This is a genomic window from Rossellomorea aquimaris (genome assembly GCF_000935355.1).
Classification (GTDB): domain Bacteria; phylum Bacillota; class Bacilli; order Bacillales; family Bacillaceae_B; genus Rossellomorea; species Rossellomorea aquimaris_B.
In genome coordinates this window covers 632,517-690,187 of record NZ_JXZC01000001.1, presented here as the reverse complement: position 1 = coordinate 690,187, position 57,671 = coordinate 632,517, and the positions used below count along the sequence as shown (strand labels likewise).

The 57,671-nt window shown below is 39.9% G+C and carries 54 protein-coding genes, 1 tRNA gene, 1 riboswitch and 4 other annotated features (2 of these 60 cut by a window edge); of the genes, 42 read left to right on the top strand and 13 right to left on the bottom strand.

Annotated features, from left to right (window positions below; all coding sequences use genetic code 11):
* Nucleotides 1-202 carry the final stretch of an ATP-binding protein gene (locus TV75_RS03540; RefSeq protein ID WP_044337276.1) on the top strand. Its footprint begins 1,124 nt before the window's first position, so the window shows 202 of its 1,326 coding nt (coding positions 1,125-1,326); its start codon lies off the left edge, out of view; the stop codon is at nt 200-202.
* 64 nt (nt 203-266) lie between these two features.
* Here the strand turns inward: TV75_RS03540 and TV75_RS21755 are convergent.
* Nucleotides 267-363 (bottom strand) — tRNA-Sec (locus TV75_RS21755).
* Nucleotides 364-665: 302 nt separating this feature from the next.
* Between TV75_RS21755 and TV75_RS03535 the strand changes: the two genes are divergently transcribed.
* From TV75_RS03535 to metH, 21 genes are all read left to right on the top strand, one after another.
* Nucleotides 666-1,193 carry a hypothetical protein gene (locus TV75_RS03535; RefSeq protein ID WP_044337275.1) on the top strand — a complete coding sequence of 176 codons (528 nt, stop codon included), beginning with the start codon at nt 666-668 and terminating at the stop codon, nt 1,191-1,193.
* Between the two features lie 105 nt (nt 1,194-1,298).
* On the top strand, nt 1,299-1,436 hold the full coding sequence (locus TV75_RS03530) for a YvrJ family protein (protein WP_044337274.1): 138 nt from the start codon (nt 1,299-1,301) through the stop codon (nt 1,434-1,436).
* A 181-nt stretch (nt 1,437-1,617) separates the two neighbouring features.
* Nucleotides 1,618-2,763 carry an exonuclease SbcCD subunit D gene (locus TV75_RS03525; RefSeq protein WP_044337996.1) on the top strand — a complete coding sequence of 382 codons (1,146 nt, stop codon included), beginning with the start codon at nt 1,618-1,620 and terminating at the stop codon, nt 2,761-2,763.
* Nucleotides 2,760-5,894, top strand: coding sequence for an AAA family ATPase (locus tag TV75_RS03520; RefSeq protein WP_044337273.1), 3,135 nt, complete (start codon nt 2,760-2,762; stop codon nt 5,892-5,894). Before TV75_RS03525 ends, TV75_RS03520 begins: the two co-directional genes overlap by 4 nt.
* A gap of 209 nt (nt 5,895-6,103) precedes the next feature.
* Complete coding sequence (locus tag TV75_RS03515) at nt 6,104-7,183, top strand: endospore germination permease (RefSeq protein ID WP_044337272.1); 1,080 nt, start codon at nt 6,104-6,106, stop codon at nt 7,181-7,183.
* 12 nt (nt 7,184-7,195) lie between these two features.
* Entirely contained in the window at nt 7,196-8,644 is a 1,449-nt protein-coding gene (locus TV75_RS03510; protein ID WP_044337271.1) for a spore germination protein, read from the top strand.
* Nucleotides 8,645-8,650: 6 nt separating this feature from the next.
* Nucleotides 8,651-9,811: a Ger(x)C family spore germination protein gene (locus TV75_RS03505; protein ID WP_044337270.1), complete on the top strand. Its 1,161-nt coding sequence runs from the start codon at nt 8,651-8,653 to the stop codon at nt 9,809-9,811.
* A 113-nt stretch (nt 9,812-9,924) separates the two neighbouring features.
* On the top strand, nt 9,925-10,221 hold the full coding sequence (locus TV75_RS03500; RefSeq protein ID WP_044337269.1) for a hypothetical protein: 297 nt from the start codon (nt 9,925-9,927) through the stop codon (nt 10,219-10,221).
* Nucleotides 10,222-10,385: 164 nt separating this feature from the next.
* Complete coding sequence (locus TV75_RS03495; RefSeq protein ID WP_044337268.1) at nt 10,386-10,982, top strand: SCO family protein; 597 nt, start codon at nt 10,386-10,388, stop codon at nt 10,980-10,982.
* A gap of 407 nt (nt 10,983-11,389) precedes the next feature.
* Entirely contained in the window at nt 11,390-13,276 is a 1,887-nt protein-coding gene (gene selB, locus TV75_RS03485) for a selenocysteine-specific translation elongation factor (protein WP_044337266.1), read from the top strand.
* A gap of 285 nt (nt 13,277-13,561) precedes the next feature.
* The gene (locus tag TV75_RS03480; RefSeq protein ID WP_044337265.1) at nt 13,562-14,119 is read left to right on the top strand and encodes a VanZ family protein; all 558 of its coding nucleotides are present in this window, start codon (nt 13,562-13,564) and stop codon (nt 14,117-14,119) included.
* A gap of 173 nt (nt 14,120-14,292) precedes the next feature.
* Entirely contained in the window at nt 14,293-15,507 is a 1,215-nt protein-coding gene (cls, locus tag TV75_RS03475) for a cardiolipin synthase (protein ID WP_052504413.1), read from the top strand.
* A gap of 88 nt (nt 15,508-15,595) precedes the next feature.
* A complete protein-coding gene (locus TV75_RS03470; protein ID WP_044337264.1) occupies nt 15,596-15,775 on the top strand; it encodes a hypothetical protein in 180 nt (59 codons plus the stop codon).
* Between the two features lie 276 nt (nt 15,776-16,051).
* Entirely contained in the window at nt 16,052-16,708 is a 657-nt protein-coding gene (locus tag TV75_RS03465; RefSeq protein ID WP_044337263.1) for an HAD hydrolase-like protein, read from the top strand.
* Nucleotides 16,709-16,721: 13 nt separating this feature from the next.
* On the top strand, nt 16,722-17,348 hold the full coding sequence (locus TV75_RS03460; RefSeq protein ID WP_044337262.1) for an NUDIX hydrolase: 627 nt from the start codon (nt 16,722-16,724) through the stop codon (nt 17,346-17,348).
* A 96-nt stretch (nt 17,349-17,444) separates the two neighbouring features.
* The gene (locus TV75_RS03455) at nt 17,445-18,071 is read left to right on the top strand and encodes a metal-dependent hydrolase (protein WP_044337261.1); all 627 of its coding nucleotides are present in this window, start codon (nt 17,445-17,447) and stop codon (nt 18,069-18,071) included.
* A 67-nt stretch (nt 18,072-18,138) separates the two neighbouring features.
* Nucleotides 18,139-18,382: a binding site (T-box leader), on the top strand.
* Between the two features lie 53 nt (nt 18,383-18,435).
* On the top strand, nt 18,436-19,428 hold the full coding sequence (locus TV75_RS03450; RefSeq protein ID WP_082051128.1) for a tryptophan--tRNA ligase: 993 nt from the start codon (nt 18,436-18,438) through the stop codon (nt 19,426-19,428).
* A 120-nt stretch (nt 19,429-19,548) separates the two neighbouring features.
* Nucleotides 19,549-19,659, top strand: a riboswitch (SAM riboswitch).
* Between the two features lie 91 nt (nt 19,660-19,750).
* Complete coding sequence (locus TV75_RS03445; protein ID WP_044337259.1) at nt 19,751-20,875, top strand: methionine biosynthesis PLP-dependent protein; 1,125 nt, start codon at nt 19,751-19,753, stop codon at nt 20,873-20,875.
* Complete coding sequence (metC, locus tag TV75_RS03440) at nt 20,868-22,052, top strand: cystathionine beta-lyase (protein WP_044337258.1); 1,185 nt, start codon at nt 20,868-20,870, stop codon at nt 22,050-22,052. The genes TV75_RS03445 and metC overlap by 8 nt, the downstream gene beginning before the upstream one ends.
* Nucleotides 22,053-22,068: 16 nt before the next feature.
* A complete protein-coding gene (locus TV75_RS03435) occupies nt 22,069-23,919 on the top strand; it encodes a bifunctional homocysteine S-methyltransferase/methylenetetrahydrofolate reductase (RefSeq protein ID WP_044337257.1) in 1,851 nt (616 codons plus the stop codon).
* Entirely contained in the window at nt 23,900-27,346 is a 3,447-nt protein-coding gene (gene metH, locus TV75_RS03430) for a methionine synthase (protein ID WP_044337256.1), read from the top strand. Before TV75_RS03435 ends, metH begins: the two co-directional genes overlap by 20 nt.
* 215 nt (nt 27,347-27,561) lie before the next feature.
* On the opposite strand, the gene TV75_RS03425 is transcribed toward metH, so the two are convergent.
* Complete coding sequence (locus TV75_RS03425) at nt 27,562-27,759, bottom strand: hypothetical protein (protein ID WP_044337255.1); 198 nt, start codon at nt 27,757-27,759, stop codon at nt 27,562-27,564.
* A 546-nt stretch (nt 27,760-28,305) separates the two neighbouring features.
* On the opposite strand from TV75_RS03425, the gene TV75_RS03420 reads away from it, so the two are divergent.
* The 3 genes from TV75_RS03420 to TV75_RS03410 all read left to right on the top strand — a co-directional run bounded on the left by TV75_RS03420 (nt 28,306) and on the right by TV75_RS03410 (nt 31,020).
* Nucleotides 28,306-29,151, top strand: a complete 846-nt coding sequence (locus TV75_RS03420) for an STAS domain-containing protein (protein WP_044337254.1) — start codon at nt 28,306-28,308, stop codon at nt 29,149-29,151.
* A gap of 268 nt (nt 29,152-29,419) precedes the next feature.
* Nucleotides 29,420-30,400: a ring-cleaving dioxygenase gene (locus TV75_RS03415; RefSeq protein ID WP_044337253.1), complete on the top strand. Its 981-nt coding sequence runs from the start codon at nt 29,420-29,422 to the stop codon at nt 30,398-30,400.
* 14 nt (nt 30,401-30,414) lie between these two features.
* Nucleotides 30,415-31,020: an alpha/beta hydrolase gene (locus TV75_RS03410; protein WP_044337252.1), complete on the top strand. Its 606-nt coding sequence runs from the start codon at nt 30,415-30,417 to the stop codon at nt 31,018-31,020.
* Between the two features lie 45 nt (nt 31,021-31,065).
* On the opposite strand, the gene TV75_RS03405 is transcribed toward TV75_RS03410, so the two are convergent.
* The gene (locus tag TV75_RS03405) at nt 31,066-31,980 is read right to left on the bottom strand and encodes a hypothetical protein (protein WP_044337251.1); all 915 of its coding nucleotides are present in this window, start codon (nt 31,978-31,980) and stop codon (nt 31,066-31,068) included.
* A 221-nt stretch (nt 31,981-32,201) separates the two neighbouring features.
* Here TV75_RS03405 and TV75_RS03400 point away from each other — a divergent pair, with 221 nt between their 5' ends.
* The 3 genes from TV75_RS03400 (at nt 32,202) to TV75_RS03390 (ending at nt 34,853) form a co-directional block, all read left to right on the top strand.
* On the top strand, nt 32,202-33,275 hold the full coding sequence (locus TV75_RS03400) for a bifunctional transcriptional activator/DNA repair enzyme AdaA (RefSeq protein ID WP_044337250.1): 1,074 nt from the start codon (nt 32,202-32,204) through the stop codon (nt 33,273-33,275).
* Nucleotides 33,276-33,326: 51 nt separating this feature from the next.
* Entirely contained in the window at nt 33,327-34,034 is a 708-nt protein-coding gene (locus tag TV75_RS03395; protein WP_044337249.1) for a DNA alkylation repair protein, read from the top strand.
* A gap of 213 nt (nt 34,035-34,247) precedes the next feature.
* Nucleotides 34,248-34,853: a YitT family protein gene (locus TV75_RS03390; protein WP_044337248.1), complete on the top strand. Its 606-nt coding sequence runs from the start codon at nt 34,248-34,250 to the stop codon at nt 34,851-34,853.
* 38 nt (nt 34,854-34,891) lie between these two features.
* On the opposite strand, the gene TV75_RS03385 is transcribed toward TV75_RS03390, so the two are convergent.
* Nucleotides 34,892-35,668, bottom strand: a complete 777-nt coding sequence (locus TV75_RS03385; RefSeq protein ID WP_044337247.1) for an MBL fold metallo-hydrolase — start codon at nt 35,666-35,668, stop codon at nt 34,892-34,894.
* A gap of 176 nt (nt 35,669-35,844) precedes the next feature.
* Between TV75_RS03385 and TV75_RS21750 the strand changes: the two genes are divergently transcribed.
* From TV75_RS21750 to TV75_RS03355, 7 genes are all read left to right on the top strand, one after another.
* Nucleotides 35,845-36,021, top strand: a complete 177-nt coding sequence (locus TV75_RS21750; RefSeq protein ID WP_156142309.1) for a hypothetical protein — start codon at nt 35,845-35,847, stop codon at nt 36,019-36,021.
* A 61-nt stretch (nt 36,022-36,082) separates the two neighbouring features.
* Entirely contained in the window at nt 36,083-36,376 is a 294-nt protein-coding gene (locus TV75_RS03380; RefSeq protein ID WP_044337246.1) for a TIGR04104 family putative zinc finger protein, read from the top strand.
* Between the two features lie 423 nt (nt 36,377-36,799).
* Nucleotides 36,800-37,597: an alpha/beta fold hydrolase gene (locus TV75_RS03375; RefSeq protein ID WP_044337245.1), complete on the top strand. Its 798-nt coding sequence runs from the start codon at nt 36,800-36,802 to the stop codon at nt 37,595-37,597.
* Between the two features lie 302 nt (nt 37,598-37,899).
* Nucleotides 37,900-38,619: a YwaF family protein gene (locus tag TV75_RS03370; RefSeq protein WP_044337994.1), complete on the top strand. Its 720-nt coding sequence runs from the start codon at nt 37,900-37,902 to the stop codon at nt 38,617-38,619.
* A 66-nt stretch (nt 38,620-38,685) separates the two neighbouring features.
* A complete protein-coding gene (locus TV75_RS03365; RefSeq protein ID WP_253275464.1) occupies nt 38,686-39,237 on the top strand; it encodes a glycerol-3-phosphate acyltransferase in 552 nt (183 codons plus the stop codon).
* Nucleotides 39,238-39,272: 35 nt separating this feature from the next.
* Entirely contained in the window at nt 39,273-40,883 is a 1,611-nt protein-coding gene (locus TV75_RS03360) for an aminotransferase class V-fold PLP-dependent enzyme (RefSeq protein ID WP_044337243.1), read from the top strand.
* Entirely contained in the window at nt 40,880-42,739 is a 1,860-nt protein-coding gene (locus TV75_RS03355; protein ID WP_044337242.1) for an LTA synthase family protein, read from the top strand. The genes TV75_RS03360 and TV75_RS03355 overlap by 4 nt, the downstream gene beginning before the upstream one ends.
* A 91-nt stretch (nt 42,740-42,830) precedes the next feature.
* Here TV75_RS03355 and TV75_RS03350 read toward each other — a convergent pair whose 3' ends face one another.
* Entirely contained in the window at nt 42,831-43,211 is a 381-nt protein-coding gene (locus TV75_RS03350) for a hypothetical protein (protein WP_044337241.1), read from the bottom strand.
* A gap of 114 nt (nt 43,212-43,325) precedes the next feature.
* The gene (locus TV75_RS03345; protein WP_044337240.1) at nt 43,326-44,597 is read right to left on the bottom strand and encodes an ATP-binding protein; all 1,272 of its coding nucleotides are present in this window, start codon (nt 44,595-44,597) and stop codon (nt 43,326-43,328) included.
* Nucleotides 44,598-45,008: 411 nt separating this feature from the next.
* Here TV75_RS03345 and TV75_RS03340 point away from each other — a divergent pair, with 411 nt between their 5' ends.
* The 6 genes from TV75_RS03340 (at nt 45,009) to TV75_RS03315 (ending at nt 50,504) form a co-directional block, all read left to right on the top strand.
* Nucleotides 45,009-45,911: a YitT family protein gene (locus tag TV75_RS03340; RefSeq protein ID WP_044337239.1), complete on the top strand. Its 903-nt coding sequence runs from the start codon at nt 45,009-45,011 to the stop codon at nt 45,909-45,911.
* 194 nt (nt 45,912-46,105) lie between these two features.
* Complete coding sequence (locus TV75_RS03335) at nt 46,106-46,417, top strand: hypothetical protein (RefSeq protein WP_044337238.1); 312 nt, start codon at nt 46,106-46,108, stop codon at nt 46,415-46,417.
* Nucleotides 46,418-46,462: 45 nt separating this feature from the next.
* On the top strand, nt 46,463-47,284 hold the full coding sequence (locus tag TV75_RS03330) for an undecaprenyl-diphosphate phosphatase (protein ID WP_044337237.1): 822 nt from the start codon (nt 46,463-46,465) through the stop codon (nt 47,282-47,284).
* 73 nt (nt 47,285-47,357) lie between these two features.
* Nucleotides 47,358-47,581 (top strand) — a binding site (T-box leader).
* A 33-nt stretch (nt 47,582-47,614) separates the two neighbouring features.
* Nucleotides 47,615-47,838 (top strand) — a binding site (T-box leader).
* Between the two features lie 49 nt (nt 47,839-47,887).
* Nucleotides 47,888-49,111, top strand: a complete 1,224-nt coding sequence (gene thrS / locus TV75_RS03325; RefSeq protein WP_052504412.1) for a threonine--tRNA ligase — start codon at nt 47,888-47,890, stop codon at nt 49,109-49,111.
* Nucleotides 49,112-49,307: 196 nt separating this feature from the next.
* Complete coding sequence (gene pyrH / locus TV75_RS03320) at nt 49,308-50,036, top strand: UMP kinase (protein WP_044337236.1); 729 nt, start codon at nt 49,308-49,310, stop codon at nt 50,034-50,036.
* 48 nt (nt 50,037-50,084) lie between these two features.
* Nucleotides 50,085-50,504 carry a GNAT family N-acetyltransferase gene (locus TV75_RS03315; RefSeq protein ID WP_044337235.1) on the top strand — a complete coding sequence of 140 codons (420 nt, stop codon included), beginning with the start codon at nt 50,085-50,087 and terminating at the stop codon, nt 50,502-50,504.
* A 46-nt stretch (nt 50,505-50,550) separates the two neighbouring features.
* Here TV75_RS03315 and TV75_RS03310 read toward each other — a convergent pair whose 3' ends face one another.
* From TV75_RS03310 to TV75_RS03295, 4 genes are all read right to left on the bottom strand, one after another.
* Nucleotides 50,551-50,844: a 4a-hydroxytetrahydrobiopterin dehydratase gene (locus tag TV75_RS03310; protein WP_044337234.1), complete on the bottom strand. Its 294-nt coding sequence runs from the start codon at nt 50,842-50,844 to the stop codon at nt 50,551-50,553.
* Nucleotides 50,841-52,568, bottom strand: coding sequence for an aromatic amino acid hydroxylase (locus tag TV75_RS03305; RefSeq protein WP_044337233.1), 1,728 nt, complete (start codon nt 52,566-52,568; stop codon nt 50,841-50,843). Before TV75_RS03305 ends, TV75_RS03310 begins: the two co-directional genes overlap by 4 nt.
* A gap of 93 nt (nt 52,569-52,661) precedes the next feature.
* Nucleotides 52,662-52,871, bottom strand: a binding site (T-box leader).
* Nucleotides 52,872-53,080: 209 nt separating this feature from the next.
* Nucleotides 53,081-53,305, bottom strand: coding sequence for a hypothetical protein (locus tag TV75_RS03300; protein WP_044337232.1), 225 nt, complete (start codon nt 53,303-53,305; stop codon nt 53,081-53,083).
* A 225-nt stretch (nt 53,306-53,530) separates the two neighbouring features.
* A complete protein-coding gene (locus TV75_RS03295) occupies nt 53,531-53,998 on the bottom strand; it encodes a DUF2062 domain-containing protein (protein WP_044337231.1) in 468 nt (155 codons plus the stop codon).
* Between the two features lie 178 nt (nt 53,999-54,176).
* Here TV75_RS03295 and pssA point away from each other — a divergent pair, with 178 nt between their 5' ends.
* Nucleotides 54,177-54,851, top strand: coding sequence for a CDP-diacylglycerol--serine O-phosphatidyltransferase (gene pssA / locus TV75_RS03290; protein WP_044337230.1), 675 nt, complete (start codon nt 54,177-54,179; stop codon nt 54,849-54,851).
* Nucleotides 54,852-54,977: 126 nt separating this feature from the next.
* Here the strand turns inward: pssA and TV75_RS03285 are convergent, their stop codons facing one another.
* The 3 genes from TV75_RS03285 to TV75_RS03275 all read right to left on the bottom strand — a co-directional run.
* A complete protein-coding gene (locus TV75_RS03285; RefSeq protein ID WP_044337229.1) occupies nt 54,978-56,210 on the bottom strand; it encodes a chromate transporter in 1,233 nt (410 codons plus the stop codon).
* A complete protein-coding gene (locus tag TV75_RS03280) occupies nt 56,182-56,490 on the bottom strand; it encodes a PadR family transcriptional regulator (RefSeq protein ID WP_044337228.1) in 309 nt (102 codons plus the stop codon). Before TV75_RS03280 ends, TV75_RS03285 begins: the two co-directional genes overlap by 29 nt.
* 200 nt (nt 56,491-56,690) lie before the next feature.
* Nucleotides 56,691-57,671, bottom strand: the 3' portion of a protein-coding gene (locus tag TV75_RS03275; protein WP_044337227.1) for a dihydroorotate dehydrogenase. Its footprint extends 798 nt past the window's final position; the window shows 981 of its 1,779 coding nt (coding positions 799-1,779); its start codon lies beyond the right edge, outside the window; its stop codon occupies nt 56,691-56,693.

Below are 57,671 nucleotides of genomic sequence, written 5' to 3'. Positions count from 1 at the left end.
GGATAAACTCGGAGAACCATTCTTCACAACGAAGACGAAAGGCACAGGGTTAGGTCTTACCATATGTCTGAGAATCCTCCGGGATCATGGGGCTGATATCAGGGTTCAAAGCGAGCAGGGAGAAGGGACCACATTCCATATCATGTTTGAATCAGTTCAAGCCTCAGAGAGAAAAAGAAGAGAAACCTTACAAAATCAATGAAATAAGAGCCCTTATGGAATGAACATAAGGGCTCTTTCATGTGTAAGGATATAAAATTTTAAAGTGGCGGGACTGCCTGGGAATCGAACCCAGCGGAGACGGCACGCGCCTCCCAAGAGGTTTTGAAGACCTAGGCAAGCACCAGCTCAACAATCAGCCCCGGAATTACGTATAAATAAGTTATACCATGGAAGAAAAATTTGTTCAAATGGTTTAGAAGATACTCGTACCATTGACCCGTGAGTAAAGTGTGATAATAAGATAGAAAATAGGCTTTATATTTAAAATATTTATAAGATTTAAACTTTGGAGAAATTAGAAAATTCTTCTTTACCGGTCTATTCTCCCCGTGATAAGATACTTTTTGCCGGCTTATCATAAATTGAAGAAAGCGATTTCCTAAAGGAATTGCTTACCTTCTATACTTGAACATGTTGATTGAGACAGAGAGGGGAAAACAAGTATGAAAAAAGTATGGTTTTTAGGTCTGGGTCTATCTTTAGCTTTAGTTGGGTGTTCTGATTCAGGTACTGACGAAGCTAAAAAAGATGAAACATCAAATGCAACGGAAGAGAACACAAATGTTGCTGGAGATTTAATGGATTTTTATTTGAATTTAACGACAACCGTCAATGGTGTTGATATTGATCTTAATGGATATGAAGAAGCGATGGCAGGGGAAGCGCCTCCTGCAGGAGAAGAGTTGGAAAAAATGAAGGAAGCCGCTGCAGCATCAGCAACAGAATCTGCGAAAGCAGTTGAAGGCATGGAGATCCCTGAAGGTCTTGGTGATCAAAAAGAAGCGGTGGAAACATTCAAATCCACTTTGAAAGAATCATATGATATGAAAGCTGAAGCACTCTCTAAAGAGGGCGAAACAGATTTAGCGGCAGCTAATGAGAAATTAAATGAAGCAGAAAACCAAATCAAAGAAATCCTTGATCAAGCAGGGTTAGTAAGCTCAAGCTTAATAAGTGATTTAAACGGTTGATATAAAGAAAAGGCGATTCCATGAAAATAATGGATTCGCTTTTTTTATATATAGTCTCCTTTTTCTCTCATTTTCCCTATATAAAAGATGAGAGGAGGGAAAAGAATGGAAACTATTATTTCATTCGTTTCTGAAGTAGGCTTTCCGATTGTTGTCACGATGTATCTCCTATATCGTATTGAGACGAAGCTGGATGCCGTGATCACGTCGATACAAACACTACCTCAGAAGTTAAAAGAATAATAGAAAGGAGGCCCCTCATTTCACATGAGGGGCCTCCTTCCCTCTCTAATCATGGAAGTTCGATAATAAAAAGGTGATATAGGAACAATCGTTCTATAAGTTGACATTTCCACTCACCTATAACTTCTTAGTTTGATATAATTTAGGGAGATACTCAATGACCGGAAAGGAGACATCAGAAGTGAAATTCATTCATACCGCCGATTGGCACTTAGGTAAACTGGTTCATGGCATATATATGACAGAAGAACAACGCTTTATATTAGAGCAATTAATAGAGCTCGTGAAAGAGGAGGAGCCCGATGCAGTCGTGATTGCAGGGGATCTTTATGACCGATCCGTTCCTCCTACTGAAGCTGTAGAGTTATTGGATGAGGTTTTATTCCGGATTAATGTAGAGTTAAACACGCCTATAGTGGCCGTATCGGGAAATCATGATAGTGCAGAACGATTATCATTTGGGTCATCATGGTACAAGCATAGTCACTTTTACTTGAAAGGGAAGCTGACAAACGACTTTACTCCAATCACGATTAATGGGGTTAATTTCCACTGCGTTCCCTATGCTGAGCCTGGTAGTGTGAGACAAGTCCTTGAAGACGATTCAATCAATTCTCATCACGCTGCAATGGAAGCGATCGTGAAACGGATTGAAGAAAATATGAAACCTGATGAACCACATGTCTTTGTGGGGCATGCATTTGTCCTTGGGGGTAAAACCACAGATTCAGAGCGCACCCTTTCTGTTGGAGGATCCGGCTGTGTCGGTTCAGATGTGTTTAATTCTTTTCATTACACAGCCCTGGGTCATCTTCATAGTCCAGATGCTATTAAGCATGAAACGATTCGATATTCCGGATCTCTATTAAAATACTCTTTTTCTGAAGCGAATCAGCGAAAATCAGTGAGCATAGTAGAAATGGAAGGGGACGGATCATTCCATTTACGGGAAAAAGTGCTTCAGCCGAAACAAGATATGAGAGAACTGGAGGGGCTTATGGAAGAACTTCTGGATCCAGAATTCTATCAATCCCAGAAAGTAGATGACTATTTAAAGATTATGTTACATGATGAAGGAACGTTAATCGATCCTATCAACCAACTGCGCCAAGTTTATCCGAATGTCCTTCATTTGGAGAGGAAATTGGATCTCACCGATGCAAAAAAGAAAAATACATTTCGCGTACTAGAGGATAAGAAGAGGTCGGAGCTTGACTTGTTTGAAGAATTCTATGGGGATATGACGACAGGTGAATTTACCGATGAAAAAAAAGAAATCCTTCAAGACGTTATCGGGAAAGCGAGAAAGGAAGTCGATCAAGCATGAAGCCTCTTCAATTAGTGATGCAAGCCTTTGGACCCTATGCAGGTAGAGAAACGATTGATTTTCGTTCGTTAGGGAACCGTACAATGTTCGTGATATCCGGGAAGACAGGATCAGGCAAGACGACTATTTTTGATGGAATATCTTATGCGATCTACGGAAAAGCGAGTGGTGAAGATCGCAGTCCGACTGAACTGAGAAGCCAATTTGCAAGTAATGATGTTATTACGGAGGTAGAGCTTACATTCAGTTTAAGAGGCAGATCCTACCGTATTTGGCGCTCCCCTCAGCAGGACAAAAAGAAAGCAAGAGGAGAAGGCTACACAACCATCAATGCCCGGTCTGAATTATACGTATACGATGAAGAGGGGAAGGAACTGCTACTGGCGGCTAACGTCAGAGATGTGGATGAGAAGATCAAAGAGTTGATTCAACTGGATGCCAATCAATTCAGACAGATCCTTATGATTCCCCAAGGGGAGTTCCGAAAGCTCTTAACTTCAGACAGTAAAGATAAGGAGCTTATCCTGCAACGCCTATTCCATACAGAGCTCTATAAGACCATCCAGGAAAAACTGAAATCTGAGGCAGACGATCTAAAAAAGTCAGTAGAAACTTCTATGGAAGAACGAACCAGGGAATTACTTAGAATTCATTTTGAAGAAAATGAAGAGCTTCAATCACTATTATTGGAAAATCCATTGAATGATCACCATATTCTTCAACTTCTTCCTGCACACATTGAAAGCATGGAAAAAAGGGAAAAAGAACTGCAGCTTACCTATGAAAGAGTGCAGGAGAAAAGAGACACCCTTCAGAAGCAGCTTCAAGAGGCAGAAGGATTGGTCGATCAGTACGAACTTCAAGAAAAACTAAGGGCTCAGAAAGAATCCCTTTTAAAATTAAAGCCTGAAATCAAATCATTCGATCGAGACATATTATTAGCCCAGCGAGCCTCCCGTTTAGTTCCACAAGATGAGTATTGCCATAAACTAAATCGAAACTTGAAGGAACTTAAGGGTCAATTCGTTCAACTTACAGACGAAAAGAAGGCAATCTCGGTAAAGCTTATAGATGCTAAAGAAACCTTGAAAAAAGAAAAGAATAAAGAAAACCTCAGGGACGACGTTTCTAAAAAAATCACTCAACTCGAAGAAATGGAAAAAGATATAGATTCCCTGGATATGTTGGTGAAAGATACCAAGGAAATGAAAGAAAGATATGAGCATCAGCAAGACATCGTCAAAAAACAGACAGAGAAGATTTTATTTTTACAGGAAGGCATAAAATCAAGGGAGATACGACTTGAAGAAGTGGAAAATGGTCAAGCAGAATTATTTCAATTAGAACAATCTTTGCAAGAGAATCAATCCTTTATAGAACAAGTAAATGAAATGGCGAAGATGGATCAGAGATTGCAACTTGTCCATAAGCGGGAGCGACAATTAAAAGAACAGTATCATCACCTTCAAACACACCGTTCGGATGCGTCTGAAACTCTGGCCCATTTAGAAGAAAAGTGGCATTCCGCTCAAGCTGCACTCCTTGCAAAAGGGCTGGTTGACCACGATCCTTGCCCCGTTTGTGGGTCAGAGCATCATCCATACCCAGCCACTAGTGTTGATTCATTACCCTCTCAGGAGGATTTGAAAGTGGCGAAGGAAAAGCAGGAGGAACTCAACCAGGAAGAGAAAAGGATGAGCCTTTCGATTGCCCAAGAGGAAACAAAAATGCAGGGTATTCAGGATCAGATAGACGAAATCTTTCGGAAAATCCGCGAAAAGAAAAGCGACTTCAAACGGGACGAAATAGATGATACTCTTTCTCAAATGACATCAAAGATTGAAGCCTTGAAACGTTCAATGGCAGAAAAGAAAAGAGAAGTCGAACAAGCAAAGGTCATGAGGGAAGAAGTAAGAAAAGGAAGGGAAAAGCTAGAGGAACTGGAACGCTCAAGGTTGGATAATCTGGACAAGCTACAGGAGCTGAATACCCTGTTCCTTACGAAGGATACTACCCTTCAAAAAGTGAAGGAAGCCATTCCTGATGAGCTCAGATCAAAAGATCAATTTAACAAAGTATTAAAAGAGCAGAAGCAAAAAAGAGAAGAGTTGAAGACGGCATACGAGCAAGCCCAGAAGCAATACTACGAGCTTGAAAACATATACAGCGTAAAAGAGTCACAAGTAAGTGACAAAGAAACGCAGATAGACAAAGTAGATGCCGAGATGAAAACAGAGCGTGAAGCATTCCTTGCACTGCTTACAGAACAGGGTTTCCCCCACTATAAAGCCTTCCAGGAAGCGAAAATGTCTGAAACAGAAATGATGGGTCTTCAAGAGAAAGTCAAGAAATATGGGGAAGACTTGCGTTCCGTTTCCGATCGACTGAATGACATTGAAAAGCATTTACAGGATAAACATAAGCCTGACGTCAAAAGCATTGAAGAAGACATAACACGGGTTACGGAGGAACTTAGGCTTGTAAATGATAAACTTAATAAAATCATGACAAATACGAAAGAGAATAAGCTTATTTTCACAAGGGTGACATCCATTAATGAAGGCATAAAGCATTTAGAATCCAGATATCAAATGGTCGGGCATCTGGCAGAAGTGGCCCGGGGTCAGAATGCAAACAGAATTACATTTGAGAGATATGTGCTTGCATCATTTCTTGAAGATATTCTTCATGTGGCAAATGAACGATTAATCAAAATGACGTCTGGAAGATATCAGCTGATTCGAAAAACGGATAGAAGCAAAGGAAACGTCCAGAGCGGTCTAGAACTCCTCATATTTGATCAGTACACTGGCCAGGAACGGCACGTAAAAACGTTATCCGGAGGAGAGAGCTTCAAGGCATCGCTAGCATTGGCCCTCGGACTTGCAGATGTCGTACAGCAGTATGCTGGTGGTGTCTCACTTGAAACAATGTTCATTGATGAAGGATTTGGAACACTGGATCCAGAATCTCTGGACCATGCAATTGAAGCACTGATGGATATTCAAAGCAGCGGCCGACTTGTAGGGTTAATTTCACATGTTCCTGAATTAAAAGAAAGAATAGACGCCAGATTAGAGGTCATATCCTCTCAAAGCGGGAGCAGGACCGAATTTCAGTTTCTGGCTTAGTCAATTCTATTCATACATTTCAGCTTCACAATGAAGATTAAAACAGTCAAAGAGACAATCTCTTTGACTGTTTTCTATTATGGAAAGAATCCTGATCATAAATATAGAAATGATAGAGGCGTGGTCGATCCATAATTTGAAAATGGGGTTTGATTTTTTATCTGTAGGACATAAATAGAGATAAAACTACCTAACTTTGGAGATAAACTATGAAAAGCATTCGTCCTATATTAATTCCTCGTCAGCTAATATTATTGCTCATTCTTTCAACCGGTTTACTAAATCATGTCATGCTTATCCCAAGTATTATTAAGGCAGCCGGGAGAGACGGCTGGATAAGCATCATTTTGTCCTATCCAATTTTATTTATAGTGACCTTATTAATTTATTACATAGTTAAGAATTCCCCGCCGGAAGGTTTCTATCATTTACTTAATAAAAAGTGGAACAAATGGCTTGTTTTCTTATTTTCACTGCCAATGTGTTTATTTTTGTTATCAAGTGCATATATAACCTTTGTTGACTTAATAATATGGTTAAGTGCATATTTCTTAGCAGATGTTCCATCATTATTAGTGGTCGGAAGCATCTTCATCATTTGCTTCTTAATCAGTTGGTCAGGTATCAAACATATGGCCATCGCGAGTGGGATATTATTACCATTGGTTATGTTATTTGGTTTTTTTATTGCTTTTACAAACACCAATATGAAAGATCCCAGTTTATTATTGCCAATTTTCAGCCACGGATATGAACCAGTCTTAAAAGGAATGATTTATGTATTATCAGGTTTACTTGAATTGTATTTGATTGTATTGATCCAACCTTATAGTGAAGGGAAGATTAAATTTCATCATTTAATCGTTCTTGGGTTAATTTTTATGGGATTGATGTTCGGACCGTTAACCGCTTCCATCATGGAATTTGGGCATGTAGAATCAGCGAATATGAGATATCCAGCCTATGAACAATGGAGGATATTAGCCATTGGGGAATTCATTACCCATTTAGATTTCTTTGCTCTCTATCAGTGGTTATGTGGTGCACTTATCAGAATCAGTTTATTCATGTTTCTGCTGGCCGTATTCTTCACGAAAAAGAAGGATCGTTACCGGATTTCACTAAAAGTAATGGTACCAATATTTCTACTACTGGCCGTATTCATTTTTATAGATGTTGATACGTATTTTTTTTATAAGTTCTTATACATCTATTTTTTTCCTGCAACCGTTGTCCTTTTCATCGTTCAAATTATTACGTCAGCAGTGATACTCCGATTTATTAAGTAAAGGATGTTCAGAATGAAGAAGTCTTCGAAAGAAAAGCGTGTAGTAGAAGAAAAAGAGGACACTTTGAAAGAGTTAAAGCAATTATTCTCAAAGAGTCATGATTTACTTATTCGAGAACATTTTTTTTATGAAAAAGCAATTACTCTGGTATATTTCGAAAGTTTGGTGGATCGGCATTATTTAGATCAATTCATTCTCCCCAGATTAGAAGAAGCGCCTGGCAAATTCTTTTCGAAGAAAATAGAGGGGAACTTCCAGGTTGTTGTCGAAACAGGGAAGGCATTGGATGACCTTTCTGCTGCTTTATTTAATGGATCTATCCTGTTCTTTGTTGAAGAAGAGATTATGTCCATTCATGCTGGGAATTTACCTAAGAGGCAACCAGAAGAGTCATCCCTTGAAACCTCGATCCGCGGCCCTAAGGACGGATTTGTTGAAGATTTGAATACGAATATTTCCTTAATCAGGAGAAGACTTTACACCCCGTCACTTTCAGTTGAAAAATTCAAGGTAGGAACCCGGAGTCATACTGATATTGCCGTCTTATACTTAAGTGACATAATCGATGGGCACATCCTTGATGAGCTATATAGTCGGTTAGAAAAAGTGGATATCGATGTATTGACCAGCAACCATCAGCTGGAATCGATGCTGGATGACAATCCTTACTCCATTTTCACAACTTTTGATTACACCGGTCGACCGGATTTTATTGTTGATTCATTGATTCAGGGAAGATTTGCTCTCATTGTCGATGGATATCCCACGGTTTCCCTTGCACCTATTAATTTGCTTTTACAGACAAAGTCTCCTGAAGATCCAAACATTAACTACGTATACGTTTCATTAGAAAGGATCATCAGAGTCATCGGGATTTTGATCTCAGCCTTTTTACCAGGATTATGGGTGGCATTTTCAGCGTACAATATTGAACAAATCCCCTATCTCCTAGTTGCGACAATTTCTATGTCAAGGTTTGGCTTGCCTCTGTCCGCACCTGTAGAAATGTTTATTGTCCTTTTTTTATTTGAATTCTTTAATGAGGCGGGAGTCAGGCTTCCGAGGGCAATTGGTCAGACGGTTTCTGTGCTCGGGGGACTGATTGTAGGAGATGCCGCTATCCGAGCCGGGTTAACTTCCCCGACCATGCTTGTCATTGGTGCCATTACTTATATATCATCATTTACACTGGTCAATCAATCGTTGAAATATGGAACGACGATATTACGGTTTTTGGTATTGCTCATTAGCACCTTTTTTGGATTATTCGGTGTTGTTATGAGTTTTATTCTGACGGTTCTCTATTTATCAACAAAATCTTCCTTTGGTACTCCATTACTTGGTTCAGTAGCTCCCATTAGTTGGAATGAATCCATTCGGTCATTTTTCCGGCTGCCTATTCAATTCTATAAGAAGCGCACCCCTACAACGAGCCCTAATGATGATACAAGGAAGGGATAGTTCACAATGTTCAACAACATACGTAAGCTCTTCTTAGTTGCTACAGCCCTATTATTAACAGGATGTACCGGGTCAAAAAACATTCAGGACCTTACCTACATCGTCTCGATCGGATTGGACTATAATGAAGAAGACGAGTTATATACAGCATATCTTCAAGGATTGAATTTTGCCAATGTAGCCAAGCAGGAGGGGACTAAGCCGACAGAGCCCGTTCCGACTTATGTCGGTTCTGCTTCCGGTAAAACCCTGAATATGGCTGTAAGAAACCTATATAAAGCAACAAGGCCGTCATTGTTTTTTGGACATACAAAAACGCTCGTCATCTCAAAAAATGTCATAAAGTATAAATACAAAGAAGTACTGGAAGATGTGGGCAGAAATCGATCATTAAGACCCAATCTGCTACTGTATACAACTGACGAGAGCATGGAGGAAATCTTTAAGTTGAATGGTTTATTTCAATATCCTCCCGTTTATACAGTCCTTTTGACAGAAGAAACCGCAGAGGCATTACAAGATGATATTGGTGCAACAAGTTTAATGAATTTTCTGAGGGAATATTATGAACCAATGGGTACAGCGTTCATCCCCAATATCAGTATTGATAAAAAATCCTGGCAAACTGATCAACCATACCCTGTACTTTATCTGAACGGATATAGTCTGTTTCATCAATCACAATTCAAAGGAGACCTTCCTTCTCAACCCTCCATCATCGTTGATTGGTTGCTTACCAAAAAAAATCAAATAGATTATCCTTTATTTATCAATGATGAATTGGTATCTACATTTAAATTATTGACGAAGGAGCCTAAAATAAAATATAAGAAAGAAAAAGGTGATTTTTCCACCTTTTCACTTGAAGTCAGCGTGAAAGCAGAGCTGATTGAAAAATTACGGGACGCCTCATATATAGAAGTGAAAAGTGCGTTGGAAAAGTCTTTAGAAAATGAAATTAGAAAAGTGTATAACATTGGGCTGGACAAACAAGTGGATTTACTGAATGTAGGTGAAAAGTGGTATAGATACCATCCACAGAAGTTTAGGAAGCTGGAAGAACAGCCTTCGTTTTATTTAACAGACAATTCATTAGACGATGTGAAAGTAAAGGTGGATATTACACATTTCAACGCCTACCGTTACGAACACGAAAGCATGGAATAGGATCAGGGCGGAAAAACACCAAAATAAATTGGTGTTTTTCCCATTTTCTCTTTCATTTTCCACCTCATTTGAATACCATGGAAATAGTATGAAATTGAATGGAGGCATCACTGATGAAAATAAGTATCTACATATTATTATTGTTAGTTTCAGCCGTAGTGGCGATTGGCTGGAGCTGGAAGAGGCTGTTGGATTTCAATACCTATAAAAAACCATTCTTAGAAGGAGTCGCACTTCAATTTCTATTTCTCCTCTTTGCATCGGTATGGTGGCTCATAACAGAGGATACTTCAGATGGGGTCATAGGTGTTTTCTATTACTTTCTTGCTTTCCTGACGATCATGGTCGTTCATGGGTTTATGCTGCACTATTTATTTTCCAAGAAAAAAATGGAGGAACGGAAAGAATGAGTGTGATGGGGGTTTAACCAGTTAATTAGTAAATGGATTCCACTATTGGAATGATGCAAAGCTTTCACAAAATAGACAATGAATCTTTCGGGTACTGATTGTTTTTTTATTCCCTTTTTACTAACATAGAATGGGAGAGATAGATAAAGTCGGAGGAGATAAAGATGTCAAAAACCAAAACATTCATTGTGGTGATGACCATCATCGGGATTCTCCTTGCAGGTTGCAGTAATAGTAACTTTCAAGCAGAAACAGATTATGAAGTGAAAGAATTTTCTTATACGAATCAAAATAATCAAGAAGTCGGTTTGACCGATCTGAAAGGACAAGTCTGGATCGCAGATTTCATATTCACTAATTGTGAAACAGTTTGTCCACCTATGACCTTTAATTTAACGAAGCTTCAAGAAAAGCTGAAAGAAGAAGGAGTAGAGGATTACAAAATCGTCTCCTTCAGCGTAGATCCTGAAAATGATACTCCGGAAGCTTTGAAAGAGTATATTTCAAACTTCGAGGCAGATACAAGTAAATGGGAACTACTCACAGGTTATGAATTTGAAGAGGTTAAGGACCTTGCTGAACACTCTTTCCGCTCGATTGTAGCCGATGACCCTAATTCCGATCAGATGATTCATGGTACCAGCTTTTACCTTGTGAATCAAAAAGGTATAGTCGTAAAAACGTATAGTGGCAATAGTGATGTCCCTTATGATGAAATTGTCCAAGATATGAAAACATTGATTAAAGAGGGAGCCAAATAGATTTTATAGGAAGGAGAATCACAGAATATCAGGTGATTCTCCTTTTTTACTTTTGAATTTACATTCCAACATCAGGGTTTAAAGGATTATAATGATAAAAGGGAAGCTTCTATGTCGGGGAATGTTGTCCAGCAAGGTTTGGGCCTAAATGGAAGGATGAAGCAGGATTATGATAAAGTGGAGGGATCGCAACTAAATTAAAGGGTAGCAGGTGAAGGAACATTCGAAACTCAAAAAGTATGATGATGATTGATATAGCCATAACCTTATTTATATTGATATGGGTATTGAAATCCTTTTCAGATGGAGATGTATGGAAGGGAGTCTTGTTCGCCATTTGTTTTGCCATAATGGCCGGCGTCCTATTTTTCCGGTTCAAAAAGAAATGATAGAGAGCAGGTGAGAGGATGGGGAAACAATACTATACGATTGGAATGGCCGGACATATTGATCACGGAAAAACCACTCTCACAAAGGCCCTAACTTCTGTCGATACGGATCGATTAAAGGAGGAAAAGGAGCGCAACATCTCGATTGAACCCGGGTTTGCCCCCTTCTATCATGAAGAAGATATGGAGATTTCTGTAGTGGATGTTCCCGGTCATGAGCGGTTTATTCGCCAGATGATAGCGGGTGTTGCCGGGATCGATCTCGTGGTACTAGTGGTAGCGGCAGACGAAGGAGTCATGCCGCAAACGAAAGAACACCTTGATATCCTGTCGTTACTGGGAATTACTCACGGCATAGTCGTGTTGACGAAAATTTCCAAAGTTGATGAAGAACTAAGGGATATGGCTCTTGAAGAAGTGATGGATGAGTTGAAGGGAACCGTATTCGAAAGGGCCCCTGTCTTATTGGCAGATAGTCTTTCAGGAGAAGGTGTCGAAGAGTTAAAACAGAAAATCATTACCACATTAAAAGGCCTGGTTTCAAGAAGTGTCAGGGGCGATTTTAGATTACCGATTGATCAAGTTTTTACTGTAAAAGGTCAAGGGACAGTGGTTAGAGGGACTGTATTTGAAGGAACCTTGGACACCGGAGAGGAAATGATCATATTCCCCCAAGGGATACTTACGAAAGCGAAACAAATACAAGCTCATCGTAGGAAAGAAAGTCATGCTTTTGCCGGTCAACGGGCAGCGATAAACCTTTCCGGGGTGGATTACAAAGAATTGAAAAGAGGAAATGTACTCGTCACATCCCCACATTTTACCGTGACCAACACGATTGATGTGTGTCTTGAAATATTACATGCAGTAAAGCATCCTATAAAACAAAGAATGCCGGTTATGGTCTATTCAGGAACTTCCGAAGTGATGGGGAAGCTTGTATTTTTTGATCGAAATAAAGTGGAGTCGGAAACCGAGCCTATTTTATGTCAGATCCGGCTTGATGAATCGATAGTTGCTAAAAGAGGTGATCGTTTTATACTAAGAAGACCCTCTCCAATGGAAACCATCGGAGGAGGCTGGATTATTCAGCCAAATGGAGGTAGATACAAGTTTGGGCAGGAAACGATAACCTTTCTTCAATCTGAACGGCATGGTTCGCCTCAGGAAAGAGTTCTAAGGCTTCTGGAACAATACAAATGTGTGGATGAAGACTTCATCTTACGAGAAGCCTCTTTAACACACAGGGAACTGCATGATATGCTACAGGGTGATGATCAGTGGATTGTACTTTCACAATCCAAAGTTTCACATTTAAAAATAGTGAAAGAATGCGTGGAATTGATTGAACAGATTCTCCGAGGGTTCCATGAGGAGTTTCCTTTATTAAAAGGGGTTAACAGTGGTGAGTTGAAGCAATCTTTAAAGGAGTATACAGGAGATTTAGTGGATTATGCGATTGAGCAGAAACATTGGAAACGAAATAGTGGCTTTCTTTGTTTAGATGGGTTCATCCCTCACTTACCTCCTCAATGGGAGAAACGATGCAGTCAGCTCATTGTCTTATTAGAGGCTGATGGAACACAAGTAAAAGACATAGATGAGTATTTTCAACAAGTAGGTATTCCTCAAAAATGGCAGTCTGATTTTTATCACTTTTTCATCCAGGAAAAGAAAATCGTGCCATTGGATGATAAAAAAGCCTATTCCTATCAAGTTTTTATGAAAGCCGTTGGAGACTTAAATGAAAATACCGGCGAAACATTTGATATAGCAGAAGCCAAAGAGATTCTGGGATTATCCAGAAAATACATGATCCCGTTTTTAGAAAAGCTGGATAAAGATGGTCTGACTTTGAGGATCCAGGGGCTTCGTAAGTGGATTAGAACAAGTGCAAAAGGATGAGGGGGGTAGCTTTAGCTATTCGTGGAGAAGGAGAGACGGGTTTACATGTAGAAAAATTAAGGTATAAAGGGTTAGGTGAATATGTTGACCCGATCGATTTTTATATGTAGCCAGCCAATAATGACCTTTCCTGACAATTGAAATTATTCTACTTGGAATGGTATCGAAAAAAGGCTGTAGAAGTGACATTTCCCACCTTGTCATAATGCTTCTCTTTCAAACATATATCATCGTAAATAAACTAAATCAGTGTTTGTAGCTTAAAGGAAAGTAGGAAACGGAATCATGAAAGAATTATGGAGCGCATTTGGTTGGGTTCTTCCAATAATAATAGTTGTGACGATCTCCCTTATCTTTGCGGTCTCCTTTTGGAAAAAAAGAAATGGGAAGGGTAGATGGATGAACCTACTGCCTGTACTATTTACGTGCATAACGATTGGAGGCATATGTTTAATCACTCTGACTCCATTGACAGGTGGAAATGTGTCAGAGGGATCGGTGAATTTCGACCCGTTTTCTAATCTTAAGTTGAATTTAATTTACCGAAATCATTTAGATGTACCCATCAGAAACCTTCTGGCCAATATATTATTGTTTATTCCATTAACCTTTTTTATAGCTTGGTGGATGAGACATTCGAAACAACTTATACTGATGGTCACGTTTATTGGGGCACTATTTTCCTTCGGTATAGAATGTGCCCAATATTATTTACCATTAGGAAGAGCGACGGATATTGATGATTGGATTATGAATACGCTAGGTTCATTTATAGGTGGCCTCCTGTTTGTGAGCGCACGTTTTATCTATAATATGTTGAAAATCAATAAGAAAATAAACTGAGAGTATTAACGATTTCGTTAATGCTCTTTTTTTGTCAAAAATCAACGCACAATTGCTTAAGCAGCCTGATAATTCTGTAGATAACCTTTGGAACCATATAAACTTTCAAAGGAGATGCATAGTCTCTTCCCTTAAACAAAAGCTAATACTACATAAAAAGGAGGTGAGTTCCCTTGCTGAAAAAAGGATTTAAATTGATCCTGATAACGGCTGCATGCATCGTGATTTTATTCCTCATCATGCACTGGGATGTAAAACAAGGTGTGAAAAACTATGCGAGAACTCACCCAATGACGGAAACACTTCCTCATAAAGCTGCAATCAACGTCTACAATACAGGGAATGACTTATATAAAAAAATGTTTGCGGATATTAAAACAGCAGATGAGTCTGTTTGGATTCATTTTTTCATTATCAGGGACGATCAGATTTCCAACGAGTTTTTTGATTTGTTGATTGAAAAGGCCAAGGCAGGTGTAGATGTTCGTCTATCTGTCGACTACCTGGGTTCAGATATTAAAAAGGAAAGTATAAAGAGGATGGAAGAAGGAGGGGTGAAGTTTGTAAAAAGCAGGCCTCTATCCCTAAAGAACATCTTCTATTCCCTTCATCATCGGAATCATCGCAGGCTCGTTTCCATTGATCAAAGAATTGCCTATATTGGAGGATTCAATATGGGGGATGAATATTTAGGCAAAGACCCGAAGCTAGGTTACTGGAGGGACTATCACTTACGGTTGGAGGGTGAGGCAGGGATTGAGGTTGCACAGCAGTTTAAAAGGGACTGGGTCGAGGATGGAGCTGAGAGTATGGAGAGCGTGCCTCCTACTCTTACTTTAAGTGAAAATGAAAAGAACAGCGTACATTTCTTGTTTTCGACAGGCGACAGTATCGTAGATAAGACAGTAAATTGGATTAACAGTTCGGAAGAGAGCATCACAATTACAACGCCATACTTTTTACCAAATGGGAAACTAATATCAGCTTTAAAGAAAGCAGTGAAGCGCGGGGTGAAAGTGAAGATTCTCGTCCCGGACAATACCGATGCATGGTTTACGAAGCCGCCAAGTTACAGAATAGAGAAAACTTTGTTAGAGAGCGGAGTGGATCTCTATTTATACGAAAAAGGATTTTTCCACGGGAAAGTGCTGATCATCGATCATAAATGGGCTGATATAGGTACAGCCAATTGGGATCCCCGAAGCTTCTACTTAAATGATGAGAGCAACTGCATCATTCGCGATGCCAAAGTTGCAGGAGAATTAGAATCACTCATCCAGAATGACATTAATGATAGTAAGAAGCTGACCATGAAGGCCTTTAATGAACTTCCTGCCTGGGAAAAAGCGCTTCGTAAAACGCCTGATTGGATATATTATTATTTCTGAGAATAAATATTTTTATTGAATAAGAAAATATGGTAAAGTGATTTCATATCTTAATAAGAATACACCTTACCGAAGAAAGGGATTGTCCATGAGCGAGCTCTTGTTTGTATCTTTGTTTATTCTTTCGTTATTGGCTTTTAAGTTTTTTAACGTGTTAAAGAAGAAGCATGTATCAAAGTCTCACAAGTCTGTAGCAGTCAGTATCGTGATCTTTTCTGTTATCGGCATGATGTTGACGGTCCTCTTTTATCTTCCAAATGCATCTTAAAGAAAGCAACGTCCATATCCTTATTTAAGGATTAAACACACGAGAGAAGCGTTCTTGTGTGTTTTTTTGTTAATAAAAGAATTGGTGGTCAACAATGGACAGTTAAACTCAGGATAAAGTTGTAACGTTGTTCATCTTCTTCCTAATAAACGTGCCACTTTCTTTCGGCTGTGAATTTGATATGATAAGAGAAGACTTTTTGGATGTAAGGAAGATAGTGACTTAAGCATAAATAGTCGAACATAAATGTACGAAAGGCAATAAAGGAGAATATAGATGAAAGCTGCAATGATTTTTGACATGGATGGAACGTTATTTCAAACGAATCGTATTCTTGAAGCTTCACTTCATGATACCTTTCAACTACTAAGGGATGAAGGAATGTGGAAAGGGGATACACCTCTTGAAGTATATAGAGAAATTATGGGTGTACCTCTTTCTGTTGTGTGGAAAACACTTTTACCACATCATCCCATACATATACATGGTAAAGTGAATGAAGTGTTTCAAGAAAAGTTGATTGAAAATATCCAGAAAGGAAAGGGAGCTCTCTATCCACATTCGGAGGAAATATTAACTTATTTAACAGGGAGAGGGTTTCCGGTCTTTGTGGCAAGCAACGGATATCCTCATTATTTAAAGGCGATCGTGGAGTACTTTCGTTTGAACCAATGGATTTTAGACTGCTACAGCATTCAGGAAATACAATCAGATGACAAAGGGGAATTGATTCGAAAAATCAAAGAGGATCACAATCTTACACATGGGATTGTAATTGGAGATAGATTGTCTGACTTCAAAGGGGCAGAGTTAAATCACTTTCTTTCGATAGGTTGTGCCTTTGATTTTTCTCAGGAAAAAGAATTACGTGAAGCGGATATTGTGGTTGAAGATCTCTTGGAGGTTAAAAAGTATCTAGAAGAAATGAAATGAAAGAGGGATTAGAGTGGAGAATGAACAATTAGCCGTCTTTGATGAACACGGTAATAGGCTTGGAGTAGCCAGTCGTTCTGAGGTGCATCTAAAGGGATATTGGCATGAAACTTTTCATTGCTGGCTTGCGCATTATGATAAGAGTAGTAGGGAGGCCTATATTTATTTCCAACTGAGAAGTGATAAGAAAAAGGATTTTCCCGGCTTACTTGATATTACCGCAGCTGGACATATTTTATCGGAGGAGAAGGTTGAGGATGGTATAAGGGAAGTTCATGAAGAGCTTGGGCTTCTTATTACGATAGATAAACTGCAATCATTGGGAATTGTAAAAGGAGAGTTAATTCAAGGGGATATGTTCGACCGGGAACTAACTCACGTATTCTTGTATTCCAAGCCGGTTGCATATGACGAATTTCAACTTCAGTCAGAAGAATTGTCCGGTATTTACCGTTCGACTCTTGAAGATTTTAAAGCACTAGTTGAACAAACCAAAGCGGACATCGACGTGGAAGGATTTCTTGTAAATGAGAAAGGAAAAAAGGACTTCGTTAAGCGAAGGGTGAGTTACCATCACTTTGTTCCACATGAAAGGTCCTATCTTCTTGACATTATTTCGCGCATATCGGCTCATCTTTAGAAATTAATCCGTACTTCCCATAGTCAGTATGGATAATAAAGGCTATTATAGTAATCTAGTACAAGCATATTGTGATAAGAGAGTAGGAGGACACACTTGAACGGCACAGCACATATGGCAATAGGAGCAGCAACAGGATTTATAGTGGCCAACTCATTTGGGTCTGGTCCGGATACAACCGCAGCCCTCGTTGCAATAGGCGGGGTATCCGGACTCATGCCTGATATGGATATTGACGGAAAGCTTAGTAACAGGGTTACTCTTTCATCGAAAATGATCAGGTCAGTGGCACAAATCATTGGTTTTTTAATGATGGTATACAGCTATCTTGAAGGTATAGGGAAAGAACGGTGGCTTGGGATTGGTTATGGAGCCGGAATGATGATTATCTCAAGTTTCATCACACAGAGAAGGATGCTGATGATCACCGGGGGCGGCGTAACGGCATGCGGTTGGCAACTGAATGAAACGTGGTTACTTTTATTGGGGATATATATTATCATCGCTTCATTTGTTCCACATCGGAGTTACACCCACTCTGTCCTTGGAATCATCTATTATGGAGTGATTGCCCATTATCTGGAGTCTTCCTTAATGATGGATGGAGTATTCGAAGCTTGTGTAATCGGATATGCCAGTCACCTGATCGCAGATATGAAATTTCTCCCTTTTAATAAAAGAGGCATAAAGCTTTTTCTTCCCCTCTCCTCGAAAGAAATATAATCCTATGCAAACACCTATTGACCATTATTTTCCGATGCATTAAAATAATGGAAACAAGTAAATACTTGAAACGGCAATGATAAAGAAGAGTAGGCGAACGAAACACTTCAGAGAGCTGATGGTTGGTGCAAATCAGTGTGGGAAGGTCGTTGAATGGGCTTTTGAGCTACCAGGCTGAAAACAGTAGGTTATGGCGGATGGTCTCACCGGTAAAAGAGACAGTGTATTGAAGTCTGAACTTCTGTACATGAAAAGCGCGTTTACGGTAGGTAAGCGAATGAAGGTGGCACCACGGGTTTCTCGTCCTTTTTTAAGGATGAGAAGCCCTTTTTGTGTTCTTTCATGATTTAGGGAGGGGATAATGATGAAAAAACAAGTTCTGACGGGTATCAAACCAACAGGGCGTATTCATTTAGGGAATTATATCGGTGCGATTAAACCTGCATTACGATTGGCGGAAAATGTATCTTACAACACAGCTTATTTTGTTGCGGATTATCATGGTTTAACGAAGGTACATGATCAGCATGAAATGAAAGAACTGTCCTATGGAGTGACAGCAGCCTGGTTAGCCTTAGGGTTGAATCCTGATCGAGCGATCTTCTACCGTCAATCCGATGTACCTGAAATCTTTGAATTGAGCTGGATTCTCGCTTGCTTTGCACCGAAAGGAATAATGAACCGAGCGCATGCGTATAAATCAATGGTCGAAGATAATCAAAACAGCGGCAGAGAAGCAGATGCAGGGGTCAACATGGGCTTATTCACCTACCCGATATTGATGGCCGCGGATATCCTTCTATTTCAAACGGAACTGGTTCCTGTTGGAAAAGACCAAATTCAGCATGTTGAAATAGCCAGGGACCTGGCAGAAAACTTTAATAAGCAATATGGCGAAACATTTGTTCTTCCCGAGTATATCATACAGGAAGAAACATCTGTTCTACCGGGACTAGATGGAAGGAAAATGAGTAAAAGCTATAACAATACGATTCCTTTATTTGAAGAACCGAAAAAACTGCAAAAACTAATAAATAAAATCAAAACAGATTCCTCAACCCCCGAAGAGCCTAAGGATACTGAATCGTCCGTCATATTTTCGCTCTACAAAGAATTCGCAACATCCGATCAAGTTGAAGAAATGAGAGGGAGATTTCAAGGAGGAATAGGCTGGGGAGAAGCGAAAAAAGAACTCTTTGGAGTCATGAATTCATTCATTGAAGAACCGCGATCCAAATATAAAGAACTGATGGCAAATCCCCATTTGCTGGATTCCATACTGCAAATGGGTGCAATAAAAGCGCGGGAAAAAACGATCCCATTCATGAAAGAGATTAAAAGGAAAATAGGAATTTAAGATTGATTGAAATATAACATCGTGAGGGATTGGTTTTTCAGATAATTCATAATTCTTATTGACTTTTCTTCTCCTTTGTTATAAGTTATGGGAAAGTTATTTTTCACAAATTCATATTGTTTCTTATCAAGAGAGGTAGAGGGACTGGCCCGAAGACACCTCAGCAACCAGCCGCAAGATTCAGGTATGGTGCTAATTCCAGCAAGTTGATGTCAACTTGGACGATAAGAGGGAGAACGAACGTACAAAACCTTCTTATTTTCATAAGAAGGTTTTTTTGTTTTTTCCCTTTTCGTTTTCAGGGACAGAAAAGGAGAGAAGAATGTTGAAAAAACATATTGATACTTTGCTTGTCCAGGCAGGGAACCGGAAAGATCCTGCAACGGGTGCTGTGAGCCTGCCCATTCATTTATCGACTGCTTATGAACATAAGGGGATTGGCCAATCGACAGGCTATGATTACACGAGAACAGGAAATCCAACACGCGGCACCTTAGAGGAAGCTCTTACTCTATTAGAGGAGGGGCATAGGGGATTTGCCTTCAGTTCGGGAATGGCAGCGATTCAGGCAATCCTTGGCTTATTCTCGACTGGGGATGAATTGATCGTATCGAAAGACCTTTACGGGGGAAGCTACCGTTTATTCGTTCAGTATGAAGCACAATACGGGATCAAATTTCATTTTGTTGATACAAGTGATGCAGGCTCTATAGAAGAACAAACTTCAAACAGAACAAAAGCCATATTCCTTGAAACGCCAACCAATCCATTGATGAATGAAGCAAATATATCTGAGGTTGCCGGTATTGCAAAGCATAATGGATTGCTTTTAATTGTTGATAATACTTTCTATACACCTGTGCTGCAAAAACCTCTCACTGAGGGAGCAGACATTGTCATTCACAGTGCGACGAAATACTTAGGGGGTCATAATGACGTGCTGGCCGGAGTTGTGGTCGTAAACTCAGAGGAGTTGGCGGAGAAAATCTACACCATTCAAAATTCGATCGGCGCGGTTCTCGCACCTTTTGATTGCTGGCTCTTATTAAGAGGGATGAAAACCCTTAGTCTCAGAATGGCTCAGCATGAAAAAAACGCAAGAAAACTAGCCGACTATCTTGAGGGGCATGAATGTGTAACGGACGTTTTGTATCCGGGGAAAGGCGGCATGCTCTCTTTTCGCATCGCAAAGGAAGAATGGGTGGCACCCTTTCTCCGCCACTTAAAAGTTATTACGTTTGCTGAGAGTTTAGGGGGGGTTGAGAGCTTCATCACCTATCCCGCAACCCAGACACATGCAGACATTCCTGAAGAAGAACGAAAAAGGCTTGGTATCTGCAACAGACTCCTGCGGTTTTCTGTAGGAATCGAATTTATTGATGACCTGATAGCAGACTTGGAGAATGTTTTTCATCAATTGGAAAAAGAGGTGCTTACGTATGAGTAAAAAACCATTTTCACTACAGACGTCACTCATTCATTCTCACGGATTTGATGAAGAAACAGGAGCGGTCTCTACTCCGATTCATCATGCAACAACTTTTCATCAACAGGATTTCGACCAGTATGGAACATATGACTACAGCCGATCGGGAAATCCAACGAGGGAAACCGTCGAGGAAACGATAGCTGAGCTCGAAGGAGGGGTAAGGGGATTTGCCTTTTCATCCGGAATGGCGGCAATCTCAACAAGTTTTCTATTATTATCGAGCGGGGATCACGTTCTCGTATCAGAAGAGGTATATGGTGGGACCTACAGGATGATCACGGAAGTCCTCACTAAGTTTGATATAGAATACTCCTTCGTGAACATGAAGGACCTGCATGAAGTGGCTTGTTCAATCAAGCACAATACAAAAGTGATCTATATGGAGACACCATCGAATCCGCTGCTGAACATCACGGATATTGAGGGAGTCGTTAAGCTTGCCAAGGCAAATGGATGTTTAACGTTCCTTGATAATACATTCATGACTCCCCTGCTGCAAAGACCGATCAGTCTGGGTGTAGATGTTGTCCTCCACAGTGCCACGAAGTTTCTTGCCGGCCATAGTGATGTCTTAGCGGGGCTTGCGGTAACAGGGAATGAAGAGATTGCTGGGAAACTTGCTTTCCTGCAGAATTCGTTTGGTGCGGTCCTCGGGGTCCAGGATTGCTGGCTGCTCTTAAGAGGAATGAAGACACTGCACGTAAGGTTGAAAGAGTCTTCTGAATCGGCATATAAGATTGCAAGCTTCCTAGAAAAGAGAAAGGAAGTTGAAGAAGTGTACTACCCGGGCTTGAGCTATCACCCCGGTCGTGAAATTCAAGTTCGCCAGGCAGAGGGGCCAGGTGCGGTTCTTTCCTTCCGATTGAAAGGAGAAGAGGAAGTGAAGCAACTTATACAACATGTAAACATTCCCGTATTCGCCGTAAGTCTTGGGGCAGTGGAATCCATTTTATCCTATCCTTCAAGAATGTCACATGCTTCCATGCCAAAAGAGGAAAGGGAAAGAAGAGGTATTACAGATGGTTTATTGCGATTATCAGTAGGACTTGAAAACGTGGATGAATTAATTAATGATCTTAAAAACGGTTTAGATAGTATTCAAAAGATCAATAGAAACAACGTGATAAATCTATAAAAAAGGAGGGAACGTCATGAAGCCGTTGCTGGAAGCACTGAAAGAGAGAATATTGATTGCTGATGGGGCGATCGGAACACTTTTGTATTCATATGGAGTGGACAGATGCTTTGAAGAATTGAATTTATCCCACCCCAATGAAGTGTTGAAGGTCCATAAAGAGTATATTGATGCAGGAGCAGATATCATTCAGACCAATACGTATGGAGCCAACTATCAAAAGCTTTCCAGATACGGATTGGAGGATTCGGTAAAGGAAATAAATACAGCTGCCGTTCGTCTGGCAAGAAAAGCAGCAGGTGACAACACCTATATCCTGGGTACCATCGGGGGAATCAGGGCGATCAAACAAAATGTGTCGCTGGAAGAAATCAAGAGAAGCTTCCGAGAACAGCTATACTGTTTATTATTAGAGGGTGTAGACGGCATTTTACTTGAAACCTATTACGATTTTGAGGAATTGACCACTGTGTTAAACATTTTAAAGCGTGAAGCGGACATTCCTGTCATTGCTCAAGTTTCCCTTCATGAAACCGGAGTTCTTCAAAATGGAATGGAAATAAGAGATGCCCTTCAACAATTAGAATTACTGGGAGCGGATGTTGTCGGCATTAATTGTCGCATGGGGCCATTTCATATGGTGAATTCCTTAGAGGAAGTTCCATTACCTAAAAGGGCGTTTCTATCCGTCTATCCCAATGCCAGTCTGCCAAACTATGAAGAAGGCAGATTCTATTACTCTGCTGAGCCTGATTACTTTGGGGACATAAGCAACGAATTGCGATTGCAAGGTGCAAGAATCATTGGTGGCTGTTGTGGAACCACACCTGATCACATTCGTTCTGTAGCTGCAAGGTTAAAAAGCCGGGAGCCCGTGAAAGAAAAAGTGGTGAAAAAGAAAAAGGTTGTTCAGTTATCATCACCTTCTGTCAGGGGAAACTTGCTGCATGAGCAGGTAAGAGAAAAGAAAACGATCATTGTTGAACTAGATCCACCTAAGCATCTCGACACGAAGCTTTTCTTCCAAGGGGCTGAGGCATTAAAGGAAGCTGGAATTGATGCACTTACGCTTGCTGACAATCCGTTAGCGTCGCCTCGGATAAGTAATGACGCCATTGGGAGTATGGTCAGATCCAAGTTTGACCTTACACCTCTGGTTCACATCACTTGTCGGGATCGAAACCTGATTGGACTTCAGTCCCATTTAATGGGCTTACACACGTTAGGGATACACAATATATTAGCAATAACGGGTGACCCGGCCAAGATCGGAGATTTTCCAGGGGCAGCATCCGTGTATGATTTATCTTCCCTTGAACTCATTGAATTGATCAAACAGAACAATGAGGGGATATCCTTTTCAGGTAAATCACTCCGGGAAAGGACTCAGTTTTCAGTAGGTGCAGCTTTCAATCCGAATTTCCGTCATTTAGACGCCTCCGTTAAGAGGCTTGAAAAGAAAAAGAAAGCAGGTGCTGACTATTTCATTTCTCAACCGATCTTTGGGAAAGAGCAACTGATTCAAGTACATGAAGCTACAAAGCATTTAGATGTTCCGATCTTTATAGGGATCATGCCGTTGATCAGCTCAAGAAATGCAGAGTTTCTACATCATGAAGTACCTGGAATCAACGTTCCAGAAGAAACAAGACAAAGAATGAAGGAAGCAGGAAGTGATCCCGTCATTACAAGAGCAATTGGCATGGAGATAGCCAAAGACTTACTTGATACTGCAATAGATCTGTTTAATGGGATTTACCTTATCACACCTTTTGTACGTTATGATATGAGCATTGAATTGATTCAACATATACAAGAGAAAACAAAACCGGAAAGAGAGGTTCCCTATGGCCATCACTTTGTTTGAAAAGCAGCTTAGGAAAAAAATACTCGTACTCGATGGAGCAATGGGAACGATGCTTCAACAAGCGAATTTATCCTCGGAGGATTTTGGTGGAGAAGAGCTTGAAGGATGTAATGAAAATCTGGTTTTAACGGTGCCAGAGGTGATCTATCAAATCCATCTTGAATATTTGAAAGCGGGGGCCGATGTGATTGAAACGAATACGTTTGGTGCAACTCCCATTGTACTGGACGAATATGATTTAGGCTCTAAAGCATATGAAATTAATAAAGTAGCAGCTGAAATCGCCAAAAAAGCTGCAGGAGATATCTCAACCTCCGAGTGGCCCAGGTTTGTTGCAGGATCTCTAGGCCCCACTACCAAAACCCTATCCGTAACAGGAGGGATAAGCTTCGATGAGTTAGTAGACAACTATCGTGTTCAAGCAGAAGGACTTCTCGATGGAGGAGTCGATGTACTGCTGCTCGAAACGAGTCAGGATGCTTTAAATGTAAAAGCAGCAAACCTCGGAATTCGATCTGCCTTTGAATCCAGAAGAAAAGAGATCCCGATTTTGTTATCCGGAACCATTGAACCGATGGGCACTACACTCGCGGGGCAGACGATCGAAGCATTTTATTTATCCCTAGAACATTTAAACCCTTTGGTCGTTGGTCTAAACTGCGCAACCGGACCTGAATTTATGCGCGATCATATTCGCTCCTTATCAAATCTGGCCACTACCTATGTCAGCTGTTATCCCAATGCAGGGCTTCCGGATGAAGAGGGGAATTACAATGAAACCGCTGATTCACTAAGTGTAAAGATGAAAGGTTTTGCTGAGAAAGGCTGGTTGAATCTCGTTGGAGGGTGCTGTGGAACAACACCGGAGCATATTCGTGCCCTTTCAGATGTGGTGAAGGGATTGCCTCCTCGTAAACCCAACGAGTCTCACCCTCATGCAGTGTCGGGAATTGAAGCTTTCGTCTATGAGGATGCAGACAGAAGACCGATCCTGGTAGGAGAACGGACGAATGTCATCGGTTCACGTAAATTTAAACGATTGATTGCAGAGAATAAAATAGAAGAAGCGTCAGAGATTGCGAGAGCACAAGTGAAAAATGGAGCTCAGGTGATCGATATCTGCCTTGCAGATCCCGATCGAGAAGAAGTAGACGATATGAATGTATTTATCCAGGAAGTGGTGAAAAAAGTAAAAGTTCCACTTGTCATTGATTCAACGGATGAGAAAGTGCTTGAGACCGCCTTGAAATATTCTCAAGGGAAAGTAATCATAAACTCGATTAATCTCGAAGACGGAGAAGAGCGGTTTGAGAAGATAACAAAGCTTATGAAGGAATACGGAGCGGCGGTTGTCGTAGGAACGATTGATGAAAAAGGAATGGGAGTGTCTGTAGAGCGTAAGGTAGAAATTGCCATCCGCTCACATAAACTGTTAACAGAGAAATATGGGGTAGCTTCAGAAGACATCATCTTTGACCCTCTCGTTTTTCCAGTGGGAACAGGGGATCAGCAATACATTGGATCAGCCAATGCCACCGTCGAAGGGATAAGACAGATTAAGGAGGCCTTACCTGAATGCCCTCATATCTTAGGGGTTAGTAACGTTTCTTTTGGACTGCCTCCTGTTGGGAGGGAAGTGCTGAATGCGGTATATCTTTACCACTGTACCAAAGCGGGACTGGATTATGCCATAGTCAATACGGAAAAACTAGAGCGCTTTGCCTCTATCCCTGTAGAAGAAGTTAGGATGGCTGAGAAGCTCCTATTTGAGACGACGGATGAAACACTGGCTGTATTTACTGCATTTTATAGAGGGAAAAAGAAAGAAGTTAAGGTTCCTGTAAACACAATGACCTTAGAAGAACGACTGGCTCATTATGTAGTGGAAGGAACGAAGGAAGGCCTTATTGATGACTTGAATTCAGCCCTTCAACAATATGATGCTCCTCTTGATATCATCAATGGTCCCCTTATGGCCGGAATGAGTGAAGTCGGGAGGTTATTTAATGATAACCAGCTGATTGTAGCGGAGGTATTACAGAGTGCCGAAGTCATGAAAGCATCCGTTGCTCATTTAGAACCGCATATGGAACAAACGGAAAGTTCATCTGCAAAGGGCAAAGTGATCTTAGCTACGGTTAAGGGGGATGTTCATGACATCGGTAAGAATCTCGTTGATATTATCCTGAGTAATAATGGATATGATGTGATTGACTTAGGCATTAAAGTAACACCTCAGGAACTTATCAAAGTCATACGGGAAGAAAAGCCCGACATCGTAGGTTTATCCGGGCTCCTTGTAAAGTCGGCTCAACAAATGGTCATTACGGCTCAAGATTTAAAGCAGTCTGATATTTCAGTTCCTCTTGTAGTGGGAGGTGCGGCTCTAACACGAAAATTCACTACAAACAAAATTGGCCGGGAATACGATGGGCTGGTTCTTTATGCCAAGGATGCAATGGATGGACTTGGCATCATGAATGGGATTCAACATGAAGAAACAAGGCTGAAGCTGGAGGAAGAAAGTCGTGAAAAGCTAAGCAAGCTTGTTTTGATTGAAGAAACATCAGATCGGGATAGATCGTCAGTTGCAGTCAAAGTACGTTCCACCGTATCAAAAGATGTTAAGGTTCATGTCCCGTCAGACTTGATTCCTCATACCATAAAAGAATTTTCACTTGATCAAATCCATCCCTATATTAATCAGCAAATGCTTCTGGGGCATCATTTAGGCATCAAGGGGAAAATATCCAGGTTACTGGAAGAAAAAGATGAACGAACGGTGGGCTTGAAAGCCGTAACTGATGAATTGTTCCAAAAAGCAAAAAGGGAAGGGATGATTCAGGCATCTGCAAAATATCAATTCTTTCCTGCTCAATCAGATGGAGATGATGTTGTTATTTATCACCCGGATGATTCTTCCACAGAAATAGAACGATTTCACTTTCCAAGACAAGCAGGAAATCAGCATTTGTGTTTAGCCGATTATTTGCGGCCGGTTGAAAGTGGAGAAATGGATTATGTCGGTTTCTTTGCGGTGACGGCCGGTGTGAAAATCAGGCAGTGGGCAAGTGAGATGAAGGAAGAAGGCAGGTTCCTTGAAAGTCACGCCCTGCAGGCTCTTGCCTTAGAAACAGCAGAAGGACTGGCTGAAAGGGTCCATGAGATGATGAGAAGCAGGTGGGGATTCCCTGATCCCGTTGATTTTACGATGCAGGACCGGTTCCGGACCCATTATCAAGGACAGCGTTTTTCATTCGGGTATCCCGCCTGTCCCGAACTTGAGGATCAAAAGAAACTGTTTAAGCTTATCCGACCTGAAACAATCGGAATCCAATTAACGGACGGATGTATGATGGAACCTGAAGCATCGGTAACAGCGATGGTCTTCGCTCATCCGGAAGCAAGGTATTTTAATGTATTATAAAATTCATATTAAAAAGGCAACTTCCAGAGTGGAGTTGCCTTTTTTACTTATGGCGATAAGTTCAAAAGTCTATTCTTATTAAGCTGTTCGTAAGATCGGCAAGGATCCACTGTTTCAAAATAAAAATGGATTTTTTGGAAATGAAAGAACTTAAAGTTAAAGGTTAGGGGATGAAGTGAAATCGGCTTGTAGAGTAATAAAGGGGAAACACAGAGTTAAAAAGAGTGATCTTCTGTTTTAACACTTTGATTACTAAACTTTGTTTCGAGTATTTCCAGTATTCTTTCTTCTGAGAATCCTGTAATCATCGTCAGATTGACTAAACTGGGCTTAAGTCCTATTGTTTCACAGAAATGATAGGCACTTTGGATAGCAAGTGATTCAATACACCTTCTTGTCAGATTGTTTTTCATTCTCTCATCAGCTCCCAACTATTTTGACATATGACTAAGTAGTAGGATTACGACATCATATTAAGATTTGTGGTTGGTTTCTAGTAGGAGATACGTATTCATCGAAATAGTATATCGAGACATACCCTTGCTTTCTGTTTCTCAGTTAATCCTCATTATACACTTTATATTGTGAATTGTAGAGCTATTTTACAAAATAATGTAATGATTTAGAATTTACTTATGATTAATCCGTTTTTTATATGTAATGCAAAGGCAAAAAAATAGTTGTATACAAAGAAGCGGAATGAATTTAGAAGAATGAGAATGCTCATAGATATGAGTGTCTGAATGGAAATTTTGTATGAATATGATATATAATGATGGATGGTGTAAGAAGATGTCGGAATTTCAGAAAAGCGATCGACTTGAACCTGAATGAAGGGCCGATTCTTTAATGGTGAAAGAACACATGAAAAAGAGTATGATTTCCCAACTACTCATTGCGTCAGACAGGGAAGAAGAAATTGATATAAATATGTTCGATTATCATAGGAGGAATCATACATGCATAGAAATCAGGAATTACATACTTTTTTGTTGAGTAAGGCTCGTCAATTAACGGAAGATTGGTATAACTCCTTGGACAAAAGAACAACAAAGGGTGTTTATTCTTCCACAGATCCCAAGGTGATAGAAACTTTAAAAAATCAAAACTTCGAGTTTCACGGAATTCTTTGCAATGTATTTGCTGAGGACAAAGAAACGTTTAACAAGATTATTGATGAATGGGTCTTAACAATTGCAAAGGATAAAGAACATTTAGAGACTCCAAATCACTATATCCTTAAGGAATTCATGAGAGTAAGGGATCAATACCTGGGATTCTTGAAAGAATATGCCGAAACTCACATGGAAGAAAACATATTCGAACAATTTAGCCTTTGGAATTCAGTGATTATTGAGGCATTTGATCGGGTTATGTTACGTTTTGTTGAGCTGCAAACAGAAGTTGTGGAGCAGCAGATCCAATCTCAGCAGGAAGTGATCAATGAATTAAGTTCACCAGTCATATCATTGAACGCACATACAGCACTATTGCCACTTGTGGGTAATATCGATCCAACCCGGGCTGAATTAATTTTAGAGAATGCTTTGGAACAATGTGTCAATAAGGAAGTTTCTCAATTGTTCATTGACTTATCTGGTGTCGTGTTGATTGATACGATGGTAGCTCATCAAATCTTTCAGTTGATTGATGCACTCCAGTTAATCGGTGTTAAACCGATCCTATCTGGATTACGTCCAGAGATAGCACAAACTGCAGTTCAGCTTGGATTGGATTTTGAAAACCTTACGATTACCTCCACCCTGTCACAGGCTTTGACCATCAAGAATAATGAAGTCGTATAATTGAACTAAATCAAAAGCATTCGTACACGGTGTACGGATGCTTTTTTTGGTGCATTCGGTTCAAATTTCGCTTCCATGCTCCTTTTGTATTGTTAAAAAGCAACAATATTTACGAAAATCAGACTTATAGAAACAGCATTCACGTTAAAAAAAATAATCGAAAAATCAAAAGTAACACTTCGAAATAAAATATCTTGAATTAAAGATAATTTTCATGTATGATTTAGATAGAAAGTAAGCAAGAAAATCACAAAGGAGTGAATCTGCTATGAACTTGAAACCACTTAAAGGGCAGCATCACGTTTCTGCCATTACAGCAAATGCAAAGAAGAATTATGAATTCTACACAAAAACACTGGGACTTCGACTCGTGAAAAAATCAATCAACCAGGACGATACATCCGTCTACCATCTTTTCTATGCAGACGAAAGAGGAAATCCAGGGACGGACCTCACATTCTTCGAAATTCCACATGCGGGGAATACGTATAAAGGGACAAATAGTATTTCATTAACATCACTGCGGGTAAACTCGGATGAATCGTTAGCATATTGGAAAAATCGCTTTGAAGAGATGGGTGTTGAGCATGACGGAATTTCTCACCATAGTGGTCGGGCAACACTAAGCTTCCGTGATTTTGAAGGACAGCGACTCATGCTTGTGTCAGATGAGAAGAACGAAGGAGTTCCTGGAGGGAAGCCTTGGGACAAGAGTCCTGTACCCGCCCAGCATGGAATTGTGGGCCTAGGCCCGATAACCCTGACGGTTGCGCAAGGGGAAAACACCGCAATCGTGTTGAAAGACGTATTAGGTTTTAGAGAAACTAGAACCTTTCCCTCCGATGTAGATGGACAACCTGACATTCGTGTGTTTGAAACGGGCGAGGGCGGTACTGGTGGAGAAGTATATTTAGAAGAACGGAGCGATATTCCACAAGAAAGACCGGGAAGAGGAAGTGTTCACCACGTTGCCTTCCGTGTTGAAGATGAAAATGAATTGCGTAAATGGGTAGAGTGGATCACTCAAAATCGTCTGCCGAACTCAGGCTTTGTTGAAAGATACTATTTCAGATCCCTTTACTTCCGTGAACCTAATGGCATTCTTTTCGAACTGGCAACAGATGGACCAGGCTTTGAGACCGATGAAGATTTTGATACTTTAGGAGAGAATTTATCTCTTCCACCATATTTCGAATCGCAAAGAGATTCCATAGAAGCTAAATTAAAACCATTAGATACTAAGGAATAGAGGAGGAAGACAGCATGAAACATCTTTTTAAACAAGGAAATAAAGACTTACCCACACTTTTGCTCCTTCATGGAACAGGTGGAGATGAGCGTGACCTATTACCACTGGCTGAGATGATTGAGCCGAGTGCTTCTGTATTAAGCGTAAAAGGGAATGTGGATGAAAATGGAATGGCCCGATTTTTTGCACGCTTGAGGGAAGGTGTGTTTGATGAAGAAGATTTAGTATTCCGAACGAAGGAATTGAATGATTTCATCGTGGAGAGTGCTGAAAACTACGGGTTCGATCGTCACAATATCGTTGCGTTAGGCTACTCCAATGGAGCGAATATCGCGGCAAGTTTAATGTATCACCACAAAAATGCACTAAAAGGTGGAATCCTATTCCATGCCATGGTTCCAAGACGAAATGTCAGGATTCCCGACTTAAGTGATGTATCTGTATTCATTGGGGCTGGTAAGCGAGATCCACTCATTCCCTTACAAGAGACAAAAGAACTTGTGAAAAATCTTCAAGATGCCGGGACACAGGTGGAAGCGTTCTGGACTGAAGGAGGTCATGAGCTTCGTCGTGAAGAAGTAGATGAAGCAAAACGATGGTTTGAAGACAACTTTAAATGATCTTTGGAATCCGGAAGGGAAGTCTTCCGGATTCTTTATTATCCTTTAACATTCTACTCTCTCATAGGCCTTTAAAACCTGTAGCATACCAAGGGTCAAAATTCCCCGCCATTCCTGTTCAGCAATCGGCCATGTCTCGTCATATTGACCGAACCAGGACCAGTTCGGCTGCCAATATCCTTTCTGGTGTTGTGCTCCAATCTCGACATTCAATTGCACATGTACCTCCTCTTTTAACGCTTCATAAAAAGGGGAGGCAGGCCTATTGGCTACCTGTAATGGTTTGGCTATATATTCATTCCAGCGTGATGGATCCGTACAGACAGTCTTTCGTACTGAAGAAGAAAGGATTTGATAGATTTTGGATTCCGTTTCCCCTTTCACCTCAGAAAGGAGTCGATCATAACAAAGAAAATCATGCATCTCTATTGGGTGAGAAAGATTCTTTAACTCTGTGACGGCTTTCCCAGTCCATTCTTTTAAGCGAGGGTGTTCTGGACTAAATAAATGAAAATACCCAACTATTTCAGCGTTAGGGTTAGCCCATGTTGTTTGAACGCCGCTATGTCCCTTTTTAGAGTCAAAATGCCACCATGGTGCATGGGGAACCAGATTAACCTCTTCAGGCACAGCATGCCAGCCGTTGATTTTCTCATCATATGTGTCTTGCAGGTAGCTCATCGCCTTTTGAACGATGGGGTGTCCGGATGGAAGTTTTAAGTCCTTCGCATGCTGTAATCCAACGGTTGTTGCCATTGGAGATGAATTGTCCAATCGAAAATCAGGCTCTATACAGTTGCCAAATCCCCCGTCTATATTTTGAAAATCTGCTAGTTCTATGATTGCTTCCTTTTTACTTCCTTCTTCAAAATAAAAGCTGAATAGCTTTTGTTCAATTGGTCTTGCATAGGTTTTGATATAGGCAGCTGCTGTATTCCATTGGTGAGATGTCAGTTTCATAAGAGATGCTCCTTTATCGTAGTATTGATGTTTGCTATCTTAATACATTATCTATCAGGTGAGAGAATCCCTGCTTGTTACGATAATTAGTTGGAATACAAAGGTCCGTCCCTCAAAAAGGGAGAAAAATAGATAAAAAAATCGATGCCTGATATTCGGCGGCATCGTTGTTTTATAGAGGTTATAATAAAGAAAGAATGAAATATGTGGGGGGAATGAGGATGATATCAGTCGAACTACAAAGGGAGTATTATCAAGCGTTAGTGGAAAAGAGATCGGATTACGAAGGGATTTTTTTTGTAGGGGTTAAAACGACAGGTGTGTTTTGTCGCCCGACTTGTCCGGCTAGAAAACCTAAATTTGAGAACTGTGAATTCTTTGGAACAGCTCAACAAGCCCTTCTGGCGTCGTTTCGACCTTGTAAAAGGTGTAAGCCCTTAACGCACCCAAATAGTATCTCAAATGTAGTAAAGCTTCTGGTAGAGGCTGTGGAAGCAAAACCTGAAAAACGTTGGAAGGATAAGGATTTTCGGGAGCTATCCATAGATGCATCTACTGCACGGCGTCAATTTAAGAGGCGGTTCGGTATGACCTTTGTAGAATATGCCAGAGCACGGAGGATGGGAATTGCCATGAAGCACATCAGATCAGGCTCAATGGTGATGGATGCTCAACTTGCATCTGGATATGAATCAAGCAGCGGATTCAGAGATGCATTTTCGAGAATTATGGGAACGCCGCCCGCTTTGTCTCATCACCAGCTCATACTAAAAGCAGCTTGGATTGATACGAAACTTGGACCGATGATTGGAATTTCAGATGAAGAGTCTTTATACTTGCTGGAATTTGTTGACCGACGCGGTCTGGAGAATGAAGTGAAGAGATTGAGGGAGAAAACAAAGGCGGCAATCGTTCCCGGTTCTACCGAGCCACTTCGTTCCATCGAAAAGGAATTGAATGCCTACTTTGAGGGCTCTTTATCAGCCTTCCAAACCAAGTTGAAAATTAACGGAACACCTTTTCAACAAAACGTTTGGAGCGAATTGCAAAGAATCCCCTTTGGACAAACCAGATCCTACACTGAGATCGCTCAAAGTATTTCCAGTCCGGCAGCTGTTCGAGCAGTAGCAAGGGCCAATGGGTGTAATCAGCTTGCCATCATCATTCCTTGTCATCGAGTGATACGAGCGAATGGAGATCTTGCCGGCTATGCTGGTGGTCTTAACCGGAAGAAATGGTTGATTGAACACGAATGTAAGATAAATGAGGAAATGAAGGGATCATTCACCAACTAACTCTATAGTGAAGAATACAATTGATCAAAAATAATAAAAGGGTGGTCAAGCATGAAATTTGATGAAGTAATGGCAGCACTTGAAGAGATGGGCAACGAACAGACCAAGAATACATATTTACGTCACGGAGCACAGGAACCAATATTCGGAGTGAAAATTGGGGATATAAAAAAACTGGTGAAACATGTGAAAAAAGAGCAAGGTCTTGCATTCAGCCTGTACGAATCGGGAAATTTCGATGCCATGTACCTGGCAGGATTATCTGTAAATCCTAAAGAAATGAATAAAGGAATCTTACAGGATTGGGTCAATAAAGCAGATTGGTATATGCTGGCTGAATACACGGTTGCTAATATAACCGCAGAGAGCGACTACGCTATTGAATTAGCGAATGAGTGGATCAAATCGGAAAATGAAATGACGGCAACGGCTGGCTGGAGTGCCTATGCAGGGTATATTAGTATTACCCCAGACCAAGAAATCAATTTAGACGAAATCAAACAGTATCTGAAACATATTGAAAAAACGATACATGAAGAGAGAAATAGAGTACGCTACGTAATGAATGGATTCGTCATTTCAGTTGGAGCACATGTAGCCCCATTGTTAGATGACGCAAAACAAGTGGCGAATAAAATTGGGAAAGTACATGTCGATGTTGGTAATACAGCATGTAAAGTACCGGTAGCGGCCACCTATATAAAAAAGATAGAGGATAAAGACAGGGTCGGAGTGAAAAGAAAGACATGCATTTGTTAAATAGGTAAAGGGAGATTGGAAAGGAGATCATATTGAATTTATTTGGCAGAGCTGAGGATACAATAGCCATATTTTCAATGAATGTATACTACTAATATATGAAGAATTTCAATTAGTCAACAACCGGTCATTTTCATTTCTCTGTTGCAGAAGAAGTGTATAGCTACTAGACTATGAAATAGAGTCCTTAACAGAATCGGGAGCAATGTACAGATGAATGTAGTAAGAAAGGGTACTATTTTAGGTATAGCAGCAAGCATACAAGGATTGGCCATGGCTATCTTTTTGTTTCCCCATTTTATCCCTTCAGGTGGCGCTGCAAGTGTGAGTGTGCTAGTAAACTATTTGTTGGATGTCCCATTTGCCATTACGCTATGGGTGTTAAATGCTTCTCTTTTACTAGCTGCAGTAAAATGGTTAGGAAAAGAGAATGCACTTTGGACCATGTATTGTGTGACAGTCACGTCGTTTGTAGTCAATTTCTTGAATTCTCATTTAATCGGAACTGTTTCCTTTATTTTCGTCGATCTCTTGATTGGCAGCATCCTTTTCGGAATAGGGATAGGCATTCTTTTTAGAATGGGAGCATCCTCTGGAGGGATGGACATTTTAGCACTTATTATTTCAAAGCTAAAAGGCTACACCCCAGGGAAGATTTTATTCTTCATTAATGGCAGTGTGTTACTACTGACAGGAGTCGTAGTAGATTTAAAAATCATTCTTTTTGCCTTAGCCTGCCAATTCATATCAACAAGAATCCTGGATGTCATTTGTCAGGTGGAATACAAACGAAGCCTCAACCGCCTTGAAAATCAGTAAACAGAAGGTCCGTCCCTATTGAGGGACGGACCTTCTGTTTACGATATTTCTTTAATGATGGATTTGACTGTGTGTTCCGGTGAGTTTTCGAAAAGTGAAATATATTGAAAAAGTTTGTTCTTGGGAAGCAGGTGTTTTCTAATTTCTTTAGCCGTTTTTCCCTCCAGGTGTGCTTTCATAACGGCTTCTTGAAGGTTTTGAAGGTAAGCTAGTTTCTTCTCTAAAAGCTTTCTCCCATGCCTCAAGTACCCTTGATGTGAACAATATACTTCCTGAAAGGAATACTGAAGTGTTTTGTCTATTGAGCGAATGAGTTCCGGTACAGACTCGAATGAAAAGTTAGATGTAGGAGAATGGAATAAATATAAATCCCCCGAAAAGCAAATGCCCTTTTCTTCATCAATGAGAACAATATGATCCTCAGCGTGCCCCGGTGTATGAACAATTTTAAAGGAGTGTTTAGTTGTTTCAAATACTCCCCTTTGAAGTGGTGAAGGGTGAAACGCTGGACGATTATGCCAGAACATAGCTCTGTAAAAAGGAAGTTTAGTGCTGTGGTTGCATTTTTCCACCCCTAATGGATGGATCCATTGAGGAATGGAGTAAAACCTTTCAATCCATGAACTATTGCCAGTATGATCTTCGTGGTGATGAGTATGAATGACTTCTTTAATCTGGAGCTCTTTAAAAATAGTACGCACTTCATTCTTCATACTGTATGGTCCCGTATCAACGAGAACATCATCGACTTTAAAAATATAAACGGGCATCTTCTGACCTAATGTTTGAACGTTTAATTTAAATGATTGTATCAATGAAGTAACTCCTTATGTATAAGTGTTATAGTACATTATTCGAATGAAAGTTTTAAATTCCTGCATGAATACATATTTATGTACGAATTTCCTGTTAAAGGTCGAATGGAAAGGTGTATATGGTATTATTTTCTATAAGGGGAATATCAGACATTTTTTGAAGGGGTTTTCAATGTATGAAGGTGAAACAGAAGTCTTTACTTGTAATCCTTACGATTCTGATGGTGATTACTATCGTAATGCTAGATAAGATGGGTTTGAAAAAGGCCATTGAAGCATGTGAGAGCAATGAGGGATTAGCAGAAGTGAAAGAAGGGATCCTTTCTTGGAATGTTTCATGTGAAGAAAAGTAACTCCTCCAATGCTAAAAATGGTAGACTAGAGAGAGAATCGTTATTCACAGGGGGAAATGCTTTGCAGAAGTGTAATGTATGTAACAATCAGTTCCAATGGAAAGAGTTATTATTCTCCATTTGGAGATCTTATAAACCTATTGAATGCAGTCAATGTGGGAAGAAGCATACAATAAATTTTGCCTCAAAATTTTTTGTTTCATTTCTCATCATCGTTCCAGCGGTTGTATTCGGATTATTGATTGCACCCGATCAAGGGCTATCAAAGCCGGTGACTTTTGGAGTGATCGTTGGTTTGGCGTTTATGGTCTCGTTGATTCTACCGTTGTTCGTTAAATACGAGTATAAAAACTAATCATAAAGAGAGCTGCCGAAATAGGTAGCTCTTTTTTCAGCCATTGAAAGATCTCCAAAAGGAATTGGCTTTTAGTTAGTAAACTCAAGAATGTCATGATGGTGAAGGAAGTATAGACTTCATGTCACCGGGCTGAAAATCAAGAAAGCCAAAGGACAATAAATGTAATATGATGGATGTTGGTTCCTGTTTATCACAAAATGTTCGGAATTTCTTCAGCAATTATATGACAAAGCGACGGCTGATAGTATAGAATGAAAGATAATTAAGGTAAGGCTTCAAGAGTTTAGAATGCATCAAGCAATAGTATTGAAAATCGATTTTCATATTAATGATTAGTTAATAGAAGTAAAACGGTTCTCGAATATTTGGCTGATTCATTTCATTCTTTTGGTAGGTTGTGCTGTTTTAAGGAGAGAATTGATGCTAGAATACAAAGTTCACCAAGGAGTCGGCAAAGAATATGTGGTGTTTCTTCATGGAATTGGAGGGAACTCGAGAATTTTCGGCAAACAGCTCGATATTTTCAAAAAATATTATAATGTGATAACGATTCATTTGCCAGGGCATGGGGAGTCCCCAAGTGTAGAATCCTATAATGAAAAATTCACAATTGATTTAAATGTTCGTGAAGTTTTTAAGGTATTAGATCATCTTCAAGTGGAACGTGCTCATTTTATCGGCATTTCTTTAGGATCGGTTCTAATCCACGCTTTATTACAGGCTGCTCCAAACCGAGTGAAAAGTGCCGTATTAGGGGGATGTATCACTAGATTCAATTTGTTATCCAATACACTACTTAAAATTGGTGATGCAGTGAAAAATATGATCCCTTTCATGTGGTTATATAAAATTTTCGCCTACATCATGATGCCTAAAAGCAATCACAGAATTTCCAGAAAGTTATTCATACGCGAAGCAAAGAAAATGAATCGTAATGATTTTCTCGGGTGGTATCGTCTGACACCGTTTGTGAAATCAACTTACGCTTCTGTGCAGGAAAGGGCTTCTCATGTTCCTAAGCTTTATATATCCGGGAAAGAAGATCATCTGTTTGTTCGGTCACTTGATCAGGATACAAAGGGAGACCCTTCAGCCACGAAAGTGTTTCTTGAGGATTGTGGACACGTATGTAATGTAGAGAAGCCAAATGAATTTAATCGACTGGCTCTTGATTTCATTTATAAGAACCAAGATGTTCCATTGCGCAGGGTGCAATAAAATTAATGAAAATCCCATTTCTTCATTGGAATGGGATTTTTTGTATAGCTTCATGTTAGGCGCAATCTTGATTTATATAATTATAGAGGGGAGAAATCTCTGTTAAGTAATCTGCTTTTTCTAACAGGGATTTTTTTTAAAAAGGTTAAGGATTTGGATAAAGGGAATAGGGAGGTACGTAATGTTTAGATTGGGTTATAGGTAATGATTAAGCGAGGTCCGTCCCTTAAAGGAATTGAGGAAGGATTAAGAGAATATAGTATGGATGGGTGTTCGAAGGGGAGTTGGGGTTTGTGAAAGAGATGATGAATTTTAGGTATGAGGATTATCCTTTTGAGTTGTTTTCGGTATCCCATGTGGCAGCTATTATTGTCTCGTTTGGATGTATGATCGGTTTGTATCTTATTAGAAATCACCTAAGCGGTAGAAGTAAGAGTGTGTTGAAATGGAATCTCGTGGTACTGCTGGTTTTGAGTGAAGCATTATTTCAAATTTGGTACTTTATCAATGATTATTGGGATGTAGCCATTAATTTGCCGCTTCAATTATGTTCCATCTCATTGTACCTTTGCATGATCATGCTCATTACGAAAAACTATAGAATCTATGAAATCAGTTTTTTTGCAAGTATGACTGGTGCTGTTATTGCCATCGTGACACCTGAGTTGTTTTTTGGTTTTCCCCATTTCCGTTATTTCCAATTTTTCATAGCGCATCTTGCAATTGTATTATCCTGTTTGTACATGACATGGATAGAGTGCTACACATTGACGTTCCGGTCTATGCTGAGGGCATTCATAGCTTTAAATCTAATCGCTGTCATCGTATTTATCCTGAACAAATTGGTAGGAGCAAATTATATGTTCCTTTCACATAAACCGTATAATGCAAGTCCCATAGATTATTTAGGGGAGTATCCCTGGTACCTCCTGTCACTTGAAGGAGTAGCCCTTATTTTATTCAGCCTCCTTTATTTACCATTCTATTTCTTAAGAAACAGAAAGAGTATAGATGAATTGTAAATATATGAAACTTTCCTTGGTATCAATCCGTCTATTAACATATAAGAAAAGTCAGGTGTGAATATGATGAGTAATAGTATGATCATAAGTATGATCATTTTGGTTTCTTATGGACTAGGAAGTTTAACAGGTGCTTATTATATAGTGAAAATGTTTACCGGTGAAGATATCCGTAAAATGGGGAGCGGGAATGTCGGTGCGACGAATGCAGGTAGGGCCATAGGGAAAAAGGGATTTCTGCTGACGCTGCTGGTTGATGCCGGAAAAGTGATTCTTGCACTAATGTTAACGGCCCAACTGGCAGAAGGTGAGATTTACTCTGTTCTCAGTTCTATTTTTCTCATGATCGGACATTTGTTTCCAATCCAACTTGGACTTCATGGCGGAAAGGGAGTAGTTGTTTATTTGGCATCTGCATTATTTCTCAATCCCTTTACAATTGGGATTTTCGCTATCACTATGGGAGTCTCATATATGATCTTGAAGAAATATACCATTGCCGGTTTTCTCTCAATGGCAACCATTCCGATTACGGCTTATGTGATTGAGGGTTCATTCACCATTTTTATCGGATTATTGTCACTTTTTGTGACGGTTCTGATGGTACATAAACGATAACAGAAGCAATCTTTCGATACATAGGAGGAACGAGAATGGAAAACCTTTCTCTTCAGTACAAAATTGCAAGTGAATCATGTGAGTTTCAACAAATTTATTCCCTGAATTATCAGACTTTTGTAGAAGAAATACCTCAGCACGAAGGAAATCCAGAACGCAAACTGATAGATAAATTTCACGATGAAAATACATATGTTATTGCTAAAGATGAAGGGGAAGTCGTGGGCATGATCGCGGTTCGTGCCAAGCGTCCCTTCTCTCTGGATTTAAAACTGGGAAATATTAATGAATATTTGCCGACTGGGGCTGTTCCTTGTGAAATTCGATTACTATCCGTAAAACAACCGTATAGAAGTACGAGAGTTTTTTATCAATTATGTGAGCGCTTAGTATCTTATTGTTTGGAGAAAGGATATACGATGGCTCTCATTTCAGGAACGGTCCGTCAGCTCAAGTTGTATAAACGAATAGGTTTTCAGCCTTTTGCCGATCTTGTGGGGGAGGAAGGGGCCAATTTTCAGCCCATGTATTTAACCCGTGAAAGCTTCGAAAATTCGACGAAAGCCTTTCAGAGATTAATGATTCGCAAAACAGAAAAATCAGTTCCGCTTTCTTTCCTTCCTGGTCCGGTTCCACTTCATGGAACGGTAGAAGAAGCTTTCAAAAGGGAACCTGATTCTCATAGAAGCAGCGTGTTTATTAACGAAATGGCAGAAGTAAGAAGATCATTATGCGAGATAACAAACGCAAACCATGCAAAAGTTGCAGTGGGAACGGGTACCCTATCTAATGACATGGTTGCAGCTCAGCTGAAATCCTTGTACGGAAGCGGCCTTATTCTGGCAAACGGAGAATTCGGGTACCGGTTGATTGACCATGCAAATAGGTTTGATTTATATTTTCATACATTCCAAAAAGATTGGAATGAAGCAATCTCATTAGGCGAAGTGGAAAGCTGCCTCAAGGAAAACAAAAACATAAAATGGCTTTGGACGGTACATTGTGAAACGTCGACCGGCTACTTATATGACCTGGACGGGCTACTTTCTCTGTGTAAAAGGTATGGAGTAGAACTATGCGTCGATGCTTGCAGTTCGGTTGGGACCATTCCAGTGAATTTTAAAGAAGTGTACTTTGCCACAACGGTCAGTGGGAAAGGATTAGGCTCTTATCCCGGCCTGGCAATTGTATTTCATCGGGATGAAATACAGCCCAGCACATCAATTCCAAGGTACTTGGATGTGGGAATGTACGAGGTGAATGGAAGCATCCCCTTCACCCACTCTTCTAATATGGTAAGGGCACTAAAGGAGGCACTGCACTTTCTTGACTATGAAATGCATGAAAAATTAGCTCAGAGAGTAAGGTGTGTGTTAACTCAGGGAGGATTTCAAATACTGGGGGATGAAAACTATTCTCCTGGAGTGATTACAATTGCTTTGGAGAGGGAACAGTGTAGTAGACAGTTTGGTGATGTGTTGAAAGATAAAGGGATTTTATTAAGCTACGAAAGTGACTATTTAGTTAAGAGAAATTGGGTGCAGGTTGCGCTCATGGGAAAACAAAACGATCGAAAGGTTTTGAAAGCAATGAAAATACTCAACAAAGAATATCAAAGCAATGTTGATTCCAGGGTCGTGAAATGAGTAGGATATCCCGTTTTATATCTCGCTTTAAGACATACAAATTAATTGGGTTTGCCATCCTAACCTTATGGTTAAAGACCGTATTAGTTTCTTTAATTGGATTCAATCTACATATCGAATCCCTCTTGGACTTATTACTCATCATATTCAATCCTCTTGGTTCGTTAATGCTATTAATCGGATCCAGTTTTTACTTCTCAAAGAAGATTAAACCCGCTATTGTCGTCATTGTAATGGGGATTGCAACAGGACTTTTATACGGTGATCTATTATATTTTCGATTTTACTCAGATTTTGTTACCGTTCCGATTTTATTTCAGTTTAAGAATGTGGGAGGGATTGGACCAAGTACATTTGAACTGATGAGTCCCTGGGATCTACTTTTAATTGTAGATTTCCTACTTGTCGGGTGGTTATTAAAGAAAAAGTGGCAGCCTACTTCTTCCATTAAGGTCTCAAGGAGGTGGAAGCTTTCATATATCGTGTTGAGTATGGTGCTGTTACTCATAACAGTGGGATTAGGACTGATGAAATCTCCATATTTATTCGCTGAATCCTATGACAGAGAGCAAATGGTCAAATCGGTGGGACCATATAATTATCATTTATACGATATTGGCGTTGAAGCTACGGTCCCATTCACCAAGATGCTTGCCAGTAAATCAGACACAGAAGCGTCCATAAAATATACACAATCCAAGAAACATAAAGAGTCAGATTTGTTCGGAATTGCCGAGGGGAAAAATGTTGTATTGATCAGTATGGAATCCACCCAAAATTTTGTCATCAATCAAGAGGTCAACGGAGAAGAAATCACACCTTTTTTAAATTCTTTAATCAAGGATAGTTACTATTTCAACCAAATTTATGATCAAACCGCACAAGGAAAGACGTCAGACTCTGAATTTATGATTGATACAGGGTTATATCCCTTGGCCAGTGGATCGGCATTTGTTCGCACACCGGATAACCGCTATAAAAGCATGCCTCATATTTTAAAAAAGAAAGAAGATTATTATGCCGCAGTTTTCCATGGGAATGATCGTACATTTTGGAATCGTGATGTGATGTACGAATCATTAGGATATGATCGCTACTTTTCGAAAAGAGACTTCAATGTATCTGAAGATAACTCGGTTAATTATGGATTAAAGGATATACCGTTCTTCGAACAATCTATTTCGTATCTTGAAAAATTGCCCCAACCATTTTATACACGTCTCATCATGCTGACGAATCACTTTCCCTTTCTATTAGAAGAAGAGGATAAACTTATCCCGGAGGCTTCGACAGGGGAGGATGTTGTCAACCGTTATGTTACCACGGTACGTTACGAGGATGAAGCGATTAAGACATTATTTAAGAACCTTAAAGCAAACGGAATGTATGAGAATACTGTATTTGTACTATATGGAGACCATTATGGTATCTCAGAAAAATATGAAAATGGAGTTTTCGAGCTTTTAGGACAGGAAGATACCCCAGTGAATCATGTGAAGCTCCAGCAGGTTCCCCTCATTATCCATGTCCCGGGTGAAAAGGGAAAAACGATTGAGACGATAGGGGGAGAAATCGATATTCGTCCAACCATACTTCACTTATTGGGGATTAAGATGAAAGATAATCTGTCATTTGGTCATAACCTGTTCACTAGAAAGGAAGATCATCCAGTCATTTTCAGGGATGGAGATTTTGTTACAGAAAGCTACGTTTTTAAAGACAATGTTTGCTATGATAAGAGTAATGAAACATCTGTTTCTGAGTCATTATGTGAACCTTTTAAAGAAACGGTAAGAAAAGAGTTAGGGATGTCGGATGATATCATCTATGGAGATTTGTTAAGGTTTTTGGAATAGCAGGAAGAAAACCCGACTCTAATTTAGAGTCGGGTTTTCTATTGGACATTTAGTTATTAATAATATTATTATGTAAACTATAATGCGTTCTTTATTTATTCCCGCTTTCTAAGAGGCCAAGTTTCTCTGTGCCATTTTCAGATTTCATTTCGTAGAATTGTCCATTAAAGCCAATCACTTCTATACTACGTTTGTGGCTAGGGTCATTCACGCTTATGTAGTGTCTATTTATACGTAATGTAAATAGTCCAGGAGAATAGGCTCCGTCGCCATCTGCAAGCTTAATCCTCTCAGTAATGTTCCCATTAGCACTTTCCAGTTCAATGATAGAGCAGTCTTTATTGCAGTCAATATTGTGTTCTTCTTGCAGCCAAATGGCGAAATCTTTTTCTGTCGGCTTATTTAGAATGGTTATGGTGCAAAGTGTTACGATCAGACCTATTAGAAATAGGGATGTCCATCTTTTGCTCATTGCATTTAGCCTCCCACCAGGTTGAAGAGCCCTGGAAAATCTTGATAAAGTAAGTGTATCATAGATTAAGAGAGAGGAGATTATTTCAAGAAAAAAGCCCAGGATAAAAATACCCTAAGCTTTTGGTGTTGATGATTGTTTGGTTGTGAGAGGTAGACGAATTTTCACGACAGTACCCTTATTCAACTCACTTTCGTATTCAATCATTCCACCCATTTCACGAATGATTTTATTCGTCACCATGCTGCCAAGGCCGGTGCCCTTTGTTTTCGTTGTGTAAAAGGGTAAACCGATCTTTTTTAATTCATCCCCAGTCATTCCTTTTCCAGTGTCTGAAATAGTCATCAACACATTGTCTCTCGAAGAGTCCTCCTTTAAAGAAATGTTGATTTCCCCATGGTCCTCGATCGATTCGATTCCGTTCTTAATGACATTCATGATCGCTTGCTTCATATGATGCTCATCACCCTTAATATAATAGGTGTCATTTTGGTGGAAAAGTATCGATGTATTCGAATAGGAGGCAAATGGTCTTAGTAAATCCACACAGTCCTGAACCACCATTTCCAGGTTCAGGGTAGACAGCTGAAATTCACTTGGTCTTGCTACGCTAAGGTAGTCTGTGATGATTTTATTCGTTCGATCTAATTCATTCAGAATAAGAGGGGAGTACCTTTTAAACCGTTCATCCTCAGAGTCCTCGCTTAGATGCTGTATGAATCCTCTTACAGTTGCAAGAGGATTGCGAATCTCGTGTGCAATAGAAGCCGCCATCTGTCCCACCATATTCAATTTATCGAGATACACCATTTCTTCGATCTGTTTATTCGTTTGGATCAAATGTTCAATAATGAACACAAGAGCCACAAAAGTAAAATAGAAAACAGTGAAATAAATAAAATAAAACGGCAAATGGAGAATAGGAATATAGTTGTTGATAATCGTAATGTAAAACAATGAATGAACCAGGAAGATGATTGTACTTCCCATTAATTTATATTGTGTCTTTAATAACATCTTACGAAAGAGAATACCTATTACAAACGCCAGCACGGAGACAGTTATTCCAACCATAACATATGGACCACCTATTAAGTGGCGAAAGATGATCACGCATCCTAAAACGATAGATCCTGATAATAATCCGGCGTAGATTGTCGCAATTAATATGGCGATCATGCGTAAGTCAAAATGAGTTTCTCCCAGGGTTTCAATCGGATAGAGCATACACAATAAAGCCCCAAAGGATGCGATAAGGCCATAAGTGATTTTATGTTTAAAATGTGGAACTTGTTTTTCTTTAAATGGAAATAAAACGTTAGCATTATACGTAAAAGAAAACAAAATTGTAATATTGACCAACAGGGTTTTGATTAATGTAATCAAAGAAAAGCCTCCAAAACCTAATTTACCTGGAAACAGAAAACTGTTCCAGCCTATCCAAAATATGAATATACAAGTATTAAAAATACTTCATTTTCCCGTTTGAGTCAAATCTTACAATTAATTGAGGGACGGACCTTGAAGTTATAACTAGAAAATCGTTAAATACCTTGATTACCATGATAAAAACAAGATTTATTTGTTCCAATGAAGTTATATGGTGTTTCATTAGAGGTCCGTCCCTCTCTCTTAGCAGGTATTTTGACGGTGATAATAGAATATATAAGTTATACAAGTCGGTTTTTATGGGTTTTCTGGAAATAGGTTTGGTGTATATTACATAGATCATTTTAGTTCCAATGAGATGAGTTCAGTAGTTGACGCGGGGTGTTTATCTTAGGAGGAGGAATGAAGATGATTGAAGGACAGGTAATAAATCCATTGCAGCAAGTGAAAATAAAGCATAAGAAGATTCCCCTTAAAGAGGTTGTGAAAAGAGCTGTCCTCATTACCATCGGGGCTGTGATCATGGCGGTTGGTCTTGAAATATTCCTGGTCCCGAATCAGGTCATCGATGGGGGGATCGTTGGCGTCTCGATTATGCTCTCCCATATTACCGGCGTTAAGCTTGGTCTTTTCATCTTTATTCTCAATATCCCCTTTTTCTTCATCGGGTATAAACAAATCGGTAAAACCTTCGCATTCTCTACACTTTACGGCATTATCATACTATCGATTTCAACCACTTTTCTTCATCCGGTAGCTGCCTTCACACAAGACATTCTTCTAGCTTCTTTATTCGGCGGGATTGTTCTTGGAATAGGTGTGGGTATGGTCATTCGTTACGGTGGATCTCTTGACGGTACGGAAATCCTTGCTATTCTATCAAGTAAAAAGCTCCCATTTTCTGTCGGTGAAATTATTATGTTTGTCAATCTGTTCATTTTGGCTTCCGCCGGATTTGTGTTTAGTTGGGATAGAGCCATGTATTCACTTCTTGCCTATTACGTAGCTTTTAAAATGATTGATATTACCATTAAAGGACTTGATGAATCCAAATCTGTTTGGATCATAAGTGAAAATTATAAAGAAATTGGTGATGCCCTCTTACATAGACTGGGGAGGGGAGTGACCTATTTGAAGGGGGAAGGAGCCTTCTCAGGAGATGATAAAAAAGTGATATTCTGCGTCATCACACGTCTGGAGGAAGCGAAACTTAAAGACATTGTCGCAGAACATGATCCATCCGCTTTTCTAGCCATTGCTGATATAGCAGAGGTAAGGGGAGGGAGGTTCAAGAAGAAAGATATTCATTAGGCAGAAGCACAGTATAGGGAAACCCCTTGACTGTGCTTTTTTTGATTTGACTTAAATAATTGATTTTAGACTCCTTTCGTCAGTCAAATGATTCATTGGAAGTGTTCTGTTTAATAGCTTACAATTCCTTATTGTCGTCCAGTGTCGGTTATAGTATGATAAGCTAGATTATCGCTGGACGGGAGGGGAAGAGTGTGAAGAAAGTCATGTTGCTTGTGCTATTTTGCTGTTTTGGAATTTTCCAGCAAATAAACGATATTCAGGTTCATAGGGGAGGAGAAGTCATTCAGGATCAAGCCCAGATTGCCTATCTTGAGGATGATTCTTTCTCATTGAACCCGACTTTAGTGACGAAGAAAGTAGAAGATAAAAGTAGATTTCCTTTTAAAAGAATTCTGCCCCTGATTCCTCCCATTTTTTTCAATGAGCGACTCTTTTCCCATTGTAGTGGGGATTCAACCGGTTTTGAAGTCATCGTGAAATATCACTCCAACTATCTTTCATGACTGCTTTATTCACAGTATGATTAAACGATAGAGGAGAAATGATAAATGGACGTCATCATGTTAATAAAAGCATTCATCTTAGGCTTGGTCGAGGGGTTAACGGAATTTGCCCCTGTATCTTCCACTGGCCATATGATAGTAGTAGACGATTTATGGATAAAATCAAAAGAAGTATTGGGTAAATATCCAGCAAATACGTTCAAAGTTGTGATCCAACTAGGCTCAATTTTAGCGGTTGTCATTGTATTTAGAGAGAGATTTAAAGATTTACTCGGATTTAATCAACGTACTGCAAGTAAAACATCCAGTTTAAAATTAACCCACATACTGGCAGGATTGATCCCCGCAGTGATCCTGGGCTTGTTATTTGAGGATTATATCGATGAGCATCTTTTTTCGCTTAATACAGTGCTGGCTGGCTTAACGATCGGTGCTTTCCTCATGATTGCAGCGGATTTATTTCGCCCCAAAAGCGTCACAGTGGAAAATGTTGATCAGATAACACATAAAAAAGCGATGCTGATCGGGCTTATTCAATGCTTATCATTATGGCCAGGATTTTCACGGTCAGGATCCACCATCTCTGGAGGAGTTTTACTTGGATTAAGCTACCGGGCTGCGTCGAATTTCACATTCATTATGGCGGTTCCGATCATGCTGGGAGCAAGTTCCCTTTCTCTAATGAAGAACTGGATGTACTTCACCCCTGAATTTCTACCGTTTTTATTGGTTGGATTTCTAAGTGCATTTCTATTCGCTTATCTGTCAATTCACTTTTTTCTTAAAGTAATCAATAAGATCAGGTTAATTCCTTTTGCCATTTATCGACTGGTTCTGGTCGCGATAATATTTCTTGTTTTTTACTAAAATTACTCTTGACAGTTAGAAAATACTACCATATAATTTCAATAACAATTTTATTCTAAATTGAATATACTATACGAAAGCAAAGATGAGGACATGATTCATTCTGTTTTTTTCTTGATCAGAGAGCAGGGTCACCGGCTGAGAGCCCTGAAGAGAAAGGAATGACTTACCACCTCGGAGCTATTATGGTGAAATGTCAGTATCCATAATCGGGAAAACCGTTATCTTACTTAAGCGAAGAGTACTATTTTTACACTTCTGAATTAGGGTGGAACCACGACCGCACTCGTCCCTTGGTTAGGGATGGGTGCGGTTTTTTTATTAATTGAATAAAAAGTGATGAAGAGGACACGAATCATTTACTGCTTTTCTTACCAGAGAACAGGGTCACATGGCTGAGAGCCCTGAAGAAAAGGAATTGATTTACCACCTTGGAGCTATTATGGTGAAATGTCAGTATCCATAATCGGGAAAACCGTTATCAACTTTGAGCGGAGGGCTTTTGTTCAGCACTTCGGAATTAGGGTGGTACCACGACCGCATTCGTCCCTTGACAGGGATGAATGCGGTTTTTTATATAAAAAATGATTAGGAGGAGACAAAATGTCAATTCAATCTGAAGTGGAAAAACGTAATCACAGGAAATTAGGTCAGGAGCTGGAGCTTTTTGTATCGATGGAGGAAGCACCAGGGATGCCCTTTTATTTACCGAAAGGGATGCTATTACGTAATGAGTTGGAAGACTTTTGGAAGAAGGAGCATCGGAAAGCAGGATACCAGGAGATTAGGACTCCCATCATGATGAAGCAGGAGCTATGGGAAAAGTCAGGGCACTGGGATCATTACCATGAGAATATGTATTTCTCAGAGGTAGATGATCAGAAATATGCAATCAAGCCAATGAGTTGCCCAGGGGCAGTCTTGATCTATAAAAGTAAGAGAAGAAGTTATCGTGAATTACCCCTTCGATACGGTGAACTGGGATTGGTTCATCGACATGAGCTATCGGGTTCATTAAGCGGATTATTGAGAGTCCGCTCCTTCACTCAGGATGACGCTCATCTATTTGTAAGGGAAGATCAAATCCGGTCGGAGCTTCATAAAGTATTGGATCTTATCGATCTTTTCTATAGTAAATTCGGGTTTGACTATAAGGTTGAGCTTTCGACTCGTCCGGAAGATTTTATGGGCTCCGTTGCATTATGGGATCAAGCTGAAGGAGATTTGGAAGGTGTGTTGAAAGAGAGAGGAGTCAATTATCATGTTAATAAAGGAGACGGTGCTTTCTATGGGCCCAAAATTGATTTTCATATATTGGACGTCATTGGTCGAAGCTGGCAATGTGGAACAGTTCAACTTGATTTTCAAATGCCTGAAAAATTTGAGTGTGAATATATTGGAGAAGACAATGGAACAGCCAGACCGATTATGATTCATCGAGCGATATACGGTTCGATCGAACGCTTTATGGCAATCATCATTGAACATTTCGGAGGAGACTTTCCCCTTTGGTTAGCTCCACACCAGGTCAAAATCCTTCCAATCTCCGACGCGCATGTCCAATATGCTCAAGCTGTGAAGTCTCAATTAGAAAAAGAAGGGTTTAGGGTGGAAATCGATGATCGTGTAGAAAAAGTCGGTATGAAAATCAGAGAAGCAGAGATGCAAAAAGTTCCTTATATGATGGTAATTGGAGATAAGGAGGTCGAGGGTGATTCTATTTCGTTACGTAAGAGGAAGGAAGGAAACGTCGGCATGTTGAAGATAGGAGATGCTTTATTGAAGTTACAAGAAGAGATAAATGGCTCGGATAAAGAGTCGAACTAAGCGTTATAAATCCACTTGACCTTTTCCTGAATTTTCTTTACACTTGGAGGAGGAAAATTCTGAATATGAGAGGGGGAGAAGGAATGCAACTATATTATCAATCATGTTTAGCCATTTCTTCCCCTATAAAAAGAGCTAAAAGGGTATTATCCATTACCTTTTTAGTTCTTTTTTTATGTCCAGGGGAGGAAAAAAGATGAAATATAAGCGTGTATTAATTAAATTAAGTGGTGGGGCATTGGCTGATAAGGAAGGAAATAATTTTGGTGCAGAAGAACTTGAACACATTGCAGGAGAAATCATGTCCATCGTCAATATGGGGATTGAAGTCTCCTTGGTGGTAGGTGGTGGCAATATATTTCGAGGCAGTCTTGCAGATACATGGGGAATAGACCGGGTAGAAGCAGATAGTATTGGAACCCTTGGAACCATCATCAACAGTTTGATGCTTAGAGGGGTGTTGAAAAGCAAAACCGACAAAGAAGTTCGAGTGATGACTTCAATTCCAGTTTCAACGTTAGCTGAACCTTATATTCGACTTCGCGCCGTTCATCATCTTGAAAAAGGATATATTGTCATATTCGGTGGAGGGAATGGTCAACCTTTCGTTACCACGGATTATCCCAGCGTTCAGCGAGCCATTGAAACGAATTGTGAAGCCATCCTGGTAGCCAAGCAAGGGGTCAATGGTGTTTTTACAAGTGACCCTAAACGGGATAAAAAGGCCAAGATGTACCATAACCTAAATTATGATGACGTTGTAACGAATAATATTAAAGTCATGGATCAATCAGCTCTGCTGTTAGCAAGGGACTATAAACTTCCTGTTCACATTTTTAATTTTGATCAGGCAGGAATCATGGAGGAAATATGCTCAGGTCAGAAGCGGGGAACACTAATTAATCATGAAGAGACGAGACTATGATAATGGGCATTTTATTTACTTAAACTTAGATGGGAGGAGCAAAGTATAATGGAGATCGGAATTTATAACAAATATGATCCGTATAAGATAGATGAGATACGTGAAGTGTACCAGTCAGCAGGTTGGTTGAAGCATTCAAATGAAGTAATTGCCAAGGTTTTTCAAAGAAGTGATATAGTCACTTTCGCTATAAGTGATGGTAGGATCATTGGAGTTGGAAGAGCCCTAACGGATGGTGTATTCAATGCAGCAATATATGATGTGGTCGTTCATCTAGAGTATCAAAAAATTGGAATTGGCAGTCTCATCATGAGTGACCTTTTAGAGCAGTTAAAAGATGTTTCCTGCGTTCAATTAATCTCCACAACCGGTAATGAAGAGTTTTATAGAAAACATGGAATGAAGAAACTGAAAACGGGTATGGCTAGATATTTGAATTCAAGTTTGACGGGCGAGTATTTGGATTAAGAAGCATTGAAAAAGAGAGACAGCCACGAGTGACCGTCTCTTTTGTTTACACCATTTCCTTATAGAGCTTTTCATACTGAATCGCCACATCGAAGTCCAAATCCGTAAGGCCATTTTCACTCCATGAAGTCAACTCTACTATAACCAATTTGTATTGAATCGTTATAAATGGATGGTGATTCACTTCCTCGGCTGCCTCTGCCAGCTTGTTGACAAACCGTATTCCTTCAAGGTAATCCTTGAACCGATAGCGCCGTTCAATCCATTTCTCTTCTTTAATGCGCCATTTCTCAAGAGTTTTAAGTTTTTGAGAAACGGCAGCTTCACTTAACTTCTTCATACCATAACTCCTTTCCTTCCATATATGACATCAAGACCATTTTGAATGAGACGTGCAAACCGATCCTGCTTACTTAATATATATAAGTCTTTCAGAAGCTCTTCCTTTAACTGAGATTCCGGCTCGTGAATCTGCAATAGTTCAATCATTTCAAGTCTAAGCAGCCACTCTTCAGGGAAATCCTCTTTCAGCCTGCCTACTATACTATGAATAAGATCTATGGAAAAGGCTACTTCTCTCAGTTCTCTGACCTCTCTAAAGAGGCTGTCCAATGGTGTAAGATCACGGGGTTTGCCATCCTCTTCCTCAATGAGTGGGGTGTGTCCGAAGAAAGCATCATAATCTGCCGCATGTGGACGCGCTGAAACGATTTCACTGCCTACTGCCAAATCGTAAGTTCCCCATGAAGGGTGGAATAAAACGTGTTCACCCAAAGTCACCATACATTCATCAATTGATATGAGAACAAGATGATGATGGTGAAAGACGAGATTCGTCACATGTCCAGAGACTTCAATCCCACCATCAAATGTGATTTGCATCATTTTATTCATCTCAATGCCAAGCTTCCTTAAATCCGCTTCGGTCTGGTCCTCAAGAATGGTACCATCCTCAAGGATACCAATAGGTGCACCGAAGCCATCAACGTGATGGTCTGTCCCGTGATCATCCAGTTGCTCGTTTTGGATGGAAAGTGAAGTAGGTCCTACGGTTTTGACGTAGATAGCTTCACCATGCTCATTTTTTATTACTTCTCTGAAGATGCCGGTGACTTGTAATCCTGAATTGTATTCGATATGAGCAAGTTGATTAGAATGAATCGCTTTATCTATAGCTTCTGTTCCACCTTTACGGAAAGCCATGGTCTCTCCGAATTTCTCGACGTCTTCAATGAGTTGATCGAAACTTTCACAAACAAATAATTGAGTTTGCATAGAGGTAACATCATAGCTGGTATGGATGGCGTCTTCGATGGAGAACGGCCTTTTGATCACTTCACTTGATAAACAGTGCTTGCTTTCTCCAACCGATGAAAGCAGTCCTGCTCCGAAAATCTTCGGTTGGTGAAAATCACCGATTAAACCGAATTCCACAGTCCACCAAAAGATTCGTGAAATTTGTTCTGCTTCAGAAAGACCGAAAACGGCCTCTTGCTTTTCAATTAACACCTGCTTTGCAACTTCCATTTCTTTCTCACTGGAGCATGGATCCTCCATCACAATGGATAAATGCCTGGTTGCTTCAAATACTTCGTGTTCTTCTTCAGTGGCAAAAGCGTTTGCTCCGATATTGCCGATTATCTTTACAAATCGGGAATAGGTTTCATCAAACAAAATGGGAGCGTGTCCGGCTGCTTCATGCAATATATCAGGAGCAGGGGTGTATTCGATATTCGATTTTTGACGAATATCCGTCGCTATTGGAAGAATTCCGTGAGCCTGGAAATCAAAGAACGCTGTACCAGGGATCAAACCGTCTACAATTGCAGCCCCCCAGCCAATTTTCGCTAAGTGCCGGTTCATATCACTTACCTTAGGAATTTCGTGTATGTTAATACCGGAGGCTTTTAATCCTTCAGTGAAAGCTTCATGAGCGGTATCTTCAAGAAAGTGATGATTCTGTCTCATCACATAACGCCACACGGCATGATCGATAGGGGTGTATAAATGATAATGCTGTTCAGCTACAAATTGGCGTAAATGACTTGGAATGGTTTGGTTCATAATAAACTCTCCTTATTTCAAGATGTTGTTTAGTGCTTAAACGCTTTTATGCGTGAAAGTAGATGCATACAAAAAATCCCTGCTGAATAAATCAGCAGGGACGAAAAAGATCGCGGTACCACCCTTGTTGTAAGCAAATTGCCTACCACTCGAATTGATAACGGACAATAACCGTCTTGTTCCACTACAGAACAAGAAGCTCAAGAAACGTAATTCATGATTTTCCTATGTACCAGTTCCCAGCACCACTAGCTCTCTATAACAGGGAGGAGATCACTACTTCAAATCCATCAAAGCTCTTCACAAATATGTATGATCAAGATGCTTTATATCTTAAACGCTTTTAAGCGTTAAAGTCAAGGGGGTTTTTACGTATATATGATGTTTATTTAAGAATCAATAAAGGTGTTGGTAATTTCAATTAAAGGAAAATGTCAGATATAAAACTGAAGGTAACGTGCTTAAAAATAGCCCCTAAGATAAAAAACGCCAGGAAAACCTGGCGCTATTAGTTATAAAATTTGTGTTTTTTCCTGGTGATCCTGAATTTTCATCTGTTCTAATTCCAGTCTCATTTTCTGGGTTTCAATCACAAAATTTTCGTGTTTCAGTTTTTCCAGTTCGAGTTGGTCTTCTATCATTTTTTGTTTTAACTTGGATTGTTTTTGGAAATGGTCCGTTATGATTCCGAGGATGGGTATTGAAAAGATCATGATAACAGCAATGGTTCCAGTCATGACAATCCTCCTTTTTCTCCTAATCGTATTCGTTACTTAATAGTTAAATTATAACAAAACACGAGGTGGATTAGTATATAGTGTGGTAATGTTAAGATAGAATCTTCTTAGAAGAATATACGAATAAAAACATAAAAGAGTTTCATGTTTTCTAAATAAAGAGGAGAGTTTCAGTAACAATTATTTTTCGCGGAGAATATTTGGACAAAGACAAAGTGGAATAAACTATAAGTTCCACTTCTTATGCACATACATAAGCATCGTCTCCCGGTATTTTCTAAAAATGGAATTGATGATGAAGTACGTGAGGATGCCGAAAATGGGGAGATTGATGAACATGCCTATAAAAAATGCTTTCCCCAATTGCAGCCCTACATCTACTGCTTCACTGGAGTTGTTTATTGACGGATCGATAACATCAATGGGGTAGAAGAGATATCCTACAACAAGATTCAAGTAGAAGAAAAAAGGGAAAGCCCAAATCAAGGAAATCCCTCCTACTAATCCAGCGAATGAGTTCCCTTTAAACACCTTTGCAACTGCTGTGGAAATGAATGGACCTATGCCAAAAGAGGGAACGAAGTTGATTAATAATCCAACCGTGAATCCTAATGCAATACTATGGGTGTTATCTTTAAGACGCAATAGTTTAAGAGTGAGACATTTACATTCACGAAGCTTCTTTCTAATCATGAGATCAACACCAATTATCGTTTACTTTCATACTCAATAAATAGTATGGTCAACTTTCTGGTTTCTAAATATAAAATTTTAAAAGCTTTTTAGAAGTTTTTTCACAACATTTCTTTAAGAAAATCTGTAACATGGTATCCTAGAAGTAATAGAATTTTTGGTAGAGTGAGGATAAAAGATGAAACTAACGAAAAAAATACCCAATATGGTCACGTTGGGAAATCTGTATTGCGGTTTCTTATCAATTGGGTTTGCCGCTAGCGGACAATTTAAAAACGCAGCGATACTCATTATTATTGGTATGATGCTTGATAGCATGGACGGCAGGCTGGCGAGGATGCTGCAAGCGGATAGTGTATTAGGAAAGGAATTGGATTCATTAGCCGATATTGTCACGTTCGGAGTCGCACCTTCCTTCCTTGTGTATTATACATATTTCTTTCAATTTGGATTATTAGGGTTTATCGTGGCAGGGTTATTTCCATTATTCGGAGCATATCGCCTGGCAAGATTCAATACCAGTCCGCCGAAGTCGTCTCTTCATTATTTCGTGGGGGTGCCGATTACGGCAGCAGGTGGGATCCTGGCGATCCTCACCCTGTTCGGAGACTTTATTCCGAATATCGTGACAACGGTCATTTTTACAGCAATGTGCTTTCTCATGGTGAGCCGTATACGTATCCCGAGCCTCAAGGAAGTGCCTTTACCCAAATATGGAACGATTGTGACGCTCTTCATTGGAGCATTACTATTCGTCATATATAAGGGTACATATGAAGAGTTTCCCTATTTAATTTACATTGCTACACCCCTGTATATCGCGTATCTTGCGTATCGATTTATAAAAAGATAAAAGTAAAAATGATCCAGGCACTCATTCGCCTGGATCATTTTTTATCTCCACTATGCAAATCCAATACCTAAAACTCTTACTATCAAAAAGCCAAGGAGCAGATCCCTACTCAGTTAACTTAATGAATTAAATATAACCCATAACGAGACCTCCCACTGCTCCCGTCACCACGACGATCCAAGGTGGAAGTTTCCAAAAGACCAGCATGCTAAACAAAACCGCAGCAAAGGCAAAATCGATTGGAGCAAGGATGGATGAAGTCCATATCGGGTGGTAAAATGCTGCAATCAGAATACCAACGACAGCGGCATTGACTCCCATCAGCGCGCCTTTTATCTTAGGATTCCTACGGAGGGAATCCCAGAATGGAAGCGTCCCTAAAATGAGTAGAAAGGCTGGAAGGAAAATCGCGAAAGTTGCAAGCAATCCGCCCTGCCACCCATTAATCACAGCACCAATATACGCTGCAAAGGTGAAGAGAGGACCCGGAACCGCCTGGGCTGCACCATACCCTGCCAAAAACGCTTCTTCCGTTAACCATCCGGTGGGAACAAACTCCCGTTCAAGGAGAGGTAAGACAACATGACCTCCACCAAAAACCAATGATCCGGAACGGTAAAAGCTATCGAATAAAGCGATCCATTCAAGGGATGTCAATTCCCTCAAAAACGGAAGAAGAAATAGTAAACCGAAGAAGATAGCTAAACAAATCACTGCGAATCTACGGGAAATCGGGAAGTCAATTCGGGCTTCATCGTCGGGTTTATGTTGTTTAAAGAGTAAAAATCCAATGAAAGCTGAAAGAAGAATGATCCCAATTTGTGAAAACGCTGTTTGCCATAATAAAATGACCACTAAAGCAAACAATGCAATCGCTTTTCGTTTTAAATCAGGCGTCAACTTTTTTGCCATTCCTAAAATAGCATGAGCAACGACTGCAACTGCGACAATTTTCAACCCGTGTATCCACCCGGCATCTGCCACATCAAACCCTTGAAGAATGATGGCGAAAAGAATCAATGCAACGACAGAAGGGAGTGTAAAACCTATAAATGAAACAATTCCTCCAAGCACTCCTGCCCGCATGATCCCAATGCCCATTCCAACTTGAGAGCTTGCAGGACCCGGGAGAAATTGGCAAAGAGCGACCAGATCTGCGTAACTTTTTTCATCCATCCATTTTCTTCTGCGAACATATTCTTCATGAAAGTATCCTAAATGGGCAACCGGCCCACCGAACGATGTAAGCCCCAATCTTGTTGAAATAAAAAGTATTTCAATCAGGGACTTTAAATTTCTTGATGTTTTCAATATTCTTTCACCTTCTTTGTTAGTCTTTGATTTCTTTAAATAGCTCATAAGCTTTATCACGTGCTTCACTGAGCACTTTATTGCCTTTATCTGTAGTTGAATAATACTTCCTGATCTTGCCGTCCACGTTTTTCTCTTCTTTTGTTAATAATCCGTCTGTCTCCATTGAGTGAAGGATAGGATACAGTGTACCGGAGCTTATGCTATATCCATGTTCTCTTAATTCTTCTAACATCCATGTACCATAAATAGGATCTTCTTTAGCATGATGGAGTATATGGATCTGGATAAAACCTAGAAAAAGTTTCCGTAAAACTTTGTCTTCCAATGAAACACCTCCCTTTATTCAAAGCGGAAATCAATATCGGAAATCGATATCGAAAATTCATACAAAGAATGTAACATGAATAGAGAACTGATTCAATGAACTACCGGTGAATTTACAAACTCTTAACATGAAGGTAATTACAAATGGTATTTTTAGTAGTTAAACTCTTAACAAAAAAGCCATATCCACTATGGATACAGCTAAATTTCATCATCATCCCTATCTTTGTAAAAAAATGAATAGGTCTTGACTAAGCCAATCAAAAATAAGCCGATGGCAAAGTAGGCGGGCAGAAGATGGGTAAATGAGGTGTACCCGATAGCAAAATGAATATATATCCCCGAAATAAAGGCAGGGAGCCCCCCTATCAGAAGGGTCCGCCAAACCCACTTATTTCCCTGCTGAAAGCCCCAAAGTGAGAGAGTTAAGACTAGTAATCCCACACTTAGTAAAGCACTGCCGAATCCCGCTCGATCATGTGCGATAACGGGAATGAGGTTCTGATTGAACTCATGTAGAATCTCCGGTGGCATACAGAGGTAAAGAAGATCCGTCTGAACAAAAACAGAAGTAATACCAAAGTAAGAAATGACTAGGCCTCCAAGAACAAAGGAAAATCCAAGTACGACAAATGCAAGCTGACCATACAGTGCTTGTAACCATATAGTATGATTTCTTCGATTTCCTGAAGATGGAGTACCATTTATCCCCCTTGTATGTATCCAACCGTAAATATAAAAGGGTAGCAAAACGCTCCAAAATAAGAGATGAAGCCAGTCAAAATAGCCATACCCGATAAATAAGAATATTCCCAGAAATCCTGTAATGGCGGCAATGTCTATTGCTTGTTTGGCCCATTGGAGACCTCTCCTGACACCATGGAAGGAGAGCTGCATATACACAATCCCTCCTGAAATCATAGTACCTGCTAATGTCATCCGATCATGAGCCATAAATTTTATAATCCTGTCGTTGAAACCAGCAATCGATTCCTTCTTCATACCCAAATAATGTTCATCATACGGCAGAACCACCGACGTTAAACTAAATAGGAGGGCTAAGAGTCCTCCTATAAATATAAACAAACCAAAATACCAGTAAGATTTCCATCCCTTTTGAGAGGGGAGCTGAACGTTCAGATCATCCAGTAATGCTTCGTTAATGCGTTTGGTTAAACCTGG

What these genes read in the sequence shown, in the direction of transcription:
- TV75_RS03310 (WP_044337234.1), bottom strand. Translation starts at nt 50,844, where the DNA reads ATGAAGAAGTTAAGTGAAGCTGCCGTTTCTCAAAAACTTAAAACTCTT.
- TV75_RS03520 (WP_044337273.1), top strand. Translation starts at nt 2,760, where the DNA reads ATGAAGCCTCTTCAATTAGTGATGCAAGCCTTTGGACCCTATGCAGGT.
- TV75_RS03365 (WP_253275464.1), top strand. Translation starts at nt 38,686, where the DNA reads ATGAGTAATAGTATGATCATAAGTATGATCATTTTGGTTTCTTATGGA.
- TV75_RS03370 (WP_044337994.1), top strand. Translation starts at nt 37,900, where the DNA reads ATGATGAATTTTAGGTATGAGGATTATCCTTTTGAGTTGTTTTCGGTA.
- TV75_RS03415 (WP_044337253.1), top strand. Translation starts at nt 29,420, where the DNA reads ATGAACTTGAAACCACTTAAAGGGCAGCATCACGTTTCTGCCATTACA.
- TV75_RS03410 (WP_044337252.1), top strand. Translation starts at nt 30,415, where the DNA reads ATGAAACATCTTTTTAAACAAGGAAATAAAGACTTACCCACACTTTTG.
- TV75_RS03350 (WP_044337241.1), bottom strand. Translation starts at nt 43,211, where the DNA reads ATGAGCAAAAGATGGACATCCCTATTTCTAATAGGTCTGATCGTAACA.
- TV75_RS03400 (WP_044337250.1), top strand. Translation starts at nt 32,202, where the DNA reads ATGATATCAGTCGAACTACAAAGGGAGTATTATCAAGCGTTAGTGGAA.
- TV75_RS03390 (WP_044337248.1), top strand. Translation starts at nt 34,248, where the DNA reads ATGAATGTAGTAAGAAAGGGTACTATTTTAGGTATAGCAGCAAGCATA.
- TV75_RS03395 (WP_044337249.1), top strand. Translation starts at nt 33,327, where the DNA reads ATGAAATTTGATGAAGTAATGGCAGCACTTGAAGAGATGGGCAACGAA.
- TV75_RS03340 (WP_044337239.1), top strand. Translation starts at nt 45,009, where the DNA reads ATGATTGAAGGACAGGTAATAAATCCATTGCAGCAAGTGAAAATAAAG.
- selB (WP_044337266.1), top strand. Translation starts at nt 11,390, where the DNA reads ATGGGGAAACAATACTATACGATTGGAATGGCCGGACATATTGATCAC.
- TV75_RS03315 (WP_044337235.1), top strand. Translation starts at nt 50,085, where the DNA reads ATGGAGATCGGAATTTATAACAAATATGATCCGTATAAGATAGATGAG.
- TV75_RS03530 (WP_044337274.1), top strand. Translation starts at nt 1,299, where the DNA reads ATGGAAACTATTATTTCATTCGTTTCTGAAGTAGGCTTTCCGATTGTT.
- TV75_RS03360 (WP_044337243.1), top strand. Translation starts at nt 39,273, where the DNA reads ATGGAAAACCTTTCTCTTCAGTACAAAATTGCAAGTGAATCATGTGAG.
- pssA (WP_044337230.1), top strand. Translation starts at nt 54,177, where the DNA reads ATGAAACTAACGAAAAAAATACCCAATATGGTCACGTTGGGAAATCTG.
- TV75_RS03500 (WP_044337269.1), top strand. Translation starts at nt 9,925, where the DNA reads ATGAAAATAAGTATCTACATATTATTATTGTTAGTTTCAGCCGTAGTG.
- TV75_RS03470 (WP_044337264.1), top strand. Translation starts at nt 15,596, where the DNA reads ATGAGCGAGCTCTTGTTTGTATCTTTGTTTATTCTTTCGTTATTGGCT.
- TV75_RS03295 (WP_044337231.1), bottom strand. Translation starts at nt 53,998, where the DNA reads ATGATTAGAAAGAAGCTTCGTGAATGTAAATGTCTCACTCTTAAACTA.
- TV75_RS03305 (WP_044337233.1), bottom strand. Translation starts at nt 52,568, where the DNA reads ATGAACCAAACCATTCCAAGTCATTTACGCCAATTTGTAGCTGAACAG.
- TV75_RS03405 (WP_044337251.1), bottom strand. Translation starts at nt 31,980, where the DNA reads ATGAAACTGACATCTCACCAATGGAATACAGCAGCTGCCTATATCAAA.
- TV75_RS03480 (WP_044337265.1), top strand. Translation starts at nt 13,562, where the DNA reads ATGAAAGAATTATGGAGCGCATTTGGTTGGGTTCTTCCAATAATAATA.
- metH (WP_044337256.1), top strand. Translation starts at nt 23,900, where the DNA reads ATGGCCATCACTTTGTTTGAAAAGCAGCTTAGGAAAAAAATACTCGTA.
- TV75_RS03425 (WP_044337255.1), bottom strand. Translation starts at nt 27,759, where the DNA reads ATGAAAAACAATCTGACAAGAAGGTGTATTGAATCACTTGCTATCCAA.
- pyrH (WP_044337236.1), top strand. Translation starts at nt 49,308, where the DNA reads ATGAAATATAAGCGTGTATTAATTAAATTAAGTGGTGGGGCATTGGCT.
- TV75_RS03300 (WP_044337232.1), bottom strand. Translation starts at nt 53,305, where the DNA reads ATGACTGGAACCATTGCTGTTATCATGATCTTTTCAATACCCATCCTC.
- TV75_RS03375 (WP_044337245.1), top strand. Translation starts at nt 36,800, where the DNA reads ATGCTAGAATACAAAGTTCACCAAGGAGTCGGCAAAGAATATGTGGTG.
- TV75_RS03535 (WP_044337275.1), top strand. Translation starts at nt 666, where the DNA reads ATGAAAAAAGTATGGTTTTTAGGTCTGGGTCTATCTTTAGCTTTAGTT.
- TV75_RS03495 (WP_044337268.1), top strand. Translation starts at nt 10,386, where the DNA reads ATGTCAAAAACCAAAACATTCATTGTGGTGATGACCATCATCGGGATT.
- thrS (WP_052504412.1), top strand. Translation starts at nt 47,888, where the DNA reads ATGTCAATTCAATCTGAAGTGGAAAAACGTAATCACAGGAAATTAGGT.
- metC (WP_044337258.1), top strand. Translation starts at nt 20,868, where the DNA reads ATGAGTAAAAAACCATTTTCACTACAGACGTCACTCATTCATTCTCAC.
- TV75_RS03330 (WP_044337237.1), top strand. Translation starts at nt 46,463, where the DNA reads ATGGACGTCATCATGTTAATAAAAGCATTCATCTTAGGCTTGGTCGAG.
- TV75_RS03510 (WP_044337271.1), top strand. Translation starts at nt 7,196, where the DNA reads ATGAAGAAGTCTTCGAAAGAAAAGCGTGTAGTAGAAGAAAAAGAGGAC.
- TV75_RS21750 (WP_156142309.1), top strand. Translation starts at nt 35,845, where the DNA reads ATGAAGGTGAAACAGAAGTCTTTACTTGTAATCCTTACGATTCTGATG.
- TV75_RS03285 (WP_044337229.1), bottom strand. Translation starts at nt 56,210, where the DNA reads ATGAGCTATTTAAAGAAATCAAAGACTAACAAAGAAGGTGAAAGAATA.
- TV75_RS03450 (WP_082051128.1), top strand. Translation starts at nt 18,436, where the DNA reads ATGAAAAAACAAGTTCTGACGGGTATCAAACCAACAGGGCGTATTCAT.
- TV75_RS03445 (WP_044337259.1), top strand. Translation starts at nt 19,751, where the DNA reads ATGTTGAAAAAACATATTGATACTTTGCTTGTCCAGGCAGGGAACCGG.
- TV75_RS03435 (WP_044337257.1), top strand. Translation starts at nt 22,069, where the DNA reads ATGAAGCCGTTGCTGGAAGCACTGAAAGAGAGAATATTGATTGCTGAT.
- TV75_RS03515 (WP_044337272.1), top strand. Translation starts at nt 6,104, where the DNA reads ATGAAAAGCATTCGTCCTATATTAATTCCTCGTCAGCTAATATTATTG.
- TV75_RS03505 (WP_044337270.1), top strand. Translation starts at nt 8,651, where the DNA reads ATGTTCAACAACATACGTAAGCTCTTCTTAGTTGCTACAGCCCTATTA.
- TV75_RS03355 (WP_044337242.1), top strand. Translation starts at nt 40,880, where the DNA reads ATGAGTAGGATATCCCGTTTTATATCTCGCTTTAAGACATACAAATTA.
- TV75_RS03465 (WP_044337263.1), top strand. Translation starts at nt 16,052, where the DNA reads ATGAAAGCTGCAATGATTTTTGACATGGATGGAACGTTATTTCAAACG.
- TV75_RS03420 (WP_044337254.1), top strand. Translation starts at nt 28,306, where the DNA reads ATGCATAGAAATCAGGAATTACATACTTTTTTGTTGAGTAAGGCTCGT.